This window comes from Photorhabdus sp. RM323S (genome assembly GCF_042879375.1).
GTDB classification, from domain to species: Bacteria; Pseudomonadota; Gammaproteobacteria; order Enterobacterales; family Enterobacteriaceae; genus Photorhabdus; species Photorhabdus tasmaniensis.
Genome location: NZ_JBHFKZ010000037.1, coordinates 1 through 50,493, shown reverse-complemented (window position 1 = coordinate 50,493; position 50,493 = coordinate 1). Strand labels below are relative to the sequence as shown.

36 protein-coding genes are annotated in these 50,493 nt (G+C 43.7%); 28 read left to right on the top strand and 8 right to left on the bottom strand.

The window, feature by feature from the left end; translation table 11 throughout:
- Positions 1 to 638: 638 nt before the first annotated feature.
- Positions 639 to 1,979, bottom strand: coding sequence for a condensation domain-containing protein (locus ACGF7G_RS15130; protein WP_387466535.1), 1,341 nt, complete (start codon positions 1,977 to 1,979; stop codon positions 639 to 641).
- A 369-nt stretch (positions 1,980 to 2,348) separates the two neighbouring features.
- Here ACGF7G_RS15130 and fepB point away from each other — a divergent pair, with 369 nt between their 5' ends.
- From fepB to dhbA, 10 genes are all read left to right on the top strand, one after another.
- Positions 2,349 to 3,389 carry a Fe2+-enterobactin ABC transporter substrate-binding protein gene (gene fepB / locus ACGF7G_RS15125; RefSeq protein ID WP_387466532.1) on the top strand — a complete coding sequence of 347 codons (1,041 nt, stop codon included), beginning with the start codon at positions 2,349 to 2,351 and terminating at the stop codon, positions 3,387 to 3,389.
- Positions 3,390 to 3,412: 23 nt separating this feature from the next.
- Entirely contained in the window at positions 3,413 to 4,465 is a 1,053-nt protein-coding gene (locus ACGF7G_RS15120) for a FecCD family ABC transporter permease (protein WP_387466530.1), read from the top strand.
- Complete coding sequence (locus tag ACGF7G_RS15115; protein WP_387466528.1) at positions 4,462 to 5,526, top strand: FecCD family ABC transporter permease; 1,065 nt, start codon at positions 4,462 to 4,464, stop codon at positions 5,524 to 5,526. The genes ACGF7G_RS15120 and ACGF7G_RS15115 overlap by 4 nt, the downstream gene beginning before the upstream one ends.
- Positions 5,527 to 6,137: 611 nt before the next feature.
- On the top strand, positions 6,138 to 8,252 hold the full coding sequence (locus ACGF7G_RS15110; protein WP_387466527.1) for a TonB-dependent receptor: 2,115 nt from the start codon (positions 6,138 to 6,140) through the stop codon (positions 8,250 to 8,252).
- A gap of 179 nt (positions 8,253 to 8,431) precedes the next feature.
- Complete coding sequence (locus tag ACGF7G_RS15105) at positions 8,432 to 11,518, top strand: condensation domain-containing protein (RefSeq protein ID WP_387466525.1); 3,087 nt, start codon at positions 8,432 to 8,434, stop codon at positions 11,516 to 11,518.
- Between the two features lie 99 nt (positions 11,519 to 11,617).
- Positions 11,618 to 12,457, top strand: coding sequence for an ABC transporter ATP-binding protein (locus ACGF7G_RS15100; RefSeq protein WP_387466523.1), 840 nt, complete (start codon positions 11,618 to 11,620; stop codon positions 12,455 to 12,457).
- Between the two features lie 325 nt (positions 12,458 to 12,782).
- The gene (locus ACGF7G_RS15095; protein WP_387466521.1) at positions 12,783 to 13,964 is read left to right on the top strand and encodes an isochorismate synthase MenF; all 1,182 of its coding nucleotides are present in this window, start codon (positions 12,783 to 12,785) and stop codon (positions 13,962 to 13,964) included.
- Positions 13,961 to 15,604: a (2,3-dihydroxybenzoyl)adenylate synthase gene (locus ACGF7G_RS15090; protein ID WP_387466519.1), complete on the top strand. Its 1,644-nt coding sequence runs from the start codon at positions 13,961 to 13,963 to the stop codon at positions 15,602 to 15,604. The genes ACGF7G_RS15095 and ACGF7G_RS15090 overlap by 4 nt, the downstream gene beginning before the upstream one ends.
- Positions 15,591 to 16,466 (top strand): isochorismatase family protein, encoded by an 876-nt coding sequence (locus ACGF7G_RS15085; protein WP_387466517.1) that lies wholly within the window; start codon positions 15,591 to 15,593, stop codon positions 16,464 to 16,466. The genes ACGF7G_RS15090 and ACGF7G_RS15085 overlap by 14 nt, the downstream gene beginning before the upstream one ends.
- 1 nt (position 16,467) lies before the next feature.
- Positions 16,468 to 17,226 (top strand): 2,3-dihydro-2,3-dihydroxybenzoate dehydrogenase, encoded by a 759-nt coding sequence (dhbA, locus tag ACGF7G_RS15080; protein ID WP_133815416.1) that lies wholly within the window; start codon positions 16,468 to 16,470, stop codon positions 17,224 to 17,226.
- A gap of 331 nt (positions 17,227 to 17,557) precedes the next feature.
- On the opposite strand, the gene ACGF7G_RS15075 is transcribed toward dhbA, so the two are convergent.
- From ACGF7G_RS15075 to sbcD, 4 genes are all read right to left on the bottom strand, one after another.
- Positions 17,558 to 18,181, bottom strand: coding sequence for a tail fiber assembly protein (locus ACGF7G_RS15075; protein ID WP_387466515.1), 624 nt, complete (start codon positions 18,179 to 18,181; stop codon positions 17,558 to 17,560).
- A gap of 2 nt (positions 18,182 to 18,183) precedes the next feature.
- Positions 18,184 to 19,149 carry a tail fiber protein gene (locus ACGF7G_RS15070; protein ID WP_387466514.1) on the bottom strand — a complete coding sequence of 322 codons (966 nt, stop codon included), beginning with the start codon at positions 19,147 to 19,149 and terminating at the stop codon, positions 18,184 to 18,186.
- 2,163 nt (positions 19,150 to 21,312) lie between these two features.
- Positions 21,313 to 25,002 carry an AAA family ATPase gene (locus tag ACGF7G_RS15065; RefSeq protein ID WP_387466512.1) on the bottom strand — a complete coding sequence of 1,230 codons (3,690 nt, stop codon included), beginning with the start codon at positions 25,000 to 25,002 and terminating at the stop codon, positions 21,313 to 21,315.
- Positions 24,999 to 26,234: an exonuclease subunit SbcD gene (sbcD, locus tag ACGF7G_RS15060; RefSeq protein ID WP_133815415.1), complete on the bottom strand. Its 1,236-nt coding sequence runs from the start codon at positions 26,232 to 26,234 to the stop codon at positions 24,999 to 25,001. Before sbcD ends, ACGF7G_RS15065 begins: the two co-directional genes overlap by 4 nt.
- 259 nt (positions 26,235 to 26,493) lie before the next feature.
- Between sbcD and phoB the strand changes: the two genes are divergently transcribed.
- The 3 genes from phoB to brnQ all read left to right on the top strand — a co-directional run bounded on the left by phoB (position 26,494) and on the right by brnQ (position 30,225).
- Positions 26,494 to 27,183 carry a phosphate regulon transcriptional regulator PhoB gene (gene phoB, locus ACGF7G_RS15055; protein WP_133815414.1) on the top strand — a complete coding sequence of 230 codons (690 nt, stop codon included), beginning with the start codon at positions 26,494 to 26,496 and terminating at the stop codon, positions 27,181 to 27,183.
- Between the two features lie 23 nt (positions 27,184 to 27,206).
- Complete coding sequence (gene phoR, locus ACGF7G_RS15050) at positions 27,207 to 28,544, top strand: phosphate regulon sensor histidine kinase PhoR (protein ID WP_133815413.1); 1,338 nt, start codon at positions 27,207 to 27,209, stop codon at positions 28,542 to 28,544.
- A gap of 349 nt (positions 28,545 to 28,893) precedes the next feature.
- Complete coding sequence (brnQ, locus tag ACGF7G_RS15045) at positions 28,894 to 30,225, top strand: branched-chain amino acid transport system II carrier protein (RefSeq protein WP_133815411.1); 1,332 nt, start codon at positions 28,894 to 28,896, stop codon at positions 30,223 to 30,225.
- Between the two features lie 153 nt (positions 30,226 to 30,378).
- Here brnQ and ggt read toward each other — a convergent pair whose 3' ends face one another.
- The 3 genes from ggt to ACGF7G_RS15030 all read right to left on the bottom strand — a co-directional run bounded on the left by ggt (position 30,379) and on the right by ACGF7G_RS15030 (position 33,741).
- On the bottom strand, positions 30,379 to 32,142 hold the full coding sequence (gene ggt / locus ACGF7G_RS15040) for a gamma-glutamyltransferase (RefSeq protein WP_387466508.1): 1,764 nt from the start codon (positions 32,140 to 32,142) through the stop codon (positions 30,379 to 30,381).
- A gap of 215 nt (positions 32,143 to 32,357) precedes the next feature.
- Positions 32,358 to 32,960, bottom strand: a complete 603-nt coding sequence (locus ACGF7G_RS15035; RefSeq protein ID WP_133815409.1) for a peroxiredoxin C — start codon at positions 32,958 to 32,960, stop codon at positions 32,358 to 32,360.
- A gap of 160 nt (positions 32,961 to 33,120) precedes the next feature.
- Positions 33,121 to 33,741 (bottom strand): ACP phosphodiesterase, encoded by a 621-nt coding sequence (locus ACGF7G_RS15030; protein ID WP_387466506.1) that lies wholly within the window; start codon positions 33,739 to 33,741, stop codon positions 33,121 to 33,123.
- Between the two features lie 104 nt (positions 33,742 to 33,845).
- Here ACGF7G_RS15030 and queA point away from each other — a divergent pair, with 104 nt between their 5' ends.
- From queA to ACGF7G_RS14955, 15 genes are all read left to right on the top strand, one after another.
- Positions 33,846 to 34,913 carry a tRNA preQ1(34) S-adenosylmethionine ribosyltransferase-isomerase QueA gene (gene queA / locus ACGF7G_RS15025; RefSeq protein WP_387466504.1) on the top strand — a complete coding sequence of 356 codons (1,068 nt, stop codon included), beginning with the start codon at positions 33,846 to 33,848 and terminating at the stop codon, positions 34,911 to 34,913.
- 55 nt (positions 34,914 to 34,968) lie between these two features.
- Entirely contained in the window at positions 34,969 to 36,093 is a 1,125-nt protein-coding gene (gene tgt / locus ACGF7G_RS15020; protein ID WP_387466502.1) for a tRNA guanosine(34) transglycosylase Tgt, read from the top strand.
- A gap of 95 nt (positions 36,094 to 36,188) precedes the next feature.
- Complete coding sequence (gene yajC, locus ACGF7G_RS15015; RefSeq protein WP_021323460.1) at positions 36,189 to 36,521, top strand: preprotein translocase subunit YajC; 333 nt, start codon at positions 36,189 to 36,191, stop codon at positions 36,519 to 36,521.
- Between the two features lie 27 nt (positions 36,522 to 36,548).
- A complete protein-coding gene (secD, locus tag ACGF7G_RS15010) occupies positions 36,549 to 38,396 on the top strand; it encodes a protein translocase subunit SecD (protein WP_387466501.1) in 1,848 nt (615 codons plus the stop codon).
- Positions 38,397 to 38,406: 10 nt separating this feature from the next.
- Positions 38,407 to 39,375, top strand: coding sequence for a protein translocase subunit SecF (secF, locus tag ACGF7G_RS15005; protein ID WP_387466500.1), 969 nt, complete (start codon positions 38,407 to 38,409; stop codon positions 39,373 to 39,375).
- 115 nt (positions 39,376 to 39,490) lie between these two features.
- Positions 39,491 to 39,940 (top strand): transcriptional regulator NrdR, encoded by a 450-nt coding sequence (gene nrdR / locus ACGF7G_RS15000; RefSeq protein ID WP_041382373.1) that lies wholly within the window; start codon positions 39,491 to 39,493, stop codon positions 39,938 to 39,940.
- Positions 39,941 to 39,946: 6 nt separating this feature from the next.
- Entirely contained in the window at positions 39,947 to 41,056 is a 1,110-nt protein-coding gene (gene ribD / locus ACGF7G_RS14995; protein WP_387466498.1) for a bifunctional diaminohydroxyphosphoribosylaminopyrimidine deaminase/5-amino-6-(5-phosphoribosylamino)uracil reductase RibD, read from the top strand.
- 126 nt (positions 41,057 to 41,182) lie between these two features.
- Positions 41,183 to 41,653: a 6,7-dimethyl-8-ribityllumazine synthase gene (gene ribE / locus ACGF7G_RS14990; protein ID WP_021323464.1), complete on the top strand. Its 471-nt coding sequence runs from the start codon at positions 41,183 to 41,185 to the stop codon at positions 41,651 to 41,653.
- A 26-nt stretch (positions 41,654 to 41,679) separates the two neighbouring features.
- A complete protein-coding gene (gene nusB / locus ACGF7G_RS14985; RefSeq protein WP_133815401.1) occupies positions 41,680 to 42,096 on the top strand; it encodes a transcription antitermination factor NusB in 417 nt (138 codons plus the stop codon).
- A 102-nt stretch (positions 42,097 to 42,198) separates the two neighbouring features.
- On the top strand, positions 42,199 to 43,188 hold the full coding sequence (gene thiL / locus ACGF7G_RS14980) for a thiamine-phosphate kinase (RefSeq protein ID WP_387466495.1): 990 nt from the start codon (positions 42,199 to 42,201) through the stop codon (positions 43,186 to 43,188).
- Positions 43,181 to 43,672 carry a phosphatidylglycerophosphatase A gene (gene pgpA, locus ACGF7G_RS14975; RefSeq protein ID WP_387466493.1) on the top strand — a complete coding sequence of 164 codons (492 nt, stop codon included), beginning with the start codon at positions 43,181 to 43,183 and terminating at the stop codon, positions 43,670 to 43,672. The genes thiL and pgpA overlap by 8 nt, the downstream gene beginning before the upstream one ends.
- Positions 43,673 to 44,184: 512 nt before the next feature.
- Positions 44,185 to 44,898, top strand: coding sequence for a hypothetical protein (locus tag ACGF7G_RS14970; protein ID WP_133815398.1), 714 nt, complete (start codon positions 44,185 to 44,187; stop codon positions 44,896 to 44,898).
- 51 nt (positions 44,899 to 44,949) lie between these two features.
- On the top strand, positions 44,950 to 46,131 hold the full coding sequence (locus ACGF7G_RS14965) for a cysteine desulfurase family protein (RefSeq protein ID WP_387466492.1): 1,182 nt from the start codon (positions 44,950 to 44,952) through the stop codon (positions 46,129 to 46,131).
- Positions 46,132 to 46,164: 33 nt separating this feature from the next.
- On the top strand, positions 46,165 to 47,358 hold the full coding sequence (locus ACGF7G_RS14960) for an MFS transporter (RefSeq protein WP_387466491.1): 1,194 nt from the start codon (positions 46,165 to 46,167) through the stop codon (positions 47,356 to 47,358).
- 726 nt (positions 47,359 to 48,084) lie between these two features.
- A partial coding sequence (locus ACGF7G_RS14955) for a filamentous hemagglutinin N-terminal domain-containing protein (protein WP_387466489.1) occupies positions 48,085 to 50,493 on the top strand: 2,409 nt, incomplete at its 3' end.

Sequence of the window (50,493 nt, the reverse complement as noted above, 5' to 3'; positions counted from 1 at the left end):
AGAATATCAGGGTCACCCGATTCCGGAGTAAATGGGGCAAGGTGTGGATGTTCTTGCGCCGCGTGATGCATATCCTGCTTTATTTGCGAAAGTGCTTCCCGATAGAAGTCTTCAAAATTCTTCATATTTATGTCTGTCTCTTTTATATTCAACTATTAATGTGAATTTATATTTATACCTGAGAAATATCAAGGTTGATATTTCAAAGATGTGTAAATTTAGCTTTATAATAGTCAATAATGTAAATTTTATAGGTGTTCAGGTAACGGGATTATTTAAGTTATTTCAAGGGTTTTGGTTTTATGAAGTTTGCTTTAATTAAGTTATGGCACCATGATAGTCAGATGTAATAAGCTGAAATTAATAGTTAACTAATAATTAATATGGTAAATAAATGTGACGTTCCATTATTTTGGTTGGAGATCCTGTATCCTGTCCAAAATGTGATGGTAATCGAAACCGTTATACCCGGTGTAAAAGATCGGCCGTTCACGATCGATAACTAATGGTGCCTGACGGTGTGAAAAAATACAGCTCATCCGAAAGGTGAGAGAATTATCAGATGCTGCTTACCCGACTCATGTGCTCTGAACCGAAGTCAGACTCCGGTTCTTTATATATTAAGTTATTTTTTCATTTTATGAATAAAGCGCTTTTACAGGCAGGGAAAGAGAGTTGCCTGTGAGCACTTTTTGTAGAAAGTCAGTCAGATTTTTCTGATGTTTTTCAAACTCTTCTTTGCCAAACATTGCTGAATCAGCATCAAGATCAACAATTAATGCTCCGGCATCGACTTTCCCGCGATAGATAATGTTAAAGCTAGAGCAATCATAGAGCCCACTGGTGAGTATATGACGTTTAACCTGGCAATCGACAAAGTTTGGAGAGTCAAAAGGTAACACGTTGATGAGTGGCGAAAATAAATAACGGGTATCTTGAGGTAGTTTATGATCTAAAAAGATCTGTTCTATACGATATCTGGCATGAGTCCGTTGAGTATGAAGCGCGTTGATTGTTTTTTTCAAAAAGGTTTCTAATATTTCATCCGGGTTGGTGTTTATCAATAAGGGAAGAATATTAGTCATTAATGCCGGTGTATTGGTTCTGAAACGGGTTCGGCGATTCATATAGGGGAGCCATAACGACATTGAATATTCACCATTTTGTGTCTGTGCAGCGAAATAGTGAAGCAGGTAGATGCTTGAAAGCGCCACTAACAGATCAGGCCAGGCGATACCTGTATCAGCCGATAGACGTGTTAAACCTGTGACAATATTCCCGGAGAGCACACAACTGGTGTAATGGTGTTTGGTGCTATAGTCGGCACGGGCGATATCCACGGTTGGAAGGTGCACGGATGAAAGATAATTTTGCCAGTATAAGCGATCCTTTTCATATTGCTCGCTGTTACAGTACTCTTGTTCTTCAGTAAGGTAGCTGCTGAGTGAGTGAAAAGAAGCATCGGCACTGGCTTTACCAAGATAGTACGAATAGAAATGCGCACAACGATGTTCAATGAGCGCCATACCAAATCCATCAAGCAGAATATGATGAGCCCGGTTGTACCAGAGATAATGAGATTCGCTTAATTTAAATAGCCACTGAGCGGATAGCAGCTGAGTTAATAAATTCAGCGGAGATTCCACATCGGCCCGCATAAGTTGCAACGCTGTGTGGAAGGGATCGGGCTGCGTCTGTAAATCGATGAATTTTAACTGTGGTGTGGCGGCTTGATTCGGTTGTTGTAAAGGAAACAGCTGTTCTTTAAGGCGTTTAAAACGGACAGAGAGTATATCTGTTTCACTGGTCACTGTCGTTATTGCTTTGCAAAGCGCCTCTTGATCGACATTGCCCTGAATATCAAGATAGTGAGCGACAGTCGAAACAACTTTTTCGGAATGCAGGCTGAACTCATGCCAGTAATATTGTTGTGCCTGCGTCAATGGCATCCAGCGAGAAGTTTGATCGATGTTTAACATGGTAAACCTTATGAATTCATCATAGAAAATAGAATAAAAAATAAAAAAAACAGATAAAATTTTCTTCTATGTTTGTGATAGGTGTTCATACAATGTTAAGCCACGATATTCCCGTCTGAACAAGCCAACACATAATCGCCTATTTATTCTCATGACATTCATTCTCCTGTTTGATCACCATTTTTCGTTGATTGTTTCTGGCTGAAATCTGAATTGGTTTTATATCTGAGAAAATGAAACATTTGTTGTGCGATACAACAAGAATGTGACGTATTTCGTGATCAGCGTTATTGTATATGATAATCATTATTAATCTCATTGTCGGATATTAGACAAAATGATACATTACGTCCACTTTGGATTATCTGAATGGGTATGCGAGGTTTCTGCATCGCAGATCCACAATCACTGTCTGAGAATGCCGGAATGAAATCGATATTAACCCTTGTATATGGCTTGGTAATTACTCTGGTCACTCTATTTGGGGGGACTGTTTATGCTGCAAACGCGAAAAATGCAGCTCAGACGGAAAGCCTTTCTTGGCCAAGAGAGTTTAAAAATGCGGATGGCACTATTACCACTATTCCGACAAAACCACAGCGTATTTTATCGACCACTGTTTCGATAACCGGAATACTGTTATCGATTGACGCGCCTGTAGTCGCGAGTGCAGCGGCTATGAATGGGAAATTTTTCGCGCAATGGGAAAAGGTTGCTCAAGAGCGGAAAATTGAAAAGCTCTGGCCGGCCGGCAATATTGATCTGGAAATGGCTTATGTTGTCGCGCCCGATCTGATTGTGGTTTCTGTGAACGGCGCTGATTCCGCATATGCTCAGGTAGAACAACTTAAACAAATCGCGCCTACGATTATCTTAGATTATGGTAAACAGACATGGCAGGGTTTAGCGACTGAATTAGGAAAGGCGACAGGGCTTGAAGATAAAGTTGCGGTCAGAATTACTGGTTTTGATAATTATCTTGCTGAGTGCCGGGCAAAAATTGCTATCCCCGAAGGTAAGGTGAATATTATCAGCTATGCGGGGCCGGGAACCGTTAACCCTATATCAACGAGTATCAGCCCACATGCTTTGTTGCTTTCACAGCTTGGGTTTACTATCGAGTCGGCAGATCCAGCCTGGCATAATAATGCAAATAAAACTGGGGACTTTGTTTGGGCACAATATGAAAATATTACGCAGTTAACCGCGCTCACGACATTTCTTTTAAGTGCAGGAGAGCACAGAGCGGCTGAATTCTTAAAGGATCCTGTACTTGCTAATTTGCCCTCAGTCAAAACAGGGCAAGTCTATGGTCTTGGTGTGAATTCGTTTCGAATTGACTATTACAGCGCAAAAGAAATTGCTGATAGCATTGTTAAACGGTTTGGCATTAAGCAGAAAGCGAAATAATTTAGCAATTGTTTGAACTGAATATGAAAAAATTGATTTTTTCAGTTGCTAATTCTGTTGCGCAATCCGATAACCGGCAATTCAAATTTCAACGAAAAGGGTTGCTGATTTGCGGGTTGTTACTTGTGGCATTTTCAGTTTTTAGTCTTTTTGTCGGGACCCGCCCTGTCACGATTAAAGTCACCTGGGAGGCATTCACCGCTTTTAATCCTGCCAATAGTGAACATTTATTGGTTCGTTACCTGAGAGTGCCCCGTACTCTACTGGCGATTATCGTTGGTTGTTCATTGGGTGTCGCGGGTGCCATTATGCAGGCGCTTACCCGTAATCCACTGGCTGATCCGGGTATTCTGGGAGTCAATGCTGGGGCAGCGGTTTCCATTGTCTCGGCAATTGCTTTTTTGGGTATTTCCGACGTTATTGGCTATATGTGGTTTGGTCTGGCAGGGGCGACAATTGCAGGTTGTGGCGTGTATCTGCTTGGGGGGATCCGGCATGGGTTGAACCCGGTAAGAATGGTATTGGCGGGCGCTGCACTGTCCGTTGTATTACTTGCTGTCACCCAGATTATCACCATAAACAGTGAAGATGAGGTATTTAATCAATTCCGACACTGGGTGGTGGGTTCACTTCAAGGACGAGGTTATGAGGTGCTTTTCCCTGTCTCCATTCTGGCGGCCTCAGGAGTGATGATTGCTTTGATGTTGACAAAGTCTCTTGATACGGTAGCACTTGGTCATGATCTGGAAAAATCACTGGGTGTTAACCAAACCAAAGTCTGGATCCTATCTGCATTGGTCATCATTATGTTATCTGGCGGTGCTACGGCAGCGGCGGGGCCCATTAGTTTCATCGGCCTGACCGCCCCCCATTTTGCTCGTTTAATTGCAGGGCCTGGTTATCGTTGGGTACTTCCTTATTCTATGTTGATATCTGGCGTCATGGTGGTTGCTGCTGATAGTTTGGGACGGGTCATAGGATATCCTGGGGAAATTAGTGTTGGCATTATGGTGGCGCTAATCGGAGGGCCGTTCTTTGTTTTCCTTGTCAGAAAATGGAAAATTGTTCAATTATGAGCAGACGGAATGATTATGAGACTGAGGTTAATATTTCAGGTAAGGTCTGGCGACTAGGAAAAGTGTCTCTTGTTTTTGTTCCCAGAAATCTTATGGTGATTTGTGCCATCTTGCTGTTGATTATGGTATTAGCGCTTTTTTCCATGACTATCGGAAAATTTAATATCACAATCGAACAAATTATCACTATTTTTTGGGGGTGGGGCTCCGGTACAATCAGCGAAAAGATCATCATGGATATTCGTTTACCTCGCGTGTTAACCGCAATTTTTGTTGGTGCGGCACTGGGGGTATCTGGTGCGGTTTTTCAGTCCATTTCCAGAAATGCGTTAGGCTCTCCAGATGTAATTGGTTTTACAGCCGGTGCGGCGACGGGGGCGATTCTACAGATAGTTTTATTTGATAATAGTGCAGTGCAAGTAGCGATTGCTGCTGTTGCCGGAGGAACGCTGACTGCGGTGATAGTGTATCTGTTATCTTTAAAATCCGGTGCAATAGGTGGGTATCGCCTCATCCTGATAGGTATTGGTGTGGGTTCAGTGCTAAGTGCCCTGAATGGCTTATTACTGGTAAAAGGAAATCTCGATAATGCCGTGATGGCAAATTTATGGCTTGCCGGATCACTTAATGCCCGAACATGGATACATGTTTTCCCTGTTTTAATGGGCGTTGTATTGCTGGTGCCTTTGGTTCTTTTGATGGCAAGGAAACTGAGCATTATCGAGATGGGGGATGATATTGCCAGTCAGCTTGGTATCAGGGTGGAACGCGTTCGTCTTATTATGATTTTTTGCGCTGTGGTTTTAGCGGCTCTTGCCACTGGTGCCGCAGGACCGATTGCTTTTGTTGCTTTGGCCGCCCCTCAGCTGGTAGTTCGCCTGACTCGTTCGAGAAATATGCCGGTTATCAGTGCGGCGCTAATGGGCGCTTGCCTTTTGTTGGCAGCTGATCTGTTTACACAACTGTTACCTTTACAAGCGGCAGTCCCTATTGGGCTTATGACGGGGCTCATTGGCGGAATTTATCTGATTTGGTTGTTGACCCGTTCCCGGCAAATTTAGCAAGAATTATCGTAAATTTTCTCTTCATGTGGCGAAGATCTCAAGAGAAACAGTCATTCAGGTAATGAATATAATGATATATTTTTTGCGGTCTTTATCTGTCTCAATTGATGGAATATTTTCGTTATTTATATTTTTAACTTAGCTTGTGAATTGTTTCTTTATTTTCCTGGTTTGTTTTTTTAAGCCTCAAATTAATTCCATAAAATATAGGGATATATTTTTAGTCAATTTCTTTCTGGCTAAATACCTTCCTAAAACCACATGTTTTACCGAGTTATCTTTTGTTTTTTTTATTTCCTTAAAATAAAAATTTGTTTTATATGGGAAATTTATTTTTCTGTTGCATTGATCACGGTTAATGATAATTATTTTTATTTACATACAATAATACACCTTGTTATGATAATTATTCCTATTTAAGAAATATTATAACAAAGCAACACCGAAGAGTAATAATAACATTACGAAACTACTCTGCGTAAAATTAACATGGGTTGAATCGCACCATGTTTTTCCAGACTGGGAGCCACTGGTCAGCAATGTCACGATTTAACTTATTTAATTTTATTAAAACGATTTCGTGTAAGCTGGCTAAAGGAGAAAAATGAATGAATAGGTTGCACTCAACTCTGCAACATGATGTATCAGAAAAAGAACATACTGAGAAATCAAATTTTGTAGGTATTTTTGGGGCTTTATTTTTCGGTGCTATTGTGCTGACAGGAACTGATGCTGTTGCAGCAGAGGAAAAGAACACACAACGCGCCCAAAAAGGAAATCCCAAGGCATTATCATCAGAAGAAGATGTATTAGTGGTAACTGGAGAGAAAGTTAACCGCTCTATTTATGATAGTGGTTCAAGCGTCGAGGTTTATAATCTTCGTAAATTGAAATCTATTCCTAATCCTGATGTTAATACGTTGCTGCAAATGACGCCGAACGTTGTTGATAATGGTATTAGTAATGCTCTTCCCGCTGTTCGCGGTGTTGATGGTTCGGGCCCTTCACAGGGGGGAATGGCTTTCATTAGTGGGACGCGTCCCAGAATCAACGTCTCTATTGATGGGCGCTCGTTTACCTATAATGAATTAGCTTTCGGCACGCAATCTTTGTGGGATATAGAGAGTGTCGAAGTATTTCGTGATCCACAAAGTTATATTCAGGGAAGGAACGCAATTGCAGGCGCGGTGATCATTAAATCACTCGATCCTACCTTTTATTGGGAAAGCGCAATCAAAAGTGGGTTCGCTAATCAGGGCTATCAGCAAGTTGCGGCTATGGCTTCCGGACCTTTGATTGACGAGCAACTGGCCTTCCGTCTTAGTGTCGATCGCCAAAATCGCGATAGCTTTGCTAACCTGGTTTCTTATGATCCTGTTGGCGATCCGCACAAAATTGAATCAACAACGGTCCGTGCGAAGCTGCTGTTTGAACCACTGTCCATTCCTGAGTTATCCACTAAATTAACAGTTAACCATCTTGATAGTCGGGCTCCTCAGAACGAAGCATACAATCCAAAGGATACGCTTAATTTAAGGCATGAGCTGTTCAGGCCAGTGGTAGAGCGAAAAACGACCAGCGGGATCTGGGATATTTCATGGGCTTTGTCAGATACGATGAGTCTGGAAAATAAATTAATTTATACCGATCTGGCTTATCACAGATTAACCTCGTCTAAAATTCCAAAAGCTGATACTGATGGCAAAGAGTTAGAAGTTGAACCTATTATCCGTTTTCAAGGGTTTGATAATAGGCTGAATGGTTTGGTGGGTGTGCGTTATTTCCATGGTAAACAGGATGAATCCATTAATCTTTTCGGAGGCAGCAAGTTTGATGATAAAACAGAAACAGCCTCTGCCTATACTGTTTTGACCTACACGGTTGTTCCTGAGATTGATGTGACTTTATCAAGCCGCTTTGAGCGTGAACACAGAACACGTAAAGGGGGAAGTGAAAGTGTAGCAATCGATTTTGATAAAACCTATAACGCTTTTCTGCCTAAAATTGATGTCGCCTGGAAACCGCAGAAAGATCAAACTGTCGGGGTAGCTGTTGGTAGAGGTTATAACGCAGGGGGGGCGGGAGTGACCTTTGGCAAGCCTGTCATTAGTTATACCTACAATCCTGAATATGTCTGGAACTACAGCCTTTATACACGTAACAGCCTGCTGGATGGTAAACTGGAACTCACCTCCAATCTTTTCTATAACGATTATAAGGACATGCAGTTACCTTACTATCTGTCACTTGATTCAACCATGATCCGTAATGCTAAGAAGGTTGAAACGTATGGCGCAGAAATCGGTGCCCGTTGGTTGCCGGTCGAAAAACTTGAGCTAAACGCTAATATTGGCTTGCTGAAAACGAAGATTAAAAGCTTTGCGGAGAGTGGTGTTCAGGGTAATGAATTACCTCGGGCACCGGGATATACCGCAAACCTCTTGGCTAAATATTTACTGACAGAAGATATTGATGTTAGCGGCAATGTTATGTTCTCAGATACTTATTACTCTCAGTATGACAATTCTGCCCGTGGAAAAATCCCCGCATATTGGATAGCTAACCTTCAACTTGGTTATAACTTCACATGGGGACGCGCCACCATATTTGCTCAGAATCTGTTTGACTCTGATAAACGTTTATTAGTTCCGGATAATAACGTTAATTCGATAATTTATCAGCGTCCGAGAATGATTGGTGCAACGTTTGAACTGAAGTTCTAAGGCAATTAATCAACGGCTTGGAACAATAACTCAATAAGTAACCGGACAGTGGTGTAAAACTTATTCTACCCGACAAAAAATGGAGGGTGGTTGTATGTGTGGGATCACATCCTCTGTCCGGAAAATGGCAAAAGATTAGTATGTAGATATAGCCCTGCGTTGACTGGAGAAGCGGCAATATGGCAAGAGAGTTTAAGCGGATACTGACAGATGATGAAGCGCTGCTTTTGGATGAAGTATTCAGTGCCCATGCTGATGGTCACTCATCTTCGGAAGCCCAAGAAACTGAAAAGGATTTAACTGAATTTGAAGAGATGATGTGGCTTCATCATCAACAGGATCCTGATGCTTCCGGTCAGTTTGCCTGTGCCTGGTCATTGACAGGAAATATCAACATAGGCCAGCTTATCAGGGCATTAGAGCTTCTTGCTAAAGAGATAGTTGGAATTCATGTTAGGTATCGTTTTGATGATGAAGGCGATTTGCGTAAATATTGCGATCCAACAGCGGATTCTCCTATCGAAATTTATCAGATTCAGTCTGATGAAGAAGCGATAAATAGGCTACTTAAGGATCAGTGCAGACCTATCGGGCTTGATGAACATCCACCGGTCAAATTCATGTTGTTTATGAATGGCAAGCGTGGGGTTATTTTGGGTGTGATTGTGCATCATATTCTGAGAGATAGCATGTCATGGCCGCAGATGCTTACCCGGCTTTCTGATGTCTATAATAATGGTTTGAAGACTATCGGATTTGGCAAGGAAGATGTATTTCGCAAGGCAATTCCGGCTAAATGGTTATCATGTGAGTCTGGAAAGATTGGTATTCCTTGGCTCTATAAATCTGATACCGCTAGGGGCGTGCTAATTAAAGAAACGGGTAAAATCAGTTACCTTGATGATGCTTTTCATCATCGTCTTGTGGGCAGATATCGTACATCAATCAATGTTGATGCACTTGCTCCATTTTTGCCTGTGGAGAACACAGCATATTCAGCATTGGCAACAGTAACGGCATTATTTGGTTACTATATTGCAATGATAGGCTCTCATTTGGAGGTGAATGTCAGTGTATCGTGCGACTCAGAATATACCCACGATGAACTCAACAGCCCATTTTTCTACTCAGAATTAATGTCGTTGCGTGTGTGCCGGGATGACAAAAGCCTGGATAAAATAATTGCCGATATTGAAAGGCAGATAGAAAGCGGCAAGCTACAAATTGGCAATGAGGTAGAGTTCGGACCTGACAGCCCACATATTCTTGTGACTTGGCTTAATCAGCCCCAGTCATCACTCAGGTTGAATGATGCAATGGTTGAATTATTACCCATTCCACCGTTGAACGCGCATTTTGATATCTCGCTGGCAGCTGGAAATATAAATGATGGGCAATGGTTTCTTGAATTAATCACGGGCCCGTCAGTATCCGCACATATTGGCGCATTTTTGTTAGAAGGTTTTTGTACCTTTATTCATGAACAAGATGTCACTATTGCGCCAAAACTTACGTCTGTTTTTTCGCTTCCAACGAAGAAAAAACATCAAGATATCAGTGGTACAGCACTTATTCTCGCCAAACAGCAAAAAGAACATGAGGCAACTGACAAAAGCGATAGCCATCGTAAAATAGCCAATATTATCCTGAATGAATTCAGGCAAGCGCTCTCCTCACCGGAAATGACAGTCAATGATGACTTTTTCGATCTTGGTGGGCATTCACTCATTGCCACCCGCGTGATAGGCAGATTACTGAGCTTACATAACATAGAGATCCATATTAACCATCTCTTTAGTTATCCGACTGCGTTGAAACTTGCCGAATATGCACAATGTCATGAACCTATTGATGAAAACAAAGATGAATTGAGCGAAGGACAATCCGAAAAAGATATTTCGGCTGTCGCACCTTTATCCCTTGCGCAAAAATCTCTATGGAAAGCGTATGCGGCATTTGATTTCAACGATATCTTCAACTTACCTTTTATTTTAAAATTTTCGGCAATTATTAATGAGCAGGTACTTAAGCAAGCTTTTTTTGATGTACTGCAAAGACATTCTGTATTGCGTAGCCTATTTTATGAGGAAGAGGGCGAAATCTATCAACGTGTCGTTCCAATGAAGGATTTATCGGGCTATCAGTGGTTTTGGGGTTCTCATGAATATGGTCTCCTCTCCTCAGAAGAAATATTAAAAAAAGAGGGGAAATATCTGTTTGATCTCGCTGAGGAATTGCCTTTGCGCATTAAATTTGTCACCGATAACGTCTCAGGACAGCAGTTTTTATCCATGTTATTTCATCATGTGGTACTGGATGAGTGGTCTGTTACCTTGCTGATGGAAGAGCTGAAACATGCCTATAAATACAGGTTGATAAATGAGACGCCAACATGGCAAGAGCAACCTTTACCATTCCTTCAATATGCAGTCAGGCAAAATAATGAGGGAATGAATCAGTCCCATCTTGATTATTGGGTTAATAATTTACGGGGCGCGCCAAGCGGAGAACCCATTTTCAAAAATGCAGCCAGCGAGTTATCTGGGCAGGCGAATTCCTGTGAAGGCATTGAGTTTGAGATTGAAAAAGTGGTGGCTCAGGGCTTGCAGTCACTTGCCAGAAAAAATGGCGCTTCATTCTTTAATATTCTTTACGCCAGTATTGTTGCATCGCTCAATTTACTGGGGGCAACCGATGATCTTATTGTAGGAACATCGGCTTCAGGACGTGATGATGCGAGCTTCTTTGACACTGTTGGTTATTTTACTACGGTTGTGATGCACAGGGTTCGCTTTACTGAACAAATGACATTTACTGATCTGATCACTCAGGTTAAGAACAACATCAATGACTCGTTGCCTTATACCGATATCCCTATTGATCTGATTGAAGAAGCCTTATCAGGCCATGCAGATCAAGGAAAAGATCATTTGTTCGAGGTATATATTCAGTTGCACGCGAAAAATAGCTTGAGCGGTGAGTTCCATATGTTGGATGGAAGCCAGATTGCATTTCAACAGATGGTGTTGGAAAAGCAGGAGTCGCTGTTGGGGCTGCACTTTGAAATTATGGAAGAAGTGATCGCAGGTGCAGAAACGGTACGTGTTTTATTTAATTATCGTTCAGATCGTTATAGTGCGGCTCAAATCGCTCAAATATCAGAGACGATCAATGGCATTTTGGGGCTGTTTGCAAAAACACAGGATAGCAATATACCGCTTAGGGCTGTCTTGCCAAGGTTATCTGAGCACATAGATAACCGTTGAATACAAGGGTTTCTATTCAACACTGAATAATCCTCTTGCAGTCTGCATTGATATGAATATTGATGCAGACTGATTAATAACGTTTTTGTGAGAAAATTGATGACAACGTCAGCGTTAACACCGGATAACCAATGTGTTTTATCACCTTGTCGCTTGAGTGTGGAAGAATTGCGCCTGGGTTACGGTGAACATGTTGTCTGTGATGAACTGAATCTGCGTATCCCTGATGGTCGTTTTACCGTGATTATCGGTCCTAATGGCTGCGGCAAATCCACGCTGTTGAGAAGTTTATGTCGTCTGCTGCGCCCGGAATATGGCAGGGTTTGCCTTGATGGCCATGATATCCACACTATACCAACACGCGCTTTGGCCCGTCAGCTGGGATTATTGCCGCAAAGTGTGCAGGCTCCTCAGGGGATCAAAGTGGTTGATTTAGTCGCGCGCGGGCGTTTTCCCCACCAGCGGTTATTACGTCAATGGAGTCATGAGGATTATGAAGCGGTGCGCCAGGCAATGGATGCGACCGGAGTGACCCAGCTTGCTGAATGCGTTGTTGACGAACTTTCAGGTGGGCAGCGCCAACGGGTTTGGGTTGCTATGGTGCTGGCTCAACAAACGCCATTGTTACTGCTTGATGAACCGACAACCTATCTTGATATTGCGCATCAAATTGAGTTGCTTGAGTTATTTTGCCACCTTAATCAAGGATCCGGATATACGCTTATCGCTGTGCTTCATGATTTGAATCAGGCTTGCCGGTATGCAGATCATTTAATTGTAATGGCGGGGGGACGGATTGTGGTGGAAGGGGTGCCTGGTGAGATCATGACGACAACATTAGTCTCTGAGGTTTTTGGACTCGATTGTGTTATTATTGATGATCCCGTCAGCCATACTCCCTTAATTATTCCGCAGGGACGGCGTTTTACCGAGGGATAGCGATGGTTTTTAAACGTATTTATTGATAATTGTATTGATAATTATTAATATTCAAATAATATGAATATCGTTGGGCTATGCCTGATAAACTCAATTAACAATTTTTAAGATCAGGCAGAATAACAGGATGATGCGAAATGGAATCTCCACATGGAATAAGGGAGAAATGTTTTAAACATATACATTTTTATAAAGTTAAATCATATCAAAATTTTATTATTGGCAATTTAAATCGTCATTTTATTTATAGTAAGTGATGCAAAGTTATGTCGAGGCAAGAATTCCATTTTCGTGATTACACGATTAACAGATAGAGGTAAAACTTGTGCCAGATCTATATAGAGATACTTTGCTGACTGGTTTTAATGATCTTAATAATAAGGATTTTCTGTTTCTTTCATCCAGTAAAAGTCTGTTAGCACAGGGGCAATATGCGATTGTGTCAAAGCCACTTGATGATGCAGCAAACCCTGATAGCCTGATTCAGCAAGAAATACGTCAATTATTCCAGCAAGCGAAGAGCGATGGGATTGAAAACCCTGTCCTGGTGGGTGCAATTCCATTCGATAAACAGCAAAATGCGGCACTTTTTGTCCCTGAACAATGCAATTGGTTCCAAAGAAAGCAGTTTCCCTCGCTTATTTCCAATTCAATCTATACAGAAAAAAGACGTATCCAGTGGCCTGATAAAGCACACTTTAGTCAGATGGTGAACACTGCGATTGCTGCAATGCGCAATCATACATTAGACAAAGTTGTTCTTTCGCGGTTACTCGATATCGAAACCCATCAGCCATTAGATTCAATTCAATTATTACGGCATCTCAATCAGCAAAATAGTTGGTGTTATAACTTCCATGTTCCGTTGGAAAATGGGGCATTGATTGGTGCCAGCCCAGAATTATTAGTGCGTAAACAGGGCAATACTATCTTTTCACAGCCGCTGGCAGGCTCTGCAAAGCGCAGTGAAAACCAGCAAGACGATTACAAATTACGCCAGGCGCTTATTCAGTCCGTCAAAGATAATTATGAGCATCGGTTGGTGACCGATATGATGAGAAACGTACTCGAAAGCCGTTGTCAAAAACTACATATCTCTGAAATGCCTTCCACCATCAGCACGCCTGTACTTTGGCACCTTGCCACCGATATTGAGGGAGAGTTAAAGGCACCACAGGAAAATGCACTTTCTGTTGCTTGCTTGCTTCATCCTACTCCGGCCCTCTGTGGCACACCGTATCAAACCGCGAAAAACCTAATTGAGGAATTAGAGCCGTTTAAACGAAACCTCTTTGGCGGCATTGTGGGGTGGTGTGACGCGAAAGGGGACGGTGAATGGGTGGTGACTATCCGCTGTGGTGAAGTGAATGGTTCACGGGTAAGGCTGTTTGCAGGAGCTGGCATTGTGCCTGATTCGAAACCAGAGTCAGAGTGGCTGGAAACAGAGGTTAAGTTTTCAACGATGATGCGTGCATTCGAGTTTTCACAGGAGGCATGTCCAGCATGATAGTTGAATTTAATCGTTGGCCGAAAGCGCTGGAACAGCGCTATCGTCAGTGTGGTTATTGGATAGATCTCCCGCTTAGTGACATTTTGACCCGTCAGTCAAACAACGGGCAAATTGCGCTTATCTGTGGAGATCGTCAGTTCAGCTATGCTGAACTTAACCTGCTGGTGGATAGTTTGGCCGCAGCATTACAACGACAAGGTGTTAAACGAGGACAAACCGCCTTAGTTCAATTGGGGAATGAGGCTGAGTTTTATATTGTTTTCTTTGCCTTATTACGGCTTGGGGTAGTTCCGGTTAACGCTATATTTAGCCATCAGCGCAGTGAACTGTGTGCTTATGCTGATCAGATTAACCCCGCATTGTTGATTGCCGATCGCAACCATTCCTTGTTTAGCGACGACAATTTTATTGATGAACTCAGAGCCCGTACACCGTCTTTGTGTCACGTTGTCTTACGTGGTGATAATGACAGTATTCTGGATTTTGAGACGCGATTGGTAGAAGATGCGGATGATTTTATCGCTAATCCCACACCGGCTGATGAAGTAGCATTTTTCCAATTGTCGGGGGGGAGTACAGGGACACCTAAACTTATTCCCCGAACGCATAATGATTATTACTACAGTATTCGCGCCAGTGCGGAAATTTGCCAGTTTAATGCTGAAACTCGCTATTTATGTGCACTTCCTGCTGCGCATAACTTTCCTATGAGCTCACCGGGGGCATTGGGGGCGTTTTACAGCGGAGGGCAGGTCATTTTAGCGAATAACCCCAGTGCTGATTGCTGTTTTCCGCTTATCCAGCAACATCAAGTGAATGTTACTGCATTGATACCGCCAGCAGTCAGTGTATGGCTTGAAGCGATAGCACTAAGTGGTAACTGTGACGCACTAAAAAGCTTGCGATTGCTACAGGTCGGAGGGGCAAGGTTAAGCGAGAGCCTGGCAAGACGTATTCCAAAAGAGATGGAGTGCCAGTTACAACAAGTTTTCGGTATGGCTGAAGGATTAGTGAACTATACCCGGCTGGACGATGACGAGCAGCATATTTTTACGACGCAAGGCTGTCCGACCAGTCAGGATGATGAAGTTTGGGTTGCGGATAACGATGGCAATCCTGTTCCTCCCGGCGTCGCTGGCCGATTGATGACTCAGGGGCCTTATACTTTCCGCGGATATTATCTCAGTCCACAGCATAATCAGCAGTGTTTTGATAGTAATGGATTCTACTGTTCTGGGGATCTCGTCATCATGGCACCTGATGGTTATTTACAAGTCGTGGGGCGTGAAAAAGATCAAATCAATCGCGGTGGGGAAAAAATTGCGGCTGAGGAAATTGAGAATCTGTTGCTTCGGCACCCAGATGTCGTTTATGCCGCGCTTGTTGCTATTCCTGATTCGCTAATGGGTGAAAAAAGCTGTGCTTTTGTCGTATTACGAAAACCGATAAAAGCCGTAGTCCTACGGCGTTATCTGCGTGAGCAGGGAATAGCAGATTATAAATTGCCTGACCGGTTTGAACCTGTTCCCTCACTGCCGATAACCCCTATCGGAAAAATAGACAAACAACAATTACGTCAACTTGCTAAACAATTTGTTCAGCCATCACTCGTTGGAGAAAGAAATGAGCATTCCTAAACTTAATAGTTATGATTTACCTGTGGCAGAAGGACTTCCGACAAACAAGGTCAATTGGTCGTTGGATAAAAATCGGGCTGCGTTATTAATTCATGATATGCAAAATTACTTTCTTAACTTCTGGGAAGAAAATAGTCCATTAATTGATCAAGTCGTGACTAATATTGCCAGGCTGATAGAAATCTGCCGGGAAAATGGAATACCGGTATTTTATTCCGCTCAACCCAACCAGCAGAGTGATGAGGAGAGGGCGCTGTTAAATGATATGTGGGGACCAGGGCTGAATTGCCACCCTGAACTGCAAAAAATTACAGAGACGCTCGCACCGCAGGCTGGTGATATTGTCATGGATAAATGGCGATATAGCGCATTTCAGCGTACTGATTTTGAGCAACAGCTCAAAATAGCTGGGCGTGATCAACTTATTATCTGCGGTGTTTATGCACATATTGGCTGTCTAATGACAGCGACTGATGCGTTTATGCGTGATATACAGCCCTTTATGGTTGCGGATGCTTTAGCCGATTTCAGTTATGAAGAACATATGATGGCGCTTAAATATACCGCTGGGCGCTGTGGGCGTGTAGAGACTACTGAGCAGCTTCTTGTTGCCTTAGATGTAAAACAAGCGCAATGGAATAAAACCCGCCTCAAAGAGCTATTACTGCCTTTATTAGATGAAGATTGCGGCGATATTGGTGATGATGAGAACTTGCTCGATTATGGGCTGGATTCTATACGCATTATGTCTCTCATTTCCCATTGGCGGCAGCAAGGATATGAAATGGATTTTATTTCGCTAATGAAAAATCCAACAATAAATGGTTGGATGGCATTATTCACTGAGCGTCAGGGAGCTTGAAATGAGTATTGCGCTTGATTTTAGCGATAAAGTTGTCTGGGTAACGGGTGCTGGTAGCGGTATTGGTTATCAGACGGCTTACCGTTTTCAACAAGCGGGCGCGAAGGTGATTGGGTTTGACATCACGTTCCCTGAGGGGGATTTGCCTTTTACGCCGTATTTGCTTGATATCAGTGATCCTATTGCCGTTTCGCGCTGTTGTGAACAACTTCTTGCACAACAGCCGCAACTTGATGTGCTGGTCAATGGTGCAGGAATATTACGCCTTGGCGCGATTGAGGAGACAACGTTTGAAGATTGGCAACAGTGCTTGTCTGTCAATGCGGGAGGGGCATTCAATCTATTTCAGGCGACTATTCCCCAGTTTCAACGCCAAAAGGCGGGGGTAATTGTCACTATTGCATCAAATGCGGCTCATGTTCCTCGTGTTGGCATGTCGGCCTATTGCGCATCTAAAGCTGCGCTGCGTAGTCTCTGCCTGAGTGTTGGGTTGGAATTAGCACCTTATGGCGTTCGTTGTAATCTTATTTCACCAGGATCGACAGATACGCCAATGCAGCGTGGTATGTGGCAAACAGAAGCGTCTAAACAGCAAGTCATTCAGGGGTTTCCTGAGCTGTTCAAACTTGGAATTCCACTTGGGAAGATCGCGACGCCAGCAGAAATTGCTGATGCGGTCTTGTTTATGGCCTCTGATCTCGCAAGCCATATTACGTTACAAGATATTGTCATTGATGGTGGTGCAACGCTTGGCGCTTAATCGCCTGTTATGATGAATAAAACGCTGTATTGGAGATTGCTGGAAATGAAAATATCTTTTTCATTTCCAGCACTTGAAATCTTCAATACAGACTTAAGTTTTCGGGAGCAATTCATCAGGGCCGGATCTTACTTTTTATGGAGATTTTCATTATAAAAAGTGATTTTTAATTGGTAGATTCAATTATTAAAAGCAACTCCCTATAATTCACGCCAATTACTCATAAAATATCGATAAGCTCGCTTTTATACGAGCTTTTATTAAATCAAAGAGAGGATTAAAAAATAGCTCTTTATCAATATCTAAAGATGGCAAAATTTTAACGCTATTATTATTGCGGTTTTTCAGGCCAGTTAATATCTGGTGCCGATGAAATATCAACCCGACTTAATAATACCAGATATTTTTTCCAGCCTAGCAATAACGTTTTCTCGGTTTCCGATGCCATTTCAGTTTCAACGGCATATTGCAGCACAGTCATAACTTCATCGGCTTGTCGGCGAAGAGCGGCACGTTGTTGTTCTGCTTGATTAATTTGACTGGCCTTTTGTGCTTCAACGTCTGTTACCCATTTTTCACCATCCCACTTGTCAAACTCGGTAGCCGGTTGCTTGAATATCAATGTTTCTGGTAATTCACCCAATTCAATTACTTCTTGCTGTGCACCCGTCTGCGTGTTGTAAACTATTTTCCCCCGGTGGTCAGGGACGATTTCCCAATAACTTCCGTCATCACTACGGCGTACAGCCATATTATCAGAATCGGGAAGGTCTGGTGCGTCAAGGTAAGAACTCGCTGACAAACCTACACCTTCTGCAACATATTCGAAATCCGTCCCAGTGAATTCCCTCGAATAAGTATTAGCATGATAAACTTTTATCCAGCCAGCTTGAGTTGCTAATCCGTCTTCACCTAATATAGCGGTTTCTGAATCTAAAATATATTCTCGTGTCATTATTAATCTGCCTTTACGATGTAGTTAAATGCGATATTGCGGGGTCTGAGCCGAAGATAATGTACTCTAGCAGAAACTTTTTCTATTGGTGCTTTATATGGGTAATATGACTTATAGGATGCTGAGCCGTCCATGTTCGTTAAGTGATGCGCTATCCTATCATCTGTGAGTAAGATAGCGTATGAAGATATTGTAGAGCTTTCCTGCCAGGATAATAATGTTCTCCCATTATCAGCGCCACGCTTATCATCCCAGCCACGAATAAACTCGCCTCTTAAATCGGGTAATCTACCGTCAGGATAAGCTTCTGCTAACTTTGGGTACTGTGATCTATTAAAAGCTGAACCATTACAAGTGAAATAGCCTATAGGTGGGTGAGGCAACGGCCAGGGAATAGGAGCACCAACAGGGACTTCACTGGTTGTTTTAATCAGTTTATCTACCTCTGTTTTTGTATATACTTCTGCCTGAGTATATGCCCCCACATCACTCGCATTCAGATTAATATCTTCAGTTAACGCTTTACCATTTATTTTCCGGCTATTGGGTATTTTACTGTTAATATTTTCACGCAATGAATTCATGATTTCCTGAGCAAGCTTTTGTGTCACTGCCAATGTGTCATCATTACCAATCTCATTGGTCAGTTGAACAATACCTTTTTGTGTTAACGAGGCATCGGGAACTCTTACAGCAATTTTCTGTTCTAAGGCTTTATTTAATTGAGCTGTGAGTCTGGCTATATTCCCATCATCCAAAACATCATCACTAAATTGTGTCGCAATAAAATTAGCTACAACAGAGGCTATTGTTGACGATTGGCGTAATACCTTATTTAATACATGGGTAGAGATATCATTTTGTGGAAACCCAGTCTGAATATCTTGAATTTCTTCATATCTTTCTTGACTCACTACATTAGCATTATCATTAATGGAAAAAGCCTTAAAATCATTTTTCTGGCTCATATGTTCCTCTTGAATTAAATAATGTTCCTATGTAATTAATGTGTTTAATTATCGCACAGGTGACTTCTCTCAATTGGTGTCAATTATAGTCTAGCTCAGAAAAATAATAATTGAGTGTTTTTATAACTTACAGGGTTAATTATTTTTGTATAAGGGAGAGGAAATATTAATGGCTGTGAACTATTACCCACCTATTTCCTCTGGGGATTTTTTATATTTCATGATGTTACAGTAACTCACCGGAAAATAAATGCATATGACAATAAGGTTAAAATCTAAAAATATTCTAAATAGAATAAAATAATGATTGGAATAAATGCTTTTTAAATTATGAAAAATAATATTTTAATATTCTGTTTTAGTTTTAATAAACTTATCAATAGCTTATGCAGATTCGTTAAAGTCTTTCAGCATATCTGGCTTTCCCTTAAAAAACCTCTAGCCGGAAGTATACAGGCCAGCCAGCTTTTCTTCGCCGCTTTTCAAGGCTTAAATCCTGCCAGATTAACTGTTTTATCCGTTTTTTAATTGCGTTATTTTTAGGGTTTTCTCCGTAAAATAACCGGTGAGAAAGCGCTTTAATACCTATGATGTAAAGTCTTTAATACTGCTGTATTCACGTTTTTAAATGATTATGACAGGTTAGTTAAATGTAAAATAAGCGGAATATAGAATAGCTGATAAACGAATTAAATATAGCAGGGTAAACAACGTTGGATCCCGCCATGAAAAATACCCCTTGCTTTTTTCCCGGATAATCACTCCCTTTTTAAGGCTTAAATCCTGCCAGATTAACTATTTTATCCGTTTTTTAATTGCGTTATTTTTAGGGTTTTCTCCGTAAAATAACCGGTGAGAAAGCGTTTTAATACCTATCTGTTCGGATAATATTATTTTACGTGCGGATTTTTTTTCAACTCGCGATTAATGGTTGATGGTTTTCGATTAAATGCGATTAATTCTCCTTATAAAAATTTTTATTTATTGAGTTGAATTGAATTTTTCATTGATATAAAGCTTTAATACTTCTGTCTTCACGCTTTTAAATAATTATGGTAGGTTAGGTAAATATAAAATAAGCGAAGTATAGAATCGCTGATAAATGAATTAAATATAGCAGGGTAAATAAAGTTGGATCCCGCCATGAAAAATACCCCTTGCTTTTTTCCCGGATAATCGCCCTCTTTTTCAGGGCTTAAATCCTGCCAAATTAATCGTTTTATCCGCTTTTTCATTGCGTTATTTTTAAGGTTTTCTCCGTAAAATAACCGGCGAGAAAGCGCTTTAATACCTATGATGTAAAGTCTTTAATACTGCTGTATTCACGTTTTTAAATGATTATGGTAAGTTAGGTAAATGTAAAATAAGCGGAATATAGAATCGCTGATAAATGAATTAAATATAGCTAGGGTAAAAAACGTGGGATCCCGCCATGAAAAATACCTCTTGATTTTTCCCGGATAATCACTTCATTTTCAAGGCTTAAATCCTGCCAGATTAACTGTTTTATCCGCTTTTTCATTGCGTTATTTTTAAGGTTTTCTCCGTAAAATAACCGATGAGAAAGCGCTTTAATACCTGTGATATAAAGTCTTTAATACTGCTGCATTCACGTTTTTAAATTATTATGGTAGATTAGTTAAATGTAAAATAAGCGTAATATAGAATAGCTGATAAACGAATTAAATATAGCAGGGTAAACAACGTGGGAAGAAATACCCCTTGCTTTTTTCCCTGATAATCACTCCCTTTTCAAGGCTTAAATCCTGCCAGATTAACTTTTTTATCCGTTTTTTAATTGCGTTATTTTTAGGGTTTTCTCCGTAAAATAACCGGCGAGAAAGCGCTTTAATACTTATCTGTTTGGATGATATTATTTTACGTGCGGGTTCTTTTCAACTTGCGATTAATGGTTGATGGTTTTCGATTAAATGCGATTAATTCTCCTTATGAAAAGTTACATTTATTGAGTTAAATTAGCCTTGATATAAAATCCTTAATACTTCTATATTCTTGCTTTTAAATGAGGCAAGCTAGGTAAATGTAAAATAAGCCGAGTATAAAATCGCCGATAAATAAATTAAACATGGCAGGATAAACAACGTGGGATCCTGCCATGGTGCCTTCATTTTGGTGATGGCTTTTTATGCGAATCTAGGTCCGCTATTGTTTGTTATAACGAAACTCAGGTGAGAGTTTACTGATTCCAAGTCCATTAATTTTTTTAACCTTTATCTGTACCGGAATTCGTTCTTTCATGGCTTCGACGTGGCTGATGACGCCAATGGTTTTCCCGGAAGCATTCAGATGATCCAGAGCGTCAAGAGCAATATCGAGGGTTTCCGGATCAAGTGTGCCAAAGCCTTCATCCAGGAACAGTGAATCAATACAGGTTTTATTGCTGACTAAATCAGACAAAGCTAAAGCCAGAGCGAGGCTGACCAGAAAACTTTCGCCACCGGAAAGCGTTTTGGTATCACGAATGGCATCGGCTTGCCAGGTATCAACAACTTGCAGTTCAAGGCCATCATTGTTTTTGCGTTGTAAATAATAGCGTCCGTGAAGTTTTCTCAGCCGTTTATCGGCAAGATGAACCAGATGATCCAATGTTAGTCCTTGAGCAAAACGGCGGAATTTAGCGCCATCTGCGGAGCCAATCAGATTATTTAGGTAACTCCAGTCATCATAATTTTGCTGGCAATAGCTGATTTCTGCCAGCAAGGATTTTTGCTGTTGACGGCGAATTGCGTCATTACCGAGCAGGTTTCTCAATTCTCCTTGTTGTAAGGTATTTCTTTTCAGTTCATCAGTGATGTTTGCCAACTGTTCAGTCAGTTGTGATTTTGTATATTGGGCAAGCAATTCAGGGCGATTTTTCCGGTGTTGTTGCAGGGCCTCTTCTGCTTTCTGATATAAAGCTTGGGCTTGTATCTGCTGTTGCCCAAGTTGTTCTTTGAGTTGTTGCAGCTCTCTACGTTGCTCTTGTGATAACAGTGCTGCTTCAAAGGTACTTTGATCGGCAAATGGGCTTTTTGCTAACGCAGAATTGAAATTCTGTTCTGCCTGCTGCTTTTGTTGTTCAGCCTGGCTGCTGTTTTTTTCTGCCTCATGAATGGCACCAGTAAGCAGGCTGATACTGGATTGTGCCTGTTGCAGAGATGACAGTACCTGTTGGTACTCTTCTTCCAACCGCTGAGATTGTTGCTGTAATGCCTGAGCCACTTTCGCAACCGACTGTTCACCAAATAGTTTTTGGCGCTGTTGTTGCGTATCGGCAAGTTGCTGTTTCTGTTGCTGCTCTTTTTGATTAAATACGTTTAAATGGGATGTGTATTCTTCTTTTTGTTTACTCAATGATTCAAGCTGATTTTGAATAACAGCTTGTTCTTTTTGGATTTGTTGCCAGTTTTCACGGCAGTTTTGATATACCTGCCACTCATTTCTACGTTGTTGCAGCCAGTTTTCAGTATCATTCAGGATTGGCAGTGATAAATTATATTCCTGTAATTCAGAACTCATTTTTTCGATAACATCAGCCAGCTTACTTTGCTGTTGCTGTATCTCTGGTTGCAGTTCATACCGGTGTTTTGTTAGGGCATTGTATTGTTGTTTATTCAGCTCAATGCTTTGCTCAATTTTTTTAATCTGTTCTGTATGTACTGTTAGCGCTTTTTCTGTTTTTTGATGCTCTTTTTCTGCCAGTTCAAATTCGGCTAATTGGGTTAGGCAAAGCTGATAAGCCGATTGGTTCTGCTGCACAAATATTTCAAGTGACGGTTTATCTGAAGGAGAGATTTCAGTTTGTAATGTTTTGCAAGTTTGCTGCCATTGTTGAATTAATGAATTCAATTTTGGTTCAGCGTCAGTAATTTCTTGCAAGATATGGTTGTATTGTTGCTGTTGGAACTCTTTTTTATTAATTAACGATATTCTGGTCGCTTGCAGTTCTTCAAATTGCTGACGTAAATCTTTTAGCCGTTGTTCTGATTTTGGCAATTCAATCTTTTGATAAGCCTGAATAGCCGGATGATGTTCAGAGCCGCAAAGTGGACAAGGCGCGCCTTCTTTGAGTTGCGCCCGCTCTTTTTCCAGACTGACAATCTTTTGTTCTAACTGAATACGTTGAGCAAGATCGGTTAAATGTTGCTGTTTGTCTGAGAGTTGTTTATCAATAGTTCCAATTTGAACCGGAAGTTCCTGTAATAATTTTTCCGGTTGCTGTAAGCGAATATGATTACTGGCAATAGCGGCTTGTAATTGCAGGATTTGTGGGGACAATATTTCCAGTTTATGTTGCAGTGTCAGTTGTTCCTGAGATTTAGTTAATTGTTTTTGTAATTTCTCCGGTGAATATTGCTTTTGCAGATTAAAAAATTGCTGCTCTGCCAGTTCAAATGCCAGTTTCAGTGGTTGGTTATGTTCAATCTGTTGTTTTAAGCCTGCTTCTTGTTTATGCAGGCTATTGTTGAGCTGTGCGATTTCGATAGTGAGTTTGTCAATTTTTTGAGTTTGGTGATCAATCTGTTGTTGCTGATCTTGCCACCAAGAGAATTTCTGTTGCCAGAAAGCAATTTTTTCACCGAAATATTGATGATGAGGTTGCTGCTCGAAATGGTTTTCCAGTTGTTTTCTTTGACTATTTAATGACAGAGCGTGCTGGTTTGCCATGTCATATTGCTGACAACGGTTTTCAAGTGCTGTTTTCTGTTCACTGATTTGTTGCTGAGTAAAATTCAGATCTTTGATCTGACCATCAATTTGATGATCCAATGGGATCACCTGTTCTGATATCAGTTTTTCTTGTTGTTGCCGGTGTTGTTGATGTGTTTCTCTGGCAGAGCCTGCATTAGTCACTTTTTGTTGCATTGGTGTGAGTGTCTGCTGCTGCTGTTGAAGTTGCTGGCGCATCTCTTCCAACTGTTTACTGATTTTCTGATGCTCATTTTGAGTGCGATTTTTGTCATCCAACAATGGGCAAAGTATTTCTGCGGGTTCACTGCTAGCCAGTTTTTGCAGTTGTGGTTCTGCGTGGGTAAGCGCTGTTTCTGCTTGTTGTAAAGCCGCATGATTTTCAGTCGCAAATTGCTGGAGCTCTTCTTCACGAATCAGCCATTGTTCCGAATGTTGCCGTGTTTTTATCTGCTGATTTAGTTGCGATTCAGCCTGGGTGAGTTGCTGCTGTTGTTCCAGATATTGTTGATGCTGCTCTTCCGTTAGCAAATCAATGGTGGATGCCTTGGCTTGCAGAATATCCAGCTCTGACTGTGCTTCTTTATGTTGTTGGTAAATTTGCTGGGATAAAATACCGTAAATTTCAGTACCGGTTAATTCTTCCAATAAATCAGCCCGTTCATTTGCTTTAGCATTGAGGAAAGCGGCGAAGTCGCCTTGGGATAACAACATGGATTTAGTGAAACGGCCATAATCCAATCCGGTAATTTCAGTGACTTTCTCTTCCTTATCCTGAATTTTATCCGCCAGGATTTTGCCATCCTCTTTGCGTGCGAGTTCGACTTTGGGCGTTTGCAGGTTGCCGTCAGGTTGATTACGTGCTCGTCGTTGGCTCCAGAAAGCGCGATAGGCGATACCTCTCACTTCAAACTCAACCTCAGCCAGTGATTCTGCTGTGTGGCGGGTCATCAGTTCATTTTGTGAGGCAGAAATCGTCGTCAGGCGTGGTGTTTTGTGATAAAGCGCAAGACAGATAGCATCTAGCAAGCTGGTTTTACCCGCCCCGGTAGGGCCGGTTATGGCGAATAGACCATTGCTGGTGAACGGCTCTGTTGTGAAATCAATTTTCCATTCACCTTGTAATGAATTAATGTTTTTCAGCCGCAGACTCAGAATTTTCATGCCTGTTCCTCCTTATTTTTATCCTGATAGATAGTATTCAGTGTTTGTTCGAAAAGGGTAGTCAGACGTTTTTTGTGTTCTTCATCTTTAAGTTCTGATTGTTCAAGCCGCCGGGTAAAAACCTCGTTAACGCTGAGTTCTGTCAGGGTTTCTCTGTTTTCTTGTGCTAGCCTGTTTTGCCGCTGTGTTTTACTACGCCGCAGCAGAATGACTTCGACAGGAAGTTTTGCAACCAGCAACTGAATTCTTTTCTGGATATCATGGAGGTAATCTTGTGTGGCAACTTCAATATCTAACCAGACGGGGTGCTCGCCTTTATAGTCATTAAGCGTTTGTAACTGTTGCTCAATTTGTTGCAGATCACCCCTGATAAGCTGCATGGGCTGATATTGAGGAATGGGTAAAAGTTTAATGGATCCCAGTTTGTCTTGGGTGAATTCTACCAAACAGACACTTTTTTCCTGCCCGACTTCATCAAAACTGAGTGGTATGGGGGAACCGCTATAACGGATATGTTCAGATTTGGCGACGATTTGCGGCCGGTGAATATGCCCAAGTGCAATATAGTCTGCCGGTGGGAAAGCTTGCGCTGGGAAGGCATCAAGTGTACCAATATAAATATCCCGGACTGAATCTGTGGCAGTGACGCCAACGGTGGTAAGATGCCCGGTGGCAATGACAGGTAAGGGCAAATCCAGCTCATTACGTAATTTACATGCTTGCTGATAGAGTTGATGATAGTGTTCTGCAATTGCTTCCTGTAACGCCAGTTGTTTTTGTTCTCCTGATTGGCCTGGCTGGCTGGTCATAATATCTCTTGGCCGCAGAAAAGGAATTGCGCAGAGGATGGCGCCAGCTTTACCTGCCCTGGTGTTAAGTGTTTTTATCTGTTTTTGTAGATCTTCGTCAGCATTCGCAATGACGGTGGTATTCAGGCAGGAAAGCAATTCCTTTGATTCATTCAACGTTGCCACGGAATCATGATTACCACCAAGGATAATTAACTGACAGCCAGTAGGTTGCAGTTCAACAACAAAGCGATTATATAGTTCACGGGCGTAACTGGGCGGCGAGCCGGTATCAAATACATCTCCGGCAACAATTAATGCATCGACCTGGTAATCCTCAACCTGTTTAATCAGCCAACGCAGAAAATGTTGATGTTCAGCAGCCCGGCTTTTTGTAAAAAAATATTGACCAAGATGCCAGTCCGAAGTGTGAATAATACGCATAGTGCCACCGCAATGGGTTAAAGTGAATGATGATTATAATAGCTATATTCTGAATGTCGCCTTTAAATCTGGCTTCGTGAATATATCTTCGAGCCGCTTCGCATTCATGATGAAATATGACAATTGTTAAATTAATTGTTGCGAAACAGATTGCAGGTGGAGGATAACCAAGGCAGGATTTCATAAATCTGTCATAAATCTGACGCATAATGCCTTTAAAACTCAATCGCGTTTATCTCAATATTTAACAGGATTAACCATGACAAGACGTATTCTGGTCGTTGAAGATGAAGCTCCGATTCGTGAGATGGTCTGTTTTGTGCTGGAAAAAAATGGCTATCAGCCGGTAGAGGCGGAAGATTATGACTCTGCGCTGGCATGTTTATCTGAACCCTATCCTGATTTGGTGTTATTGGATTGGATGATCCCTGGTGGTTCTGGTTTGCAGATAATCAAGCAAATGAAACGGGATAATAATGTCCGTGATATTCCGGTGATGATGTTGACGGCACGTGGTGAAGAGGAAGATCGGGTTCGTGGCCTTGAAGTTGGGGCTGATGACTATATAACCAAGCCTTTCTCGCCTAAAGAGCTGGTTGCCAGAGTTAAAGCGGTATTGCGGCGTATTTCACCTATGGTGATGGAAGATATCATTGAAATGGATGGTTTGGTTTTGGATGCCACTTCTCATCGTGTGACCAGCCAGGATCTGGCGCTGGATATGGGGCCGACTGAATTTAAGTTACTTCATTTCTTTATGACTCATCCTGAACGGGTCTACAGCCGTGAACAGTTGCTCAATTATGTTTGGGGAGCAAATGTTTATGTTGAAGACAGAACTGTTGATGTACATATTCGCCGTTTACGTAAAGTATTAGAGATTGGTGGTCATGATAAAATGGTGCAGACCGTTCGTGGGACTGGTTATCGTTTTTCTACCCGTTACTGAGTTTGCGCACCGGAGAACCTGATGTGTTAGAACGTTTATCCTGGAAAAAACTGGTTTCAGAACTGTTTCTTTTTGGTTTGCCTGCATTAGTTTTGTCGATATTTATTGGTCATTTATCCTGGTGTTTGTTTGCTTCGGTATTTTTGGCGCTGATATGGCATGGCTATAATTTGCTGAAACTTTCGGATTGGTTATGGTTAGATCGCAGTATGCTGCCACCGTCGGGAAGAGGAGGATGGGAGCCGATTTTTTACGGTATTCACCAAATGCAGCAACGGAACCGGAAACGGCGCCGTGAACTGGCGCTGTTGATCAAACGGTTTCGTAGTGGCGCTGAATTATTGCCGGATGCCATTGTTATGATGACAACTGAGGGTAATATTTTCTGGTGTAACCGTTTGGCCCAGCATTTACTGGGTTTTCGTTGGCCTGAGGACAATGGGCAGCCTATTTTTAATTTACTGCGTTATCCTGATTTTAATCGGTATATGCTTGCCAGGGATTTTGCACGTCCGTTATCAATAGAATTAAATAATGGTTTCACTGTTGAGTTTCGGGTTATGCCTTACTCTGGAGAGCAACTATTAATGGTTGCCAGAGATGTGACGCAGAAACGGGCCTTGGAAAATGCCCGCCGTGACTTTTTTGCGAATGTCAGCCATGAAATGCGTACCCCTTTAACTGTATTGCAGGGTTATTTGGAAGTCATGCAGGATCAGGAGGTGTCTGGCTCGCTGAGTAATAAAGCGCTGAATACGATGCAGGAGCAAACCCGGAGGATGGATAGTCTGGTGAAGCAGTTATTGCAGCTTTCTAAAATCGAAGCTGCTCCTCAGATTGATATGAATGAAATAGTTGATGTGCCTCTGATGCTTAAGGTATTGCGTCAGGAAGCCGCTGCGCTTGGTAATGAATGCTATAAAATTAATTTTGATATTGGTGAAAAACTGAAGGTTTTCGGCAATGAAGAGCAGCTTCGTAGTGCAATGTCGAATCTGGTTTATAACGCGGTGAATCATACCCCGAAAGGTACTCAGATTGATGTCAGTTGGAAAAAGAACTCCCACGGTGCCGAGTTTACCGTGAAAGATAATGGACCCGGTATCAGTGCAGAACATTTACCCCGTTTGACCGAACGTTTCTATCGGGTAGATAAAGCCCGTTCCAGGCAAACGGGGGGAAGCGGCCTCGGTCTTGCTATTGTTAAGCATGCTTTACATCACCACCATTCCCACCTTGAAATCTCCAGTGAAGTAGGTCAAGGAACAACTTTTAATTTTACTTTACCGTCAGGATTGATTGTACCGGCTAGAATAACCAGTAAAAGAGATAAGGATAGTTTGATTAAAAGTAATAATTAATCTTCGTAATTAATTATTAGTGTTGCAGGTTAAAAAAAACACAAATCATATAGTGTGTATTCAATGATAGCTAACAGCAATCACTGGTTTTGAAAAAGAGTGCAGTATATGACTCTGCATTCTGGTTTATCTATTGCCTTCTGGCACTATAAAAGTTTTACTTGTGGGCAGTTGCTGGCGATTCTATCTATAATAACCACTATGGTTCTGTATTAAACAGGTACAGGTGAATATTATTTTGATAATAAATCGTTAAATTAGGGTTCAATATTGCCAATGCTGGCTTAACTATTGGCGGTATTTATATTATTCAAGCCATTAAAATGGTAACAAAAAATTAACAATTATTATGACAAATCGTTTATCATCTAAGGATATTTGGGCGTTAGGGTTTATGACCTTTGCCCTGTTTGTAGGGGCGGGAAATATTATTTTTCCTCCAATGGTGGGATTACAATCGGGTGAATATGTTTGGGTGGCTGCATTAGGCTTTCTAGTCACCGCAGTTGGTTTGCCGGTGATTACAATCATCGCGTTGGCAAAAGTAGGCGGTGGTATTGAAGAACTGAGTTCACCCATTGGTAAGGTTGCGGGGTTGTTGCTGGCGACGGTTTGTTATCTGGCTGTTGGTCCTCTATTCGCAATTCCACGTACTGCAACGGTTTCTTTTGAAGTGGGTATTGCTCCCCTTGCCGGTTCGGGTGAATTACCGCTCTTTATTTACAGTCTGATTTATTTTGCCCTGGTGATTGCTGTCTCGCTTTACCCTGGTCGTTTACTTGATACTGTCGGGCATGTGCTGGCACCCATTAAAATGCTGGCGTTAGGTATACTTGGTGTTGCTGCTCTACTTTGGCCCGCGGGGGGCTCAATTCCTGCAATTGATGCTTATCAGCAAATCCCATTCTCCAGTGGTTTCGTTAATGGTTATCTGACGATGGATACCTTAGGCGCTATGGTATTTGGTATTGTTATCGTTAACGCGGCGCGTTCAAGAGGCGTTGCTTCATCTTCATTGTTGACTCGTTATGCGACGTGGGCAGGGGTGATTGCCGGGTTCGGTCTGGTGTTGGTTTATCTGTCTCTGTTCAAACTGGGTTCTGGCAGTGGATCATTAATTCCTCATGCGGAAAATGGCGCTGTAATTTTGCATGCTTATGTTCAGCATACTTTTGGTGATGTTGGCTCTCTTTTCCTCGCTGTGTTGATTTTTGTCGCCTGTATGGTGACTGCGGTTGGGTTGACTTGTGCGTGTGCTGAGTTTTTCAGCCGTTATCTGCCTTTGTCTTACCATTCATTGGTTCTGATCCTTGGTTTGTTCTCTATGCTGACTTCTAACCTTGGTCTGAGTCATTTGATTAATATTTCTATTCCGGTACTGACTGCGATTTATCCACCTTGTATCGTTTTGATTGTTCTGAGTTTTACTCTGCGCTGGTGGAATAATTTCAGCCGTGTTTTGGCTTCGGTTATGTTAATCAGTCTGCTGTTTGGTATTTTAGATGCTATCAAGTCATCAGAAACCTTGGTGTATTTATTACCAAACTGGGCAACTCGTTTACCGTTGGCTGATCAAGGATTAGCTTGGTTAGCGCCATCCCTGTTGGTTCTGGTTGTGTTTGGTATTTATGACCGTATTTGGGGACGTTCTGGTTCACAAGAAAGTCAAAGCCATCAGTGATGATGGTCCGTTTATTTGACCGTTTGTCATCGTCAGTCAGTTAGAGAAAGCACGGGATGGGGTGCCTGAGAAAGGTATTCCATCCCGATATCTTGAGCTGTTTCTACATGGTTTCTACATACATGGTTTGCTGGTTTCCTGATCGAGCTGTCATTAGTAACCTATAGCAGCACCTGCTGGACGCCGAACATCATTGGCACCATAGAAATAGTTTTCACGAACTTGACCAGATACGGCAGCATCGTTACCCGAATGGCCTGTATTTGAAACGCCGGCGGCTTTTGGTAAACCAACCATAATTAACTCGGCAGCTCCCCACGGTGTTTGTTCTACCATCTTATATCCCATTTTTTCCAGCAAATTCAGTGAGTCTTTAGAAATACCACGTTGCTCATAATAAACTTCATCTGGTAACCATTGGTGATGTATGCGGGGGCTATTGACCGCTTCCTGAGGTGGCATACCGTGATCAATGATGTTTAAGGCCGTTTGCAACGTGATAGAGATAATACGCGAGCCGCCGGGTGAGCCCAGAACAAGGAATATATTATTGTCTTTAGTGACGAGTGTTGGGCTCATTGATGATAGTGGGCGCTTACCGGGGGCGATAGAGTTAGTCGCTCCCTGAACGAGTCCATACAGATTTTTTTCACCAATTTTTGTCGTGAAATCATCCATTTCATCATTGAGGAAGAAACCTGTTCCTGGTGCGATGACGACCGCACCGAAAAGCCCATTGATTGTGTAAGTGGTTGAAACCGCATTACCTTCTTTATCTACAATAGAGTAGTGTGTGGTTTCTGGTTTTTCATGTGGTCCAACACCCGGCTGAACATTTTCTGATAATGTCGCTTCCCCAGGTTTTATTTTTTTACGCAGGGATTCGGCATAGCTCTTACTCAGTAAGCGATCGATTGGGTTTTTGACAAATTCCGGATCGCCAAGATAAGTATTTCTGTCCATATAGGCATGACGCATCGCTTCCGTCAGTGTGTGAATATAATCAGCAGAGTTGAATCCCATTTCTTTGAGGTTGTAGCTTTCCAGAATATTCAGAGTTTCACACATTGTTACTCCCCCTGAACTGGGTGGCGGTGAAGAGATAAATTTATAACCGCGATAGCTACAGGTGACGGGGAGTGTTTCTGAGATTTTATAGTTGGCGAAATCGGCTTCGGTAATAATGCCGCCTGATTTTTTGGCTGCTTCTGCAACCCGTTTAGGAATATCCCCATGATAGAACGCTTTTTGTCCTTCTTTGGCGATTAATTCCAGTGTATTTGCCAGATCGGTTTGTATTAACTTGTCGCCCGGTTGATAAGGGGAGCCATCTTTACGCAGGAAGATGCGGGCTGCTTCTGGATCTTTGCGGAAACGTTTGATTGAAGTGTCCAGAATATCGGTGTCTGCTCGGGTCAGTATGTAACCTTCACGAGCCAGTTTAATTGCAGGTGCCATGACCTGTTGACGATTGAGTTTGCCATATTTCTTTAGGGCACTGTCCAGCCCCATCACGGTTCCGGGCACTCCGACTGCTAGGTAGCCATATAAACTGGATCCTTTAATAATGTTGCCTTCTTTATCCAGATACATATTGGCACTTGCCGCATTTGGTGCGGTTTCGCGGAAGTTAATAAAAGTATTTGTGCCATTAGCCAGATGAATTGTCATAAAACCACCCCCACCGATATTGCCACAGCATGGGTTTACAACGGCTTGGGCATAGCCAACAGCAACCGCTGCATCAATAGCATTTCCACCTATTTTGAGGATATCTACACCAACTTGTGAAGCAAGGTGTTGGGCCGAGACAACCATGCCATTCTTAGCTTCAACGGCGGGTTCTGAAGCGGCATAAAGATGCGACGAGATGAGTAAGGATATTATTGCCAGTGGTGTTTTCCATGTTTTCAACATGTTGTGAACTCCTGTCATTTTGCGAGGCGATTTTTATAAGTGGAAGTGCTTACTTTTACACGAATTTTAATGTTAACTAATTGTAAATTTAATTATAAGAGGTGATAGTTATCAGGAAGGTTTTTTTTTGTGCGCAAGGTTACAAAACGAGGAATCTCAGAGAAAAAAACCAGTTGGAAGATACCAACTGGTCTGAATATTGGTAACGTCGTGGGTTACAGTTTAGCGGCGTTTTGGGACAGGTATTTAGCTACGCCGTCTGGAGACGCGCCCATACCTTCTTTACCTTTTTCCCACTGTGCAGGGCATACATCGCCGTGCTCTTCGTGGAATTGCAGTGCGTCAACCATACGCAGCATTTCGTCAATGTTACGGCCCAGTGGCAGATCGTTAACCACTTGGTGACGGACAACGCCGTTTTTGTCGATCAGGAAAGAGCCACGCAGAGCTACGCCCGCTTCTGGGTGCTCAATACCGTATGCTTTTTGAATTTCGCGTTTAGTATCAGCAACCATTGCATATTTAACTTCGCCGATACCACCGTTATCGATAGGAGTTTTACGCCATGCGTTGTGGACAAATTCAGAGTCGAAAGAAACACCAACAACTTCAACACCGCGTTTTTTGAACTCTTCGTAGCGGTGGTCGAATGCGATCAGCTCAGAAGGACATACGAAAGTAAAGTCCATCGGCCAGAAGAAGATAACGGCAGGTTTACCGTTCAAGTGTTTTTTCAGGTTGAAATTCCCAACTATTTCGCCGTTGCCAAGGACAGCTGCTGCTGTAAAGTCAGGGGCTTGACGAGTTACCAGAACCATGAGTTACTCCTGTAGTTTTAACTGGGGTTTATGTAAAAATTGGATGCAGAATAAGGAATTAGCGTACATTAATAAAGGGTAAAATACTAATTTTTGCAATAGATTTTACCTATCAATACTTTATTTTTATTTTCTTTACTGTAACGCTTTACCCACGTTGTTAATTGGGGGCGGTTTCCAGTTTCATTTGGGGAAGGTTATAAAAATCTTTATTTTCCGCTTTTTCCATCATATAGGGATAAAATTGCCAGAATAACGCTTCGAGGTCAGAGTAATGGTGTTCTATATCCTGAAATGATCCCGATAAAGCAGATAATCTGGGATGTCTTCGGGCCATTCCATTTAGTACATTTGCGATAAATGTAAGATCTGCATAGCGGATCAACCAGTTTTGTGACCATAAAAATTCATTCATTTCCTGAAATTTTTCGGGAGTTTTATAAAGATGGGGTTCTATTTGACTGTGGGCACTGTGAATAAATGCCGGTAATGAGTCACCGGGAACCAGTTTATCCCAATGTAGGGAAAGGAAGTGATCCCAAATAATATCTAATGTAATCGGCGCCACCCGTCGATATTGGCTACTGAACAGGTGACGGGCTTGAGTAACCAACGGGTGGGTATCTGTTAATGCATCAACCCGTCGATGCATGCGAATGCCTGCAACCACGTCAGCGCTGTATTGCCCCTCTGGATTACCGCGAACAAAATCCGCCATCAGGTTCCCTAACAGGGAGCTTTCAGCCAGAGTAGCTAAATGAAGGTGAGCGAGAAAATTCATCTGGTGATTATAATATAAATCAGCGAAGTTATGTGCTTATTTGTTGCACCCTTAGAGCTGCGGCACTAGACTAGTCCGCCTGTTTTTCTGAATGATTAAATACAATGCGAGTTTCCGATTTTACTTTTGAACTTCCTGACGAAATGATTGCTCATTACCCTCAACCACAACGTAGTGGCTGCCGTCTGCTTTCCCTTGATGGTGAAACGGGGGCGTTAACGCATGGTGTTTTTACGGATGTTCTCGATAAGCTGAATGCCGGAGATTTGTTGGTTTTCAATAATACCCGAGTTATACCCGCGCGTATTTTTGGCCGGAAAGCCACCGGCGGTAAACTGGAAGTTTTGGTTGAGCGGGTATTGGATGATAAGCGGGTACTTGCACATGTGCGCGCTTCCAAAGCACCAAAAGTAGGGGCAGAGCTGTTGTTGGGTGACAGTGAGAACGTTAAAGCGACGATGCTGGCCCGCCATGACACGCTGTTCGAAATACGTTTTGATGATCAGCGTGATGTGCTGTCCATTTTGGATGATGTCGGCCATATGCCTTTGCCGCCTTATATTGCTCGTCCTGATGAAGAGGCGGACCGCGAGCTGTATCAAACGGTATACAGTGAACGCCCAGGCGCGGTAGCTGCGCCAACGGCGGGTCTCCATTTTGATGAACCTCTATTGGAAGCCCTGCGTGAAAAAGGGGTGGAAATGGTTTTTGTGACATTGCATGTAGGGGCCGGTACTTTCCAGCCAGTGCGTGTGGAAACCATTGAAGACCATATTATGCATGCTGAATATGCAGAAGTGCCGCAGGATGTGGTTGATGCTGTCCTGGCATGTAAGGCCCGGGGTAATAAGGTTGTTGCTGTCGGAACAACGTCAGTCCGCTCGCTGGAAAGTGCAGCAAGAGCTTGCCAGGATGGATTAATTGCGCCATTTTTTAATGATACTCAGATTTTTATTTATCCAGGGTTTGAATATCAGGTTGTTGATGCGTTAATTACGAATTTCCATCTGCCGGAATCGACACTTATTATGCTGGTTTCTGCATTTGCTGGTTATAAAAATACCATGAGTGCTTATAAAGAGGCGGTGGCACAGAAATACCGTTTCTTTAGTTACGGTGATGCGATGTTTATTCGCCGTGATCCTTTGGCTTGCAAGGAAAAAGTTTCTTAATTTATTGTTTTTTAAGTCACAGCATCAGACTGTTTATCTGATGCCTGGAGGTTAAGTGAAATTTGAATTACAAACTACCGATGGTCAAGCTCGGCGCGGTCGTCTGGTTTTTGAACGTGGTGTTGTAGAAACGCCGGCTTTTATGCCTGTGGGGACTTACGGCACAGTAAAAGGCATGACGCCGGAGGAAGTGAAAGAGACCGGGGCGCAAATTCTGCTCGGTAATACTTTCCATCTGTGGCTGCGTCCGGGGCAGGAAATCATGAAGCTGCATGGCGACTTGCACGGATTTATGCAATGGCATGGCCCGATTTTGACGGATTCAGGCGGTTTTCAGGTATTTAGCCTTGGCGCGATGCGTAAAATCAAAGAGGAAGGTGTACATTTCCGCAACCCAATTAATGGTACGCCTGTTTTCCTCAGCCCGGAAAAATCAATGGAAATCCAGTATGATCTGGGTTCCGATATTGTGATGATTTTTGATGAATGTACGCCATATCCTGCTGACTGGGATTATGCGAAACGTTCGATGGAAATGTCCTTGCGCTGGGCGGCTCGCAGTCGTAAACGTTTTGATGAGTTACAGAATAAAAATGCTTTGTTTGGTATTATTCAAGGGAGCATTTACGAAGATTTACGTGATATCTCAGTAAAAGGTCTGGTAGAGATTGGCTTTGATGGGTACGCTGTAGGCGGTCTTGCGGTTGGGGAGCCTAAAGAAGATATGCACCGTGTTCTTGAACATGTCTGCCCGCAAATCCCGCAGGACAAACCGCGTTATCTGATGGGGGTAGGAAAACCAGAAGATTTGGTGGAAGGGGTTCGCCGTGGCATTGATATGTTCGATTGTGTAATGCCAACCCGTAATGCCCGTAATGGTCATCTTTTTGTCACCGATGGTGTCATTAAGATCCGTAATGCCAAACATAAAGAAGATACTTCGCCGCTGGATGAGCAATGTGATTGCTATACTTGTCGAAATTATAGCCGGGCGTATTTGCATCATCTTGATCGTTGTAACGAAATTCTCGGTGCAAGGCTGAATACTATCCATAATTTGCGGTATTATCAGCGTTTAATGGCTGAGATCCGTAAAGCCATCGAAGAAGGTAATCTTGAACAGTTTGTTGAAGATTTTTATCAGCGGATTGGTAAACCCGTTCCGCTATTAAATATTTGACTTAAGTAGTGATTGACTGACCTCAGTGTGTATAGCATATTGCGGTTGGTTTTTTTGATTACTATCGATTTTGATAACAATGAGGGAAAAGTTTAATGAGTATTATTTCTGAAGCAACGGCATCTGCTGGCGCACCGGCGGCTCAGGGAAGTCCATATTCTCTGATCATCATGTTGGTTGTTTTCGGTCTGATCTTCTACTTCATGATCCTGCGTCCACAACAGAAACGTACGAAAGACCATAAAAAACTGATGGATTCTATTTCCAAAGGTGATGAGGTTCTGACCAATGGTGGTTTGATTGGTCGTGTAACTAAAGTTGCTGATACGGGTTATGTCGTTTTAGCACTGAATGACACCACTGAAGTGACTATTAAACGTGATTTCGTCGCTGCCGTTTTACCGAAAGGTACAATGAAGGCTCTGTAATTTCTGATTTTCCCGAAGGGAACTGCCGTGTTAAACCGTTATCCTTTGTGGAAGTATCTGATGCTGATCGCTGCGATCCTCATCGGTTTGCTTTATGCACTTCCCAACCTTTATGGTGAGGATCCGGCTGTACAAATCACTGGCGCGCGAGGCATTGCCGCCAGTGAGCAAACGCTGGACCAAGTCCGTAATGTTTTAGAGAAAGATCACATCACGAGTAAATCTATTGCGCTGGAAAATGGTGCGATTCTTGCTCGTTTCAATAATTCTGATATTCAGCTTCGTGCCCGTGAGGCCCTGATGTCCGCATTGGGCGATCAGTATGTGGTGGCATTGAATCTGGCACCGGCAACACCAATTTGGCTGGGTAAGATTGGCGCAGAGCCGATGAAACTGGGCCTTGATCTGCGTGGTGGTGTGCACTTCCTGATGGAAGTGGATATGGAAACCGCATTAGGTAAATTGCAAGAGCAGAATATTGATGGTCTGCGTACTGATTTACGTGAAAAAGGCATTCCTTATTCCACTGTTCGCAAAATTGATAATTACGGTGTAGAGATCCGCTTCCGTGATGAAAAATCCCGTTCTGACGCGGAGAGTTATCTGACCAATCGTCACCGTGATTTAGTGTTCAGTATTGGGGCAGGTAATACCCTGAAAGCGGTGATGAGTGATGAGCGTCAGCGTGAAGCCCGTTCTTATGCGGTGCAGCAAAACATTACTATTCTGCGTAACCGTGTTAACCAATTGGGTGTGGCTGAACCGTTAGTTCAGCGTCAGGGCACCGACCGTATCGTGGTGGAATTACCGGGTATTCAGGATACTGCCCGTGCTAAAGAAATTCTTGGTGCGACAGCAACCCTGGAGTTCCGTTTGGTCAATACCAGTATTGATTCTACTGCGGCGATATCAGGTCGTGTACCGGGTGATTCTGAGGTGAAAAACACCCGTGATGGTAGCCCGGTTGTGTTATATAAGCGAGTTATTCTGACTGGGGATCATATTACAGATTCAACTTCTGGTACCGATGAATACGGTAGTCCAGAGGTGAATATTTCACTGGACAGTGCGGGTGGAAGCGCAATGTCTAATTTCACCAAAGACAACGTTGGTAAGCCAATGGCAACGTTGTTTGTGGAATATAAAGACAGTGGCAAGAAAGATGCTAACGGTCGTGCGGTGTTAGTCAAAAGTGAAGAAGTGATTAATATCGCTAATATTCAGGTTCGTCTGGGAAGTAATTTCCGTATCACGGGTATTTCCAATGCGGCTGAAGCCCGTCAGTTATCTTTGCTGCTGCGTGCCGGTGCGCTGATTGCGCCGATTCAGATTGTGGAAGAACGTACCATTGGGCCAACCCTTGGTCTGCAAAATATTGAGCAAGGACTGGAAGCCTGTTTGTGGGGCCTGGTCGCATCAATCCTGTTTATGGTGATGTATTATCGCAAATTTGGTTTGATTGCGAGTAGCGCGCTGCTGGCTAACTTGGTGCTGATTGTCGGTGTTATGTCTCTGTTACCGGGGGCTACGCTCACCATGCCGGGGATTGCCGGTATTGTTCTGACGCTGGCGGTGGCAGTCGATGCTAATGTGTTGATAAACGAACGTATCAAAGAAGAATTGCGTAATGGCCGTACCGTACAGCAAGCGATACATGAAGGCTATAAGGGCGCTTTCTCCAGTATTATCGACGCCAACCTGACTACGCTGATTACTGCGATCATTCTTTACGCTGTTGGTACAGGGTCAATTAAAGGCTTTGCGATAACAACGTCAATTGGTGTCGCTACTTCTATGTTCACCGCTATTGTAGGTACCCGGGCTATCGTGAACCTGCTATACGGCGGTAAGCGTATTAAGAAGCTGTCAATTTAAGGAGCACGTTGTGGCACAGGATTATACTGTTGAACAATTGAACTACGGCCGTAAAGTCCATGACTTTATGCGTTGGGACAACGTTGCTTTCGGAATTTCGTTGCTGCTGTTGGTGGCTTCTGTTTTTGTGATGGCAACCCGCGGGTTTAACTGGGGATTGGATTTTACCGGTGGTACGGTAATTGAAATCAAACTTAGTCAACCTGCTGATTTGGATAAGATGCGTGATAACCTGGCGAAAGCGGGTTTTGCAGATCCTCTGTTGCAAAACTTCGGCAGTAGTCGTGATGTGATGGTGCGTATGCCACCGCTGATGGGTGCTGCTAATGAGGAACTGAGTAAAAAGGTTATTAGGGTCATCAATGACACCGTTGATAAAGACGCGAGTGTGAATCGTGTTGAAATTGTGGGTCCGAGTGTCGGTGCTGAACTCGCCCAGAATGGTGCAATGGCGCTATTGGCCGCGCTTATCTGTATCTTGATTTATGTTGGGTTTCGTTTTGAATGGCGTTTGGCGTTGGGGGCGGTTCTCGCACTTGCGCATGATGTCATCATTACGTTAGGGGTTCTGTCGTTGTTTGATATCGAGATTGACCTGACAATTGTGGCGTCGCTGATGTCTGTTATCGGTTACTCATTGAACGACAGTATCGTGGTTTCTGATCGTATCCGTGAAAACTTCCGTAAGATCCGCCGGGGTACGTCGTATGAAATTATGAACGTCTCTTTGACTCAAACATTGAGCCGTACCATCATGACTTCTGCGACAACCTTACTGGTGGTGTTGATGCTGTATATTTTCGGTGGTGCAATGCTGAAAGGCTTCTCACTGGCGATGTTAATCGGTGTTTCTATCGGTACGATATCTTCTATCTATGTTGCTTCCGCATTAGCGTTGAAACTGGGTATGAAGCGTGAACACATGATCCAGCAAAAGGTTGAGAAAGAAGGGGCTGATCAGCCCTCTTTATTGCCTTGATTATTCTGCCTTGATGCTGTGCAAACACCCTGTGAGTATCCGGCTGGCAGGGTGTTTTTTATTCAGATTAAGGTAAACTGTAAACTGAGTTCGGATTAACCAATCAGGAAGTGATATGCATTGCCCATTTTGTGCCGCTGTTGATACCAAAGTGATTGACTCCCGTTTGGTGGGGGATGGTTCGCAGGTACGCCGACGTCGCCAGTGTCTTGAGTGTCATGAACGATTTACCACTTTTGAAATGGCTGAGTTGGTTATGCCGAGAGTGATAAAAAGTGATGATATCCGGGAGCCGTTCGATGAAGAAAAACTACGCCGAGGTATGCAAAAAGCACTGGAGAAACGTCCGGTCAGTTCTGATGATGTAGAAATGGCGATTAGCTATATTAAATCTCAGTTACGTGCTACTGGTGAACGGGAAATTCCATCCAAAATGATTGGTAATCTGGTGATGGATGAATTGAAGAAATTGGATAAAGTCGCTTATATCCGTTTTGCTTCCGTCTACCGCAGCTTTGAAGATATTCGTGAATTTGGTGAAGAGATTGCTAAATTACAGGATTAATAAGTAGTGAATAACGATGAAAAATATATGGCGCGTGCTTTCGAGTTGGCGCGTCAGGGATGCTTTACCACGTCACCTAATCCTAATGTCGGTTGTGTGATTGTGCGTGATGGGCAGATTGTTGGGGAAGGTTTTCATTTACGTTCTGGTGAGCCACATGCTGAAGTCCATGCTTTGCAGATGGCTGGAGATAAAGCTAAAGGCGCAACGGTTTATGTCACTCTTGAGCCGTGTAGTCATTATGGTAAAACACCGCCTTGTACCGATACCTTGATTGCTGCCGGCGTTAGCCGTGTGATTACCGCTATGCAGGATCCTAACCCGCAGGTCGCGGGAAGAGGGTTTTATAAGCTACAACAGGCGGGTATTGAAGTTGAACACGGGTTGATGATGGAGGAAGCGGAATCCCTCAATAAGGGGTTTTTGAAGCGGATGCGCACAGGATTTCCGTATATTCAGTTGAAGATGGCGGCTTCTCTTGACGGGCGAACTGCGTTGTCTTCTGGAGAAAGTAAATGGATTACATCATCACAGGCTCGTAATGATGTGCAAAAATTCCGTGCTCAGTGCAGTGCGATTCTGAGTTCCAGCAGCACTGTTCTGGCTGACGATCCCTACTTGACGGTTCGCTGGAACGCGTTGGATGCAGAAACTCAGGCGGTTTATCCTGAGAAAAATTTTCGTCAGCCAGTGCGTGTGGTTGTTGACAGTCAAAACCGTGTTGGCCCCCAGCATCAAGTCATACAACAGCCGGGCTATTGCTGGCTGGCCCGTATCAACGCTGATGAACATAACTGGCCTGAAAATGTAGATCAGATATTGCTGCCTGCTCATGGTGCTGGCGTAGATTTAGTGTTACTGATGATGCAATTAGGTAAACGTCAGATTAATACTGTTTGGACTGAATGTGGTCCACTGTTGGCGGGGGCATTACTGACTTTGGGGTTGGTGGATGAACTGGTGCTTTATGTTGCGCCAAAAGTGCTGGGTGATGCTGCCTGTGGTTTGTTTACCATCCCTGAACTTAAAAATCTGGCGGAGGCGCTGGAATTTAACATTTTTGATGTACAGCAAGTCGGGCCTGATCTTCGTCTGCGTCTGCGGCCTGTATACTAACTGAATATGTGAGTGTGGGTTAGCTCGCCTGTTTTTATGCTCTGTGACTAAATCGGCAGGCGCGGCTAACAAAAGAATATGATAGAATCCGCCCCCCTGCGGATATCAACAGATATAAGGAAGGCTATGAACGTCATCAAAGGTATTGTTGCAGCTCCACAAGCTCGTGTGGCGATTGCCATTGCACGTTTTAACAACTTCATTAATGACAATCTGTTAGAAGGCGCGGTAGATGCGCTTGAGCGTATCGGTCAGGTTGCTTCAGAAAATATCACTGTTGTCTGGGTTCCTGGTGCATATGAATTACCGTTGACGGTAAAAACATTGGTCGAAACCCAAAAATATGACGCAGTTGTCGCGTTGGGTACCGTTATCCGTGGTGGTACCGCTCACTTTGAATACGTTGCTGGTGAATGTAGTTCCGGTCTGTCTAATGTGGCAATGACCAGTAAAATCCCAGTGGCATTTGGTGTTCTGACTACAGAAAGCATTGAGCAGGCGATTGAACGCGCTGGAACCAAAGCGGGTAATAAAGGCGCAGAAGCTGCGTTAACCGCACTGGAAATGGTCAATGTAATTAACGCCATTAAAGGCTGATTTTAGTTTTAATTAAGGGGAATCTTGTGAAACCTGCTGCTCGTCGTCGTGCTCGTGAGTGCGCTGTTCAGGCTATATACTCATGGCAATTATCTGGCAATGATATTGCTGACGTTGAATTACAGTTTCTGTCGGAGCAGGACGTCACTGGTGTTGACGTAACCTATTTTCGTGAATTGCTGTCAGGGGTCGCTGTGAACGCAGTTAAGCTGGATGCTTTGATGGCTCCTTATCTTTCCCGTCAGCTTGAAGAGTTAGGTCAGGTAGAAAAAGCCATTTTGCGTGTTGCTATGTTTGAACTAAGTTATCGTGATGATGTCCCTTATAAAGTGGCTATTAACGAAGCTATCGAATTGGCCAAAGTCTTCGGCGCTGAAGATAGTCACAAATTCGTGAACGGGGTACTGGATAAATCTGGCCCAGCAGCACGCAAGAAAAGATAATTCTCACTGCTTGCCGGGTTTTTCCCACCGTAGACGATGATTTATAAGGCCGGGATACCGGCCTTATGTACGTAATCATCTGTAACTTTTTGGGATTCTATTATGGCATGTGGCGAATTTGACCTCATTGCGCGTTATTTTGATCGCCAGGTAACTAACCGGCGTGACGTAAATCTGGGTATTGGTGATGACTGTGCACTGATGACGCTGGCCGATAAACAGCAATTAGCTGTCAGCATGGATACCTTGGTTTCAGGCGTTCATTTCTTACCTGATATTTCTCCTGAAGATTTGGCTTATAAATCTCTGGCGGTGAATTTAAGTGATCTGGCCGCTGTCGGTGCTGATCCTGCCTGGCTTTCACTTGCGTTGACATTACCGGAAATAGATGAGTGTTGGCTAAGTGGTTTCAGTGACAGTCTCTTTGAACAATTGCGTTATTACGGTATGCAGCTTATCGGTGGTGACACCACCCGTGGCCCGATGAGTCTGACGTTAACGATTCATGGTCTGGTTCCCGCGGGCAGAGCATTGCGGCGTGCCGGCGCAAAAAATGGCGATTGGATTTATGTGAGTGGCTCGTTGGGTGACAGTGCGGCAGGTTTGGCTCTGTTGCAAAACCATTTGCAAATTTCTGATCCAGTGTCCCGCGATTGGCTAATTCAACGTCATCTCCGGCCGCAACCCCGTATTTTGCTAGGGCAGGCATTGCGTAACCTGGCAACGTCAGCAATTGATTTGTCTGATGGTTTGATTTCTGATTTGGGCCACATATTGAAAGCCAGCCGATGTGGAGCCAGAATAAATTTGGATGCGATCCCTTACTCTGGTGCAATGAAACAATACGTTGAACCGCAACAGGCGCTTATGTGGGCTTTGAGTGGCGGGGAGGACTATGAATTATGTTTTACTGTCCCGGAAAGGAATCGTGGCGCGCTGGAAATCGCTTTGGCTCATACCGGTGCCGGTTTTAGCTGTGTCGGACAGATTATGCCGGAATCAGAAGAGATTCGTTATTACAGCAATAATAAAGAGATTAAATTGGATCTGAAAGGGTTCGATCACTTTATTACCGAGGAAGCACATGGATGAGGCAAAACGCCGTTTACGGATGAGTAATCCTTGGCATTTATTAGCGACGGGTTTTGGTAGTGGGTTATCGCCGGTAGTGCCGGGAACAATGGGATCTGCTGCGGCTATTCCATTCTGGTTATTATTGATGCAGTTTCCAGAATGGATTTGCTGGTTGGTTATTATGGCAGGAATGTTATTCGGAATAATGATTTGCCAGCGTACTTCTGATGATATGAAAGTTCATGACCACGGCAGTATTGTCTGGGATGAATTTATCGGTATATGGATCACATTGATGGCGATTCCTGTGGTTAACTGGCAGTGGGTTTTAACGGGATTTATGGTGTTTCGTATTTTGGATATGTGGAAACCGTGGCCGATTCGTTGGTTTGATCGTTATATTCACGGCGGATTAGGTATCATGTTGGATGATATTATCGCGGCTATATTTTCTTTCGTCATTGTTTGGTTATTGGCATTTTATCAGATTTTAACTTTCTGATGTGCGGGGTATTTGATAATTAAATAAATAGGAATTCTAACCCATAATTGGTTGATTAGCAGTCAACTCCCTCCTGCTGGCCTTTTGGTCAGATCTGCCCTGTAGGGGCTATATCGCCCCTGTACAGGCGGTTACGTTGTGAACTAAGTGCAACATTGTATGACGGATCAGAAAGGCCATCTCATCTGGCCGGGGCTCAACCACCTGGCTACAAGGCTAAAAAGAAAAAACGCCATCAATCAGTTTAAATTAAGACGAAGATCTATTTTTTGATATAGAAGACAAGTTAATCTTTAACCTTCTAATTATACCCTTGCCTGATATCAGACATACTTATTTTATAAGGGGGCGCACAAGAAAATGGTATTTAGCATACCTTAAATTATAAAGATCACCTTATTTTCCGTGCATTACATCAGCCATGCTGTAAGAACCCCCCGATCCTAAAATTAATGGATCCTTGCGGTTACTCTTATACGTACAATCCATCATGGAAAAGGATATTAATGAAAATGAATCAGCGAGAAACTAACGTAAGCATACTTGCAGGGAATTCGCGAGTTTATCTCAATAAGGATAATGAGATAGTTGTCGAGGCTCAATTGAAAGCCTTTGAGGCTGCGCTGCTGTTCGCCAAGCGATGCCAAGATAAATGTGGCGAATTACCGAGAATATCCGTGGCATTCGATCATCATGGGATATTCCGCCTCCAATTCCTGACAGAAAACCTCTCTAATTCTCAAAAAAGGAACCCCCGTCTGAGTCATCTCCACGCCTCGATCATGAATGTCTTCTTGCCCGTAGCTGAAAAACATCAGATTCCGCTCTGTGAAATACGTGTTATTCACGAAGATTCAGCTAGGCAGCACCTTGTCCACATTCTCGCCTCCGGGGAAATACCCGAAACCATCACACGGCGGATGGTGTCTAAAACCTTCGCTGATGGCAAACCACCGACATCAGATGTTTCTTACGAAGAGCCGACTCAGAAACTCACCTGTGCGGCAATTACGAAGGAGTATTTTGAGAAAGCAGCAGGCGATCACAAAGGTTCAGACGCTATTCTGGAGGTGTTTTTTGAGGACTGCGCTTGGTCGAGAGCCCTGGCATATGTGCGTGGGCTCCAACTTAGCCACATGCTCGGTGTTTTAACCGCCATTCGTCTCAATCTTGTTAATGAAGAGGGAGATGTAAGCACAGGCGATTTAATTACTGCCCAGATATAGCCAAGATAATAAGAAAATAATCTTCATCTTTATTTGTTGAGGGAGAAAATTATGTACAGTTTAGCACAGCCGATATACCTGGATAACAACGCTACAACGGCATTAGATCCTGATGTGCTTCAATCTATGATGCCCTATTTTACCAGCGCTTACGGAAACGCTTCCAGCAATAACCATGCATTTGGGTGGAAAGCGATGGAAGCTGTTGATGGTGCGCGAAAAGTGATATCGACATCGATAAATGCAGCAAGTCATTCCGATATTATATTCACGTCTGGCGCGACCGAGTCGATCAATCTTGCAATCGCTGGCCTTCAACATCGGGGTAAAAGGGGTCATGTCATCACATCGACAATTGAGCATAAGGCTGTTCTTGATTGTTGCAGTAGGCTCGAATCAATGGGAACGGAGGTGACCTATTTACCGCCGCAAAGCGATGGTGTCGTATCCCCAGACTCAATATCTCGTGCAATGAGAGATGATACTTATCTCGTCTCGATCATGGCCGCTAATAACGAGATTGGCTCAATACAAAAAATTGAAGAGATAGGCGCGATCTGTAAGGAGCGTGACATTCCTCTCCATACAGACGCCACGCAAGCGCTCGGCAAAATAGAATTTGATGTACAGCGCATGAACATTAGCCTTGCCTCATTTTCCGCGCACAAAATATATGGACCAAAGGGGATCGGCGCACTTTATATTAATTCACGTAATAAACATATGACACTCGCCCCTATCATCGTCGGAGGGGGACATGAACGAGGCTTACGCTCTGGAACCCTTAACGTCCCAGGGATCGTAGGTTTCGGACGTGCCGTCGAACTATCTGTTAAAAACTTGGCTGCTGAGTCGATGAGGTTACGTTATTTACGGGATTTGCTTCGGCTGTATATTACCGAGCATGTAGCTAACGTTCGGATAAACGGTCATCTCACCGAATGCCTTCCCGGTCTGTTAAATGCCTCCTTTGACGGTGTAGATGCTGACTCGCTTTTGCTGGAGCTTTCTGAGGTTGCGCTGTCCTCTGGGTCTGCATGCACATCCGCTAACAGGGCTCCTTCACATGTACTGAAGGCAATAGGGGCCAGTGATGCGCAGGCCCAAGCCAGTGTGCGCTTTGGACTGGGCAGATTTAACAATGAGGATGAGATACGGTATGTTTGTCTCCGTCTGGAAAAAGCGGTGAATAAACTGAGATCAATGGCGCCAAAGTCATTCGGCACCCGATAATAATTAAGAATTAATTAAGATGGAGTTTGACTCATGCGAACAATGTCGGCACTTTTTCTCCTGTTCGGAACCCTGTTCACTGCGGGGGGATATGGCGCCACCTTCCTTATTTCCGCGTATTTTCGGTCACAAGGGGGGAGTGACATTGACGCCGGGACGACCCTCAGCGTGGCTTTGGTCGGCACCTTGATTGGTGTTCCTTTAGTCGGATGGTTTGCCGGGCAGCTGGAAGCATCCCGCCTTGCCGCCCTTGCGGCGTTGGCGATGTCTTGTGGTTATCTTCTTTTAGGCGGCTTCAGCGGTGAACTGGGTTATATTCCGCGTATCGCGGCGTTTTTGATTGGACTCGGTTGGGGAATGTTCTATATCAGTGGGCCCATGGCGTTGTCGGAACGTGTAACCGATGCCGACAGGGGCCACTGGTTTACCCGATTCAGTGCGTTTCAAATGGCTGGGATTTGCGGCAGTCCCATCCTCCTCACCGCAGCGGTTGAACAGGCGGGAGTGTCCATCCAAACAACGTTTCTTTTTGTTGGCGTCGCTGGCATCTTCGCCTCACTGCTTCTGGCGACCTTTGGTATCAAGGAGCCGCATGGTCAACGGGAATTATCACTGAGACCCTGGGTGAAAAAGATAGCGAAGATCGCTACAAGTAGCGCGATCCGCCCCATTGTGATGGTGGGGCTGGGAGGCTGCGTATTCTCCGGAATGATGTCATTCCAGAGTTCGCTCGTCGAAGGGACGCGTGCAAATGCAAGTACCTTCTTCGCTGTACATGCAGCGACCGTGGTTGTGTCGCGGCTTTTGTTGGCCCGGCGTTTATCGACGATGCCCCGCATCCCGTTAGTCACTGCGCTGATGTTATTCTTAATCGTGGGCATTTTGGCCCTGCTGGGCATACCGGTTCACCCCGTGTTCCAGATTGCGGCGGCCATGTTAACGGGGATAGGGTATGGATTGGTGTATCCCGTCATTCAAACATGGGCAATAAACGATTCTGCTCTTGAGAATCGCCATGCGGCCCTCACCTGGTTCGTTGTCGCCTATTTTGTGGGTATATTTGGATTTCCGGCGATAGGAGGATGGATATTAGTTGGCGCGGGCAAGGCCTTGTTTATCCTCGTTCTGGCCGTAATAGCCTCTCTTGAACTTGTGATGGCGTTATTGGGAGGGAACTGGTTTTGTCGCATTAAGGACAGGTTGACGGCACAGGATGAAGTTCGTTAACGGTCATTCAGCTAGTCGATTTCCTTGGCAGGCATCTTGATAATGCATTCGACAGATACTCAAATCAGCATGTACGAGGTACTAAATGAGCACTGAAACTTACGTTCGCACACGTATAGATCCAGCAATAAAGATCATGAATTAGCCGGAAATTGGGTAGGGTTTAGAGAGTCTCATATTGGGGGGGGGGGTGACGCCTGCTCAGGGATATGAGTGACGTACACTGCAAGACTCCCGGTACTGAAAAAAACTGTTGAATTTTAACATCAGTTTGCAGGTTTTACATTGTTATTAAAAGTCACTATTTTAACTCTTGGGTTTAATCGATATAGAGTTTTAATCGTTGTTTTCACCACTTTTAATGTCTGATTATCCCCAAGTTGTTGACCAACCCATTTAAAAACATCCTTAAATACATAAGCAGAATGCCACACCCCTGCTGGATTGGGGGCGTAATACTATTAATAAACTTAAGGAACTGATGTTGTTTTAAAAAAAAGTATTTCCAGCCTTATCACCACTTTCCAGCATTTAATACATCGCATTCCCCATTATCAGGATTAAACAACCCGATCTTGATCGCATTTCATACTATCCATTCAGACAGGCAATTAATAACATATTAGAATAGTTCAATTATGACACTATCAAATTATCACTATTTTCTATGGAAAGATGACCGTTTTATCACCAAAGCCAGATTCACTTAAGCAAAGAGAGAGTACGATGGAGCAACGTAACACCCCGATGGTCAGGGCCACGGGTTATCTTTTAATTTACTTGACTGCGGTCTATCCGCTTCATCCCGTTATGGCGGCTGGGATAACGCCGGATAACAGCCAAACACAGGTACAACATCAGGGTCATGTGCCGGTTGTCAATATCGCTACACCGAATGACGCCGGGATATCCCACAACACCTATCAAGAGTTTAACGTTGCTACTCAAGGTGCCGTACTCAATAACGCCACTCAGGCGGCCCAATCACAACTGGCCGGGCAACTTAACGCCAACCCGAACCTGAAAGACCAAGCGGCTGAACTGATTATCAATGAAGTCACCGGCAGCGGACGCTCTGCGCTGCAAGGTCAGTTGGAAATTGTCGGCAATAAAGCCAATGTGATGATTGCCAACCCCAACGGCATCACCTGTGATGGCTGTGGTTTTATCAATACTGCCGGTGCCACCCTGACCACCGGGAAACCCCAGTTTGACAAACAGGGGGCGTTGGAAGCACTCGAAGTGCAGCAAGGCCAGATTACCATTGGCGGCAAAGGACTGGACGGCAAGGCGACGGATTACGTCGATATCATCAGCCGGGCCACGGCGTTGAATGGAAAAATTCAGGTGAATAACCTGTCGCTGACGCAAGGCGCTAACTGCGTCAATTTAAAAGACGGCACGGTTACCCCTCTCACTGGAGAAGGCACTAAACCGCAATTAGCGATTGACACCAAAGCCTTAGGCGGCATGTATGCCCATAAAATCCGGCTGGTGGCGACCGAAGCCGGGGTGGGCGTGAATCTCACCCACCTGACCGCCAGCCAGGACGATATCCGTTTGACTGCGGAGGGGAAAATTATCCTGGGGGAAGTACACGCCGGGACAGACATCCGCATCAACAGCAAGGCCATTGAAACAACAGCACAAAGCCACGTGCAAGCGGGTCAGCATCTGACGTTAACCACCGATACCCTCCACAATCAGGGCCAAATCCGGGCGGGGGGAGATATCACCCTTAAAGCCACCAAACTGGATAACGTCAACCCGACCGGGCAAAGTCACCCGGTGATTACCGCCGGTAAAAACAACCGCATTACCGCTGATGAGATAAACAATGTGGGCGAGTTAAGCGCGGCGCAAAATCTCACCCTGACCGGCAACAATTTCTCAACCATCGCGATAAAAGACCGTCAGGGGAATAGCCTCAGTAAACTCAGTGCCGGTGGCGATCTGACGGCGACATTGAAACAGGCCTTTCGTTTTGATGTGGATAAGGACCCGGTTAACGCAGGCAAGAAACCCACCGTTCCGGCGTTAATCACCGGGAAAAACATTGCGCTCACCGCCAACGATTTAGTGAATTCTGCGTCAATGCAGGCCGAACAAAACATCACCGTTAACGCCGAAACCGTCTATTTAGGCCACGGGCATTTAACCGCCGGGCACCAAGTGATGCTGGAGGGAAAGTCGCATCTTGATGTGAAGGGTTATGATATTTCCGGTCGGAATGTGACCTTGCTTGCCAGCCGGGGGCTGCTCTCTGTGGTCTCCGGAGACGACAATACCCCGGCAGGTATGCCGGCATTCACCACGCTTTCTGCGGATAACCGGTTACGCATTATCGCCGAGGGTCACATTAATCTTTCAAATATTCTGATCAATAAGGCGAAAAATATCTTCCTGGCGGCCAATGGGATGATTGAAATGGCGGCCTATGCGGATTTTGATGATGAGGGTATTCGACTCAATGAGGAGACGAAACAAGCCCTCATCAACCGCTTGCACACACTCAGTCACCTGACAGCGGATGAAAATATTGAGGTTCATGCAGGAAAAGTGATTGATCTGCGCACCCTGTCGTTGACGGCGGGGAACGATATCACCCTGACCAGTGGCGATGCGCTTGATATCAGTACCGAAGACGCCTATGAATATGAAAATGGCGATAAAAAATACACTGTCGATGAGGGCGATATTGATGATGAGGAAGATGACCCCTCCACGCCCTCATTTCACTTCCCGATAATAAAAAGCACCCTCACTGCCGGCCGCCATTTAACCCTGAATGCCGGCTGTCAGATTGTAGATACTGACGCCACGCTGCGGGTTAAAGGCACGACGGCCATCACCCAGCACAACACTGAATTGCACTCAGCGGAAGGACGGTATAACTCCGTGGCTGGCCAGTATACGCCGGTGACAACGGCGCTGATTAACCGCGCGTTAAGCGGTGCGCCTCAGCTGACCCTCAATCTTGCCGAAGTCGAAGGGGAAGTGCCCGGGCTCCAACTGGCGGATAAACAAACCCGCATCACCGCGAAAAACAATCGCCCGATTATTCACATTGCGGCCCCGAATACCCGGGGTGTTTCGCATAACCGTTATCAGGCATTTAATATCGCGACCTCAGGA

Coding starts and splice junctions, on each gene's coding strand:
- ACGF7G_RS15130 (WP_387466535.1), bottom strand. CDS start 1,979: ATGTTAAACATCGATCAAACTTCTCGCTGGATGCCATTGACGCAGGCA.
- fepB (WP_387466532.1), top strand. CDS start 2,349: ATGGGTATGCGAGGTTTCTGCATCGCAGATCCACAATCACTGTCTGAG.
- ACGF7G_RS15120 (WP_387466530.1), top strand. CDS start 3,413: ATGAAAAAATTGATTTTTTCAGTTGCTAATTCTGTTGCGCAATCCGAT.
- ACGF7G_RS15115 (WP_387466528.1), top strand. CDS start 4,462: ATGAGCAGACGGAATGATTATGAGACTGAGGTTAATATTTCAGGTAAG.
- ACGF7G_RS15110 (WP_387466527.1), top strand. CDS start 6,138: ATGAATAGGTTGCACTCAACTCTGCAACATGATGTATCAGAAAAAGAA.
- ACGF7G_RS15105 (WP_387466525.1), top strand. CDS start 8,432: ATGGCAAGAGAGTTTAAGCGGATACTGACAGATGATGAAGCGCTGCTT.
- ACGF7G_RS15100 (WP_387466523.1), top strand. CDS start 11,618: ATGACAACGTCAGCGTTAACACCGGATAACCAATGTGTTTTATCACCT.
- ACGF7G_RS15090 (WP_387466519.1), top strand. CDS start 13,961: ATGATAGTTGAATTTAATCGTTGGCCGAAAGCGCTGGAACAGCGCTAT.
- ACGF7G_RS15085 (WP_387466517.1), top strand. CDS start 15,591: ATGAGCATTCCTAAACTTAATAGTTATGATTTACCTGTGGCAGAAGGA.
- dhbA (WP_133815416.1), top strand. CDS start 16,468: ATGAGTATTGCGCTTGATTTTAGCGATAAAGTTGTCTGGGTAACGGGT.
- ACGF7G_RS15075 (WP_387466515.1), bottom strand. CDS start 18,181: ATGACACGAGAATATATTTTAGATTCAGAAACCGCTATATTAGGTGAA.
- ACGF7G_RS15070 (WP_387466514.1), bottom strand. CDS start 19,149: ATGAGCCAGAAAAATGATTTTAAGGCTTTTTCCATTAATGATAATGCT.
- ACGF7G_RS15065 (WP_387466512.1), bottom strand. CDS start 25,002: ATGAAAATTCTGAGTCTGCGGCTGAAAAACATTAATTCATTACAAGGT.
- sbcD (WP_133815415.1), bottom strand. CDS start 26,234: ATGCGTATTATTCACACTTCGGACTGGCATCTTGGTCAATATTTTTTT.
- phoB (WP_133815414.1), top strand. CDS start 26,494: ATGACAAGACGTATTCTGGTCGTTGAAGATGAAGCTCCGATTCGTGAG.
- brnQ (WP_133815411.1), top strand. CDS start 28,894: ATGACAAATCGTTTATCATCTAAGGATATTTGGGCGTTAGGGTTTATG.
- ggt (WP_387466508.1), bottom strand. CDS start 32,142: ATGTTGAAAACATGGAAAACACCACTGGCAATAATATCCTTACTCATC.
- ACGF7G_RS15035 (WP_133815409.1), bottom strand. CDS start 32,960: ATGGTTCTGGTAACTCGTCAAGCCCCTGACTTTACAGCAGCAGCTGTC.
- ACGF7G_RS15030 (WP_387466506.1), bottom strand. CDS start 33,741: ATGAATTTTCTCGCTCACCTTCATTTAGCTACTCTGGCTGAAAGCTCC.
- queA (WP_387466504.1), top strand. CDS start 33,846: ATGCGAGTTTCCGATTTTACTTTTGAACTTCCTGACGAAATGATTGCT.
- yajC (WP_021323460.1), top strand. CDS start 36,189: ATGAGTATTATTTCTGAAGCAACGGCATCTGCTGGCGCACCGGCGGCT.
- nrdR (WP_041382373.1), top strand. CDS start 39,491: ATGCATTGCCCATTTTGTGCCGCTGTTGATACCAAAGTGATTGACTCC.
- ribE (WP_021323464.1), top strand. CDS start 41,183: ATGAACGTCATCAAAGGTATTGTTGCAGCTCCACAAGCTCGTGTGGCG.
- thiL (WP_387466495.1), top strand. CDS start 42,199: ATGGCATGTGGCGAATTTGACCTCATTGCGCGTTATTTTGATCGCCAG.
- pgpA (WP_387466493.1), top strand. CDS start 43,181: ATGGATGAGGCAAAACGCCGTTTACGGATGAGTAATCCTTGGCATTTA.
- ACGF7G_RS14970 (WP_133815398.1), top strand. CDS start 44,185: ATGAATCAGCGAGAAACTAACGTAAGCATACTTGCAGGGAATTCGCGA.
- ACGF7G_RS14965 (WP_387466492.1), top strand. CDS start 44,950: ATGTACAGTTTAGCACAGCCGATATACCTGGATAACAACGCTACAACG.
- ACGF7G_RS14960 (WP_387466491.1), top strand. CDS start 46,165: ATGCGAACAATGTCGGCACTTTTTCTCCTGTTCGGAACCCTGTTCACT.